This window comes from Primorskyibacter flagellatus, from assembly GCF_048268605.1.
GTDB lineage: Bacteria > Pseudomonadota > Alphaproteobacteria > Rhodobacterales > Rhodobacteraceae > Primorskyibacter > Primorskyibacter flagellatus.
On record NZ_JBLWVF010000006.1, the window covers coordinates 114,754 to 172,424 of the forward strand.

Sequence of the window (57,671 nt, forward strand, 5' to 3'; positions counted from 1 at the left end):
TATATCTGGCAGCATACGCCGGGACGGGCCGGGGGTCAGCCGCCTGCCGCATGATATTGATACCGAGGGGGGGTCATCCGGCGGACCCGGATTTGACCGCAATTTCAACTTTCTGGGCATTCATCAGGGGCGTTGGAAAAATGTCCGCCGTCTCGTGCCTTTTGAACGGTTCTGCCAAGAGCCGAGATTCCGGGAGTTGATCGCACAGAACAGCAAGCTGCGCACCCTGTGGTCGCTGGACCGCAATATCGAAGGGCCGCTTATCATCGGTCGGAGACAATTCATAACGGCACTGGCGGCGATGGTCGACAAGCCAGAGTCACGCCTGCGCGGTGTCTGGATCCGGCGCGAAGATACCAGTTCTATCAGCGGGCTTGGGTTCAGCTTTGACATGCTTCAGGCATATCTGATCCAACACGGCAGCCCCGACGCTCATCCACCACATCGCTGCATACGGATAAGCCCGACACTGCGGACCACTGATCTGCTGTCCGATCTCGCAGTGCTGGCGCTGGGTGCGGAGCACGCAAGCACGGCGTCCGGCGGCATGTCATCAGGCGAGGCGACCGGCGTGGCCGAGCAGGACAGCCGCGCCAGCACGTTGATCCGGGCTTTTCAGGAGCAGGCGATGAAGGACGGTCAAACCTGGTGGTTTTTCTTCGACAATCCGCCCAACGGGTTGTCGCCCGAGGCCCAGGTGCAATTCGAACATATCGCGCGCCACCTTCCGACCCAGACCAATCTGCGCCTGATCCTGGCCGGGTATGAAACTTACCGCCTTGCACCCTTGCGATTTGGCAATGTGATGGAGGCAGAAACAGCCCGCCGCGCGGGATTGCTGCTGGAAGAGCTTGGGCCATTCACGCGCAGCGATGTTGAGGCTACGATCAACGCGATGATAAGCTCGCTCTCGCCAGAATCCGACCTGCTTCCGCCGCGTCTGAACGAGATGACAGACAGATCTTTGCAAGGGCTCGTGGCGGATGCGACCGGGGAATTCAGCGGCAGCGATCTTGGGACGGTCACCACTCAGCTGCGCCAGCAGATCAAGGCCTTTCTGGGGATTGCGGCATGACCCAAGCACTTGACACATTGAAGGTTCAGGTCCTGCGCGCAGCCGCATTGCGCGGCCCGTTTGAACCACGCGCCTTGTTGAAAGACGTATTGAGCCCGGAAGACTACGGCGACAAGGTGCAGCGCGCCCGGCTGATCTCGTTGCTGCATGCGCATTGCACGGTAGAGACCACATCGCCGAGCAGCCCGGTGCAATGGTTGCTGCGCGCATCGACGCGGGAACGGGCGCTGGACGGCTATGAAAACACCGGCGCACAGCCCGAGACCGACATCGCCGCCGCTTTGAACGGCAGCGGACTCTATGATCCTGTCCTGTTGAAAGACATGATCACCACCTCACGCGATGAAAATGCCCTGTCCGAAATCGTCATCACGCTGGAACACGCTGGAAGCAAGGCTCCGGGCCACGAACATTTGGTCGGCCTGCGCAGTCGATTGAACGCCGTGCGCCGAAGTCGCCAGACAGACGCCGTTCTGGGCGATGAGTTCATCGGCCGCACGGAAGAACTGAACGCGATTGAAGCATGGATCGCCGCGCCGCAATCAAAGCCTCCTCTGCGCAGCCTGCATATCATGGGCATTCCCGGCATCGGCAAATCCTTCCTGCTGGAGCGCATCGTCCAGATCGCCGGGGCGCAGCCCGATCTGATCCTCGTGCGGCTGGATTTCGACCGGTCCTCGCTTCAGATCGGGGCGGGCGGAACCGTGTATGACGAAATTTCACGCCAGATCGGGGAGGCACTACCACAAAAGGCCGCCTATTTTCGTAGCCTTAGAATGGCGCATTCCGAACGGGTCACGCGCACGGGCCATGACACCGCAGACCTCATCCCGCGTGAACTGTTGCATGCGATGATCGACGTCGTGGAACAGGCCGGGCGGCGCCTGATTATCCTTTTGGACACGCTGGAGGTGTTACAGGCGCAAGGCGCGACATATGTAGAAACGCTGATGGAAGAGCTGGACCGCTTTGCCGATACGGGCCGCATCGATATTGCCGTGATCTCGGCCGGGCGCGCGCCGATCTTTACCGAAAGCGACCCCCGCAACGGCGGGCATCTGGCGCTGACAAAGGTCGAGACGGTTTTGATCCGCGAGGTGCTGCGCCAGCAAAGCATCCCCGAGGAGGTCTGGCCCGACATCATCAACGAAGCGAAAGGTAACCCTCTTCGCTTGCGGTTGTTGATCTCTGTCGTGAAATCGCAAAGTGCTGCCGATGCGGCGCAAGTGCTGGGGCAGGCGCATCTGAAGGGTCTGGATCGCGGATTTGTTCACAGGGTGATCCGCGCGCGCCTTCCCGAACACCTGCGCCGGATTGCCAATGAAGGGTTGGTGTTGCATGAACTCACGGTCGAGACGCTGGTCAATATTCTGGCCCCGGCACTGGGTCTGGGCGATCTTCGCAGCGCTGCGTCAGATCTGATTGCAGAGCTCGCCTTGCAGCCCTGGTTGGTGACGGACACCGGACGTCGTCGGTTGGTGCCAAAAGCAGATCTGCGACAGGAGGTTCTGGAACATATCTACCGCGACAACCCCGAAGACACCGCCGCCGTGAACCGCGCGGCACGGGATTATTTTGCCGGGCGCGACCCGGTTCAACATCTGTACCATGCGGCCCAGTTGATGCGTATCGGCGAGGCACCGCCAGAGATTGAGCCGGGGCTCGCGGATCGCTTTCCGGACCGGCTGCTGAACGAACTGCCCATTGAGGCACAGGACCACATCCGCCACGCCCGCGGGCAGCGGTCTGCCACACAGGTTCTCGTGGCTGATGATCTGGACACGCGCGGCTATGACGCCGCCGGTCTGGCTGCTCCTGATGCGGGATCCCAGCCCAAACTGGTGCGGATTGATCCGCGTTCAGCGACTGGCCGGGCGCGTGTCGTAAAGGGGCGCGGCTTTGCTGGACGCCCCGACCCGCGTGCTGTGATGGATCTGCGCGCCATCTTGGAACAGGGTGAACGGCGCGAGGCCACGCATATTCTGCGCGAAGGCCTGCCCGGCGAATATGCCCCGACCAGCGAAGTCGGCGTGTTGATTCTCTGCCATCAATGGCTGACCGGGCACTGGTCCAAGGCGCGCGAGCTGTTCGAGTTGCTGCCGGAAGCGGCCTTGCCAGACCTTGCCAAGGGCAACCCACAGCTTGAAGGGCGGATCGCGCTGGAGATCCTTGCCGAATTCAAGTTCGGCAAACTGGTGGAATGGCTGCACGACGAGACCTTTCGCGATTGCGCCGTGAACGTCATGCGCAGTTCTAACCGTATCGGCTTGCAGGGTGCGGCGCTGGACTTCGCATTGCTCGCCGCAGGTGTAACGGTAGAGGGGCAGCAAGAGGCGCTTGGAACACTCGCCCCCTATCTGCGTAACGGCAGGATTGAGCTGTCGCAGGAACGTCTGCGCCTCGCCGACAGCATCCGCGGCGACTGTGGTCTGAAAATGGCCCCGGTTGACCTATCGGACAGAAATGCCGCTGATGGTCGTTATGCCTTGGCGATTGCGCCGATCAACCCGTATTATGACCGGCTGTTCGCGCTTGCCTCCGAGATGCAGGGTGCAGGCAAGGGGCGCCTGCTGGATGATCTGCGGACGCTGGCCGGCGGGATCCGCGAAGCCGCTGATTTATTCGGGCCAGCGCTGGAAGGTCTGGACCATGCCATCTCGCAGGCAGGCGACCGTCCGCTGGATATTCTGGCCCTCATCCGCTCGCTTGGCATGACGGCCGATTGGGCTGAAGGGTACAGTTTCTTCCACCCGATTCCGGATCTGCCCACCCTCGCCCGCGCGCTCAGCCGCTGGCAACAGACCACGGCCGGCTATTGGGCGTATGACAGCGCACCGCCAAAAGACTGGGCACCCGGCCGAGACTGGGGCGCGGTGACGGAATTGCGCATCGCATCACTGACCGACAAACAAGGCACCTCACGCGCTGACAGAATGCTGTCCTTCTGGGCCGATCCGCTGGACGGTAACCCCGGCAAAGGCACAGACACGCTGACACGCCGCCTAAGCGCACCGTTTTCAAAGGTTTCCGCCCTGAAAGATATTTCCGGACGCATGCGCTATCTGATCGGCAGTCATGTTCCGGCCGTCTTCCGCCCCGCCATCGCAACCCTACCGGACAAAGACGCGCGCCTTGCGTATTTTCAATAAGGCCAGCGCCGCCCCGGTCGTATTTCAGCAGAAGGATTACCGCCATGACTGATAGTACTCGCCAGAGCCTGCACCGCCTTGAGTCGATGGGAAATGCCGGCATGATCGACGCATCGCGCGCGCTGATTGATGCCAATCCGGCGATCCTGCAAGAGCTGGGGCTGACCGCCGACCGCGCGTCGGAACTGATGAATACACAGATTGACAAGCTGGAAAGCGTCGGCGGCAAGCCACCGCTGCTGGAGGCGATAATCCGCGCTGTCGGCCGCCCCCCGCTGATCGTGCGTGGCGGCAAGGTCGAAGGGAAAACCTCGCTCAGCACCGATTTTGCGGCCGATATTGACCTAAAGATCAGCAAGGTCGAGGCTGCGGTCGCCTCTGTAGGGCGGATTGAGTTCATCAATCACGACTATAGCTGGGGCGGCACGGGTTGGGTGATCGACAAGACCGATACGCACCTGCTGATCGTGACCAACCGGCATGTCGCCAAGCTGGTCGCCCGCCGCAGCTTTCTGGGCGATGGCGTGTTCCTGTTCGCCCCCGGCGCTGCCAGATACGGCGCGCGGATTGATTTCCTTGAAGAGGTGGATGCCGACCCGGACCCCACGCGGCTGTTTGACATCGAAAAGTTCACCTATATCGCCGAGGATGCTGCCGCTGACGTAGCGATTGCCCAGATCGCCATTCCCGCCGATGGTGCCGCGTTCAGCCCTGCGCCCATCGACCGCGCGGATACAGACGCGCAACACGGCGAAACCGTGGCTGTCATCGGCTATCCGGCGAAGGATTCCCTGCGCAACGATCCCACGCAAATGGCGAATTATTTCCGCAATCTCTACGATGTGAAACGGTTCTCGCCGGGTTTTCTGATCGAGGATGGCGGCATGACGATCCTGCGCCATGACTGCACGACGCTGGGGGGCAATTCCGGCTCTCCGGTGATCTCTCTGGACAGCGGCAAGGCGGTTGGGCTGCATTATGCAGGCACATTCGGCGTTGGCAATTCGGCGGTGCGGATCAGTACGATCAATGCGTTGCTGGACGGCGCGACACCGAACTCGGTTCCCGGCTTTGACATTGCCCAGACAGAACGCCGCGACGGCAGCCATGATGCGGTGCATTTCGAAGGCCGCGAGGGCTATGACCCGGATTTTCTACAGGTCGCCGCAGTGCCGCTGCCCACAGTGCCGCAGGGCTTTGGCCTTGCAGCCCCTTCGGACGCCACGCCCTGCCGACCGCACGAGCTGCGCTATCAGAATTTCGGGGTGCTGTATTCCGGTACGTTCAAGACGCCGATCCTTGCGGCACTGAACATCGACGGCGAACAAACCCGCCCGCAAAAGCGCGGCCGCGACAAATGGTATGCCGACCTGCGCATCCCGGCCGGGGTTCAGCTTGGCAAGGACGATTACGATCATGTCGATATCGACCGGGGGCATCTGATCCGACGCGCCGCCACCAATTGGGGTGCGGATGACGCGCAGGCGAAACGTTCAAACGATGACAGTTTCCACTACCCCGTCGCCGCCCCACAACACCGGGCGTTCAATCGCAGCAATGCGCAGTGGTTGGGGCTGGAAAACTACATCATGTCCAGTGTCCGCACCCATGGTTTTCGGGCCTGCGTTTTTACCGGTCCGATCCTGTCCGGCGACGAACCCATGCTGAAAGACACCGGGGCGGTGGTGCCGTTGAAATTCTTCAAACTGGTGACGATGCTGGCCGAGGATGATGGCAGCGATGGAATCCTGCGACTTCACGCAACCGCCTATGTTCTCAGTCAGGTCGAAGTCATCCAGCAATTGCTTAGCGATCAGGGCCGGGTGGAGGCCGTCGGCGGTTTCGAATTCGGTGCCTACAAGACCTTTCAAGTGCGTATCAAGGATCTCGAATTCATGAGCCGTCTGGACTTTGGCCCGTTGCGGGACGCTGATCCTCTGGCGCGGCGTGTCAGCGAAAGCGAAGCTGTCGGAGCAAGCCCGCGTCCCGTCGTAGAAGTGGAGAGCTTTGCGAATATCGTGCTGTAGAGGCCGTTTGCGGGTCTTTGACAAGTCGGTGGCCAGCAGATGTCGGAACGCAAACAGTACGCACCCGATTACGGTGGTCGCTTCATCCCGGCGATCCGCTCCTTTGCGGATTTACGGCAGCTCCATGCGCCGCGACATTACACCGGAAGGTGGTTCTGCGGCCCAAGATAAGCCTGGACCGCAGTGCGGATAACTCAATCGTACAGGACGGCCTGGATCTCATCGTCGTCAATGTTCGACTGGTCGTAATAGTAAAAGCCTGTGTCGATGATCGCGGGAAGTTCCTCGCCATTTATGGCAGCAATCGCGGCTTTCACGGTTTCATATCCGATACCGACCGGGTTCTGCGTGATCGCGCCAGCCATCAGCCCGTCGCGGATCGCGTCGGTCTGGGCTTTGCCGGAATCGTAGCCGATGATCGTGATGCCTTCGCTGCCCATCTCGCGCACGGCGTTCACAACACCGATGGCAGAGCCTTCGTTGGTGCCGAACATGCCGTTCAGATCGGGGTTGGCCGTCAGGATCGCCTTGGCGACTTCTGTCGATTGAAGCTGATCGCCCGCGCCGTATTGCACGCTGACAACTTCGATATCCGGATAGGCCGCGGCAATCTGGTTCAGAAACCCGTCGCGACGATCAATGCCGGTGCGGCTGGTCTGGTCATGCGCAACCACGGCGACCTTGCCCGCCCCGCCAATCAGTTCCGCCATCTTGTCAGCGGCAAGCGATGCCGCCGCGACGTTGTCGGTGGTTGCTGTCGAGGCCGGGATGTCGCTGTCAACGCCACTGTCGAATGCGATGACCGGAATGCCTGCATCGGCGGCCTGTTTCAGCAGTGGAATGGCCGCCTGACTGTCAAGCGCGGCAAACCCGATGGCGGCGGGGTTGTTGGCCAGGGCGGCGGCCAGCATGTCGATCTGACGGTCCACCATCGTTTCGTTATCGGGGCCTTCGAATGTGATCCGGACGCCGAATTCCTCGGCGGCCTGATCGGCACCCTGTTTCACGGCCTGCCAGAACTGGTGCTGGAACCCTTTTGAGATCAGCGGAATGTAGGTTTCCCCGTCCTGCGCGAAGGCCGTTGGGGCGGCCCCCAGGGCGAGTGTGGCGCTTAGTGCGCCGACGAGTGTGCGACGTGACAACATGTGGTTTCCTCCTCGGTTGTCGGTTGTTCCGGCCTGTTTTTTGGGTTGGTGGCCGGCTTTCTTGGTGATGCTGATGTCAGTTGGACTTCTTGCGGCGCATCATATCGGCATAAACCGCCAGAATGATGATCGCTCCGGTAACGACGGTTTGCCATTCCTGCGCGACGGACAAAACCCGCAGGCCATTGGTCAACACCGCCATGATCAACGCGCCGATCAACGAACCAAGGATCGAGCCGCGCCCGCCGGACAGCGATGTGCCGCCGATCACGACCGCCGCAATCGCTTCCAGCTCGTATCCCAGACCCAGAGCAGGTTGTGCAGAGTTCAGACGCGACGCGATCAGCAAGCCCGCGATGCCGACAATGGCGCCCGCCAACGCGTAAATGGCGATCTTCCAGCGATCAGTATTCACGCCCGACAGGCGGACCGATTCCTCGTTGGACCCAAGCGCAAAGCAGTAGCGACCCAGAACGGTGCGATTCAGGATATAGGCGGTCAACGCAGCAACGATGAACAGGATCAGCACGCCATTCGGGATTGGTAGCGCAGGGATCAGGTTGCCAATCAGCGACCCGCGAGAGATCTCGCTGAACCCCGGCGTGTCGTTGAAATAGATCGGGCGGGTGCCTGAAATCACAAGGCTCAGCCCCTTGAGGATCAGCATCATGCCGAGCGTCGCAATAAACGGCGGAATTTTCATCTTCGCCACGAACGTCCCGGACAGTGAACCGGCAAGCGCACCCGTTGCGATGGCCGCAACGACACCCAGCAAGAGCGGCATTCCCGCATAGGTCAGAACCACGCCGGTTATGACGGCGCAGAACGTCATCATCGTGCCAACCGACAGGTCGATGCCGCCGGTGATGATGACCAAAGTGACTGCGACAGCCAGCACGCCATTGACGGAGGTTGCTTGCAGAATCGCGATCATGTTCGACGCCTGCATAAAGTTGGGCGACGCGATGGAGAACCCGATCAACAACACGATCAGACTGGCAAAGGCGAGCACACGTTGGTGGGTGCCTGCCGCGATGATGCGCGACAAGGTCGATCTGGGCGTGTTGACTGTGGTCGTGGTGCTGGTCATCGTGTCTCCTCCGCGCCGACCAACGCGCTCTCGCGCTGCGTGGCCAGTTCCATGATATCTTCCTGTGTGGTATTTGCGCCGCCCGGCAGAATGCCGGTCAACCGCCCTTCGCACATCACGGCAATGCGGTGAGAAAGGCGCATGACCTCGGGCAATTCCGACGAGATCACGATGATCGCGCGGCCCTGTGCCGCAAGATCCTCCAGCAACGCGTAGATTTCCGATTTTGCGCCCACATCAATGCCGCGCGTCGGTTCGTCAAAAATCAGAACGTCGCAGTCGCGCAGCAGCCATTTGGCGATCACGACTTTCTGCTGGTTGCCACCAGACAGAAGCCGCACGTCCTGCATGTCCGAGGGTGTGCGGATACCAAGGCGCTCGATATACTTCACCGCAATGCGTTTCATCGCAGCTTCATCCAAAACGCCTGCGCGGTTGGTGAATTGGTCCATATTGGCCATTGCGATATTGGCGCGGACGGTCATGTCGACGGCAAGACCGAAGTGTTTGCGATCCTCGGACAGATACCCGATGCCCGCCTCGACGGCCGCGTGAGGCGTGCGAATATTCACCGGTTGGCCGTCCACCAGGATCTCGCCCGCATCGCGCGGATCGGCCCCAAAGATGATCCGCGCCACTTCGGTGCGCCCCGCGCCCATCAGGCCTGCGAAGCCCAGAATTTCGCCTTTGCGGACATCAAAGCTGACATCGCGCACATCTTTGCCGCGCGACAGGTTGCGCACCTCAAGCGCGACAGGGCTTTGTGACGTGTCAGGAAAAACCGGCGCATTCTGCGTCACTTCCCGGCCAACCATAAGTTGAATGATTTTCGAAAGCGGTGTGTCGGCTGCATCCACCGTGTCGATATAGGCACCATCGCGCAGGATGGTCACGCGGTCGGCGATCCGTTTGATCTCGTCCATGCGGTGGCTGATATAAACGATGCCCACCCCATCGGCCTTGAGCCTTTCGATCACTTTGAACAATTCAGCGATTTCAGCGTCATTCAGCGCGGCTGTCGGTTCATCCATGATCAGCACGCGCGGATTATAGGACAGCGCCTTGGCAATCTCTATCAGTTGTTGACGCGCGATGGTCTGGGTGCTGACCTGCGTGCGCGGATCCATAGCCAGTTGAAGCGAGGCGAAGATTTCTGCCGTTTTTCGGTTCAGCGCCGCTTCGTCAAGCCTGCCGAAACTGCGGCGCGGCTCTCGCCCGATCAGGACGTTCTGTGCGGCAGTGAGGTCATTCATCAAGCTCAGCTCTTGATGAATGATGCCTATTCCAAGGTCCTGGGCCGCGCGCGGGCTGTCGGGGGTGACAGGGTTGCCATCGACGAACATCTCGCCGCCGTCGCGGGCGTAAATGCCCGACATGATTTTCATCAAGGTCGATTTGCCAGCCCCGTTCTCGCCCATCAGGGCGTGAACTTCTCCCGGCTTCAAAGAGAATTGCACGGACTTGAGCGCGTGAACGCCGGGAAAGCGCTTCTCGATGCCCTTCATTTCGACCAGATAACTCACGTCTTGCAGCCCTCCCAAGCCAGTCGTTCGCGCTAGATCGTTGCCTCGTCTTGGTCCGGAAACGGGTGCCGGGTGCCACAGCAATTTTTGCCGCGCGACGCATACATGCCGGTTGAGGTCCGAGAGTTGCCCGAAGCCAAACGCCCCTTCATCCGAGATGCAAAAAGGTCTGTTTTTGCGTGGCCCTGCATAAAACCAGCGTGCAGCGCAACATCCGTGCCCCGGTCCGTCTTGGCTGTCAGGAAAATGGCGTCGTTGAGCATCATTTCGATCTCATGGTCACATGACCGCCCCGATCTGCCAAGGGACAAACTCGACCCCGCCAAATCCCAGCTCTTCACTTTTTGTCTGCTCGCCCGAAGCGATGCGGATAAACATCTCAAAAATGTTGCGGCCCTTGTCCTTCAGGCTGACGCCTTCACTGATAATATCGCCGCAGTTTACGTCCATGTCATCTTTCATGCGGCGATACATTTCCGAATTCGTGGCGATCTTGATGCACGGCGTCGGCATATATCCTGAGACGGATCCCCGCCCGGTCGTAAAAACAATCAGGTTTGCACCAGAGGCAATCTGACCAGTGACGGAGCAGGGATCAAATCCGGGGCTATCCATGAAGACAAAGCCTTTTTTCTCGATCTTCTCGCCAAACAGATACACATCCGTCAGAGGCGCGCTGCCGCTTTTCGCCACGGCCCCAAGTGATTTTTCCAGGATCGTGGTCAGGCCGCCGCGCTTGTTACCGGGACTGGGGTTGTTGTCCATCTCGCCGAGATTTCGGGCGGTGTAATCTTCCCACCACCGCACGCGGTCGATCAGCTTTTCGCCCACTTCGACCGACACCGCGCGACGGGTCAGCAAGTGTTCGGCACCGTAGATTTCAGAGGTTTCCGACAGGATCGTTGTACCGCCATGGCGCACCAGCAAGTCCGAGGCAACGCCCAGCGCGGGATTTGCGGTGATGCCGGAATAACCATCTGAGCCGCCGCATTGCATCCCGACCATCAGTTCGGATACCGATGCCGGTTTCCGGGTGGCCGTGTTGGCCAGTTCTGCGATGCCGTGCAGCTCTGCAAGACCCTTTTCGATCGTCTTGCGGGTGCCGCCTTCGTGCTGAATGGTCATATAGCGCAGCGCGCCGTCCGCGCGGATCGGCCGTCCCCCCACAAGGGCCGAAACCTGCATCACCTCGCATCCAAGTCCGATCAGCAGAATGCCGCCGAAATTGGGATGCTGCGCATAGCCCGAAAGGGTACGGAACAGCGTGTCATAGCCTTCGTTTTCACCAGACATGCCGCAACCGGTGCCATGCGTTATGGGAACGATGCCGTCGATATTCGGATAGGCATCAAGCAGGCCGGATTTTTCGGCGGCTTCCGCGATGAATTTGGCGACGGAGCCGGAACAATTCACCGATGTCAGAATGCCAAGGTAGTTTCGCGTGCCCACGCGCCCGTCGGCGCGCTGATAACCCTCGAACGTTCTGGCGTCGGATGCTGTTTCAAGCGTTATAGCCTCGGTGCCATGTGCATAGTCGCGGGAATGTTCGCCCATCCCAAGGTTTTGCACATGAACATGCTCGCCGGGTGCAATATCGGCTGTCGCCTGACCAATGGTCTGACCGTAACGAAGGACGTTTTGGCCCGCCGCAATCGCCGCAACCGCAACCTTGTGCCCCTGCTTGACCGATTGCAAAAGCGCAGGCCCCGCGGTGCCGTCTGTCTGACCGGCGGACAGATCGTCCAATGCAATCGCCACATTGTCCTGCGGATGTAGGGTTAGCAAGCGTGACCGCTGGCTCATGTGATGCGTTCCTCTGGCTGATTGCTGGCCGCGTCGTTACCCTATGGCGTAGCTTGACTTGCACCATCTATCAACTAACATGTCAGTTCAGGAATATGGAAATACCCGCACCCATGGTCACGCTAGATATCACCGAATTGGAAGGTCCGCTGGGTCAGCGTGTCTATGTCGCGCTGCGCAACCGCATTCTGGACATGACGCTAAAGCCCGGCGCGGTCTTGCGCAAAGGTGCCCTGTGCGAACAGCTTGGCGTGTCCCGATCTCCGGTGTCAGAAGCGTTGGGGCGGCTGTCTTCGGACGGTCTGGTGGACATCATTCCACAATCGGCAACCCGCGTATCGCAATTTTCGATGGCCGGGTTGCGCGAGGACAGCTTTCTGCGGGAGGCCGTCGAAGTGGCCGCCGTTGCGCGGGTTGCCGAAATACGCACTGCTGAACAGCTCAAACAACTTTCAAGAAACCTGCGATTGCAAACCTTGCTGGTCGAAGATGAGGATTTTCAGGGCTTCTTCGAGGCGGATCTGACATTCCATGAACTGATCCTCGGCTTTACCGGATTTCCCAAGGTTGCCCTTGCCGCAGGGCAGATGTCGCTTCAACTGCAACGCGCCCGGATGTTGCTGTTGCCGGAAAAGGGCCGTCCCGCAGAGACCGTGGCCGAACATATGGCGATCCTCAAAGCGATCAAAGCGCAGGATGTGAACGCCGTACGATCCGCCATGACGGGTCATCTGAGACAACTGATAAGCCGGCTTGAACCGCTTGAGCGTCTGCACCCTGAATTTTTTCGCCCCAACTGAAAAGATCTCTGATGAAATTGTCCCGAACCAACGTCCTCAACCACCGCACGAAAACCCCGCTCAATCTGACACAGCTTGGGTTCGGGGGGGCCCCCTTGGGAAACCTCTATCGCAGGATCGCGGATGAGACGGCCCAAGCCACGCTTGATGCGGCCTGGGACGCAGGCATCCGATATTTTGACACGGCACCGCAATACGGGTTGGGCCGGTCGGAAATGCGGTTTGCAGAAGCCTTGTCCCGCTTCGATGTCAGCGCGCTGACGCTGTCGACCAAGGTCGGCCGGGTTCTGCATGATTGCGCACCCGAAGATGTCACCCCCGAGGCATTTGTCGATGTGCCGCAAAAGCGGATGGTCTTCGATTACACCTATGACGGCGTCATGCGCAGCTATGAAGACAGTGTCGCGCGGCTTGGCACCGACCGGATTGATATCCTGTTCCTGCACGACATAGACGCGGGCACGCATGGCGCTGAAGGCAGCGAGGACAAACTACGCGAACTTTTCAATCAAGGCGGTTACCGTGCCCTCGCCGAGTTGCGCGATGCGGACCAAATCGCGGCCATCGGGGCGGGTGTGAACACATGGCAGATTTGCGAACACCTGCTGGGCGAGGCGGATTTTGACGGCTTTCTGCTGGCCGGACGCTATACGCTGCTGGAGCAGGACCCGCTTGACAGTTTTCTGCCACTTTGCACCAAGCGGGATGTGGGGATCATTCTGGGCGGGCCCTACAATTCTGGGATCCTTGCGACCGGCGCGGTAGAAGGCGCACGGTATGACTACGCGCCCGCACCCGAGGACGTACTGCACCGAGTCCGCAGACTAAGCGAGGTCTGCACCGCCCATGAGACACCGCTGATTGCCGCCGCTCTTCAATTTCCGTTGGCCCATGAAGCCGTAAAGACCGTGATACCCGGTGCGTCTACGCCCGACGAGGTGCGCCAGAACATCGAGATATTCGAAACGCCCATACCCTCCGCCCTGTGGGCCGATCTGAAATCGCAGGGGCTGATCCACCCGGAAGCCCCTTTGCCGGAGGACGCATAGATGCTTCGCAACATTCCGCCCATCCTGTCGCCTGACCTTCTTCACAGCCTTCGCGCCATGGGCCACGGCGATGAGATCGTCATCGCGGATGCGAACTTTCCGGCGACGGCCTTGGGCACTCGCTGCCATCGCCTTGACGGGGTGACCGCCACCGACGTTCTAAAAGCGGTCCTGACCCTGTTGCCGCTGGACAGTTTCGTCCAAAACCCCGCGCATGTCATGCAAGTCGTCGATGATCCCGACGCCGTGCCACCTGTCGTCGCCGCGTTTCAGACGATCATCACCGAGACCGCCGATATTCCCGCGACTGTGCACAGGCTGGAACGCTTTCGGTTTTATGACCGCGCCAAATCCGCCTTTGCGATCGTGCAGACCGGTGAGACACGGCTATATGGCAACATCCTTCTGAAGAAGGGCGTGATCAGCAACTGAGTCACACCCGGCCAGAAAATGACCCGACCGAGGCGTTGGCCTGCAATTTGCGGAATTGCCGCATCATTGGACGGCTGGGGTTGAATCGTCGCGGGCATCGGCCTTCCGTTTGACATGCCGACGTCTACTGGCTTCACTGTATAGTCTGCTGCGAACCATGTCGATCAAAGCCGATAGTCAGGACATTGTCGGTGCGGGCGATCTTCCCTATAAGCGGGATGACGCCTTGTTTTGGCTCACTTGGCGCACGCCCTGAAAATGATTTTACCGGTATGCTGGCGCCAAAGCACCCGGAACTGGGGTTGGCACAATGAATGCACCGCGCCTGACTGACATCACCCTGCTCAATGGACCCGCCGAAGGCCCCGGCTACTCGCCAGGCGAGCATGGCGCGGGCATCGTGCATCTTGGGGTTGGCGCATTTCACCGCGCCCACCAAGCGGTGATGACCGATGACGCTTTGGCCCGGCAGGGCGGTGATTGGCGGATTATTGGCGTCAGTCTGCGATCGACGGCGATTGCGAAGGAACTGAACCCTCAAAATGGCCTGTATACCCTGATCGAACGGGACGAAAACGGAACCAAAGCCCGTATCGTGGGCGCGGTGCAGAAAGTCATCGCGGCCAATCCCGCCGCCACGCTGGATGCGCTTTGCGATCCGTCTATTCGTGTCGTGACACTTACCGTGACCGAGAAAGGCTATGGCATCGACCGTCAAGTGCGGGGACCAGACGCTGCCCACCCGGCGGTCAAGGCGGATCTGGCGCAACCGGATGCCCCCGCCGGTGTTCTGGGATTGTTGACCGCCGCTATCAAGCAGCGCCGACAGGCGGGGCATGTGCCATTCACAGTGCTGTCTTGTGATAACCTTCCTGAAAACGGCGCGTTGCTGCGCGATGGTGTGATCGGCTTTGCAAAGCTGTCCGGGGATGCGGAGCTGAGCGATTGGATCGCACAGAATATCGCGTTCCCGTCCTCGATGGTGGATCGGATCACCCCCGCCTCGACTGACGAAACCCGCGCCGAAGCCCAGCGCCAAACCGGCTGCGAGGATCAGGCGACGGTCGAAACCGAACCGTTTATCCAATGGGTGATCGAAGATCATTTCCCCACCGGCAGACCGCAATGGGAAGAGGGCGGCGCGCTTTTCGTATCGGACGTGGCACCTTATGAGAAAATGAAACTGACAATGCTGAACGGCAGCCACTCGATGCTTGCCTATACGGGTTTTCTGGCCGGGCGGCGCTATGTGCGGGACGTGATGGCGGACCCGGCGCTTGCCCAGCTTGTAAAAAGGCACCTGAAGGCCGCCGGTGATTTGTTGCAACCTTTGCCGGGCATTGATGTCGCGGACTATGCCGCAGCCTTGGCGCAGCGGTTTCGCAACCCGGCGATTGCGCATGAAACCTATCAGATCGCGATGGATGGCTCGCAGAAATTGCCACAGCGCATCTTTCAGCCCGCGCTTGTCGCTCTGGATACCGGAAGCGACCTGCGTCCTTTTGCATTTGCTACGGCGATGTGGATGCGGTTCTGTCTTGGGCGCCTGGACGATGGCACCGCGCATGATTTGCGCGATCCGCGCGAGGTTGAAATCACCGCTGCCCTTGGCGATGTGCCGCGCAGCGCAAGGGCCATATCCGATGCGGTGCATATCCTGCCAAACCTCATCCCTCAGCGTCTTGGCGCGGATCCGGATTGGCGGACGCATATCGAACAGGTCCTGTCAGCCGCATTGAACCAAGGATGCCTTTCCGCAATCCAGCAAGAGGCGCGCCGGACGTAACGTGCGCGACCCTGCCAATTACAGCGTTTCGCTGACGTCGAGTCGTTTCTTTGTCCATACAGTGCGATCAATATGGAGCAGGATGATAGCAGTCAGGGAATACTGCCTCCATTCCCCCAAAATGCGAGACAAGCGATTGCTGGCTCAGCTAGCCCGTCAAGAAATCCCATGCTCGGATCCCGAGTTATCCTGCCGCTCTGGCAAGGGTTCTCCTTTCTGGGTCCGTTCCCAGGGACCATGATTTTCTGAATGTGTCGGTGTTTGCCGTGCGCGGATTTCGCACTTGCCTTGCACCCCGCACCGTTCCGTCGCATCGTGCCTCAAACGCAATTGGAAGGCACTTCCCATGAGAGTCGTCATTTTGGGCGCGGGCGTCATCGGCGTCACCACCGCGTATTACCTTGCCAAACAGGGTGCGGAAGTGGTGGTCATCGACCGTCAGTCCGGACCGGGGCTGGAGACCAGCTATGCCAATGCGGGCCAGCTGAGCTATGGCATGACGTCGCCATGGGCCGCCCCCGGCATTCCGATGAAAGCCGTCAAATGGATGTTCATGAAACGCCGCCCGCTGTTCATCTGGCCGCTTATCAGCCCGACCATGTGGAAATGGTGCGTGCAGATGGTCCGGAACTGCAATGAGGAAAGCTATCGCATCAACAAGGGTCGCATGGTGCGCGTGTCCAGCTACTCGCGTGATGTCATGCCTGATCTGATCGCCGAGACCGGGATCGACTATGACGGTCGCGCGCAAGGCACCTTGCAGTTGTTTCGGACCGCCAAGCAGATGAAGGCGTCCAAGGCCGATCAGGACATTCTGGCCGAATACGATTCCCCCTACGAGGTGCTTGGCCGCGATGCCTGTATCGAAGTCGAACCGGCGCTCGCAGAGGTCCGCAACAAGTTCGTGGGGGGCCTGCGTCTGACCGCCGACCGTACCGGCGATTGCCGAATGTTCACCATCGCATTGACGGAAAAATGCGTCGAGATGGGGGTCGAGTTTCAATACGGTCAGTCGATCAAATCCATCGCGATCGAGGATGGCAAGGTCGCAGGCGTGGACACGGAAATCGCGGGGCGCATCACCGGGGATGCCTATGTCTGTGCCATGGGCAGCTATGCTGTGAACGTGCTGAACCCAATCGGCATCAAGCTGCCCGTCTATCCGGTCAAGGGCTACTCGGTCACGCTGCCCGTCACCGATGATGCGTTTGCGCCGCAATCCACGATCATGGACGAAACCCACAAGGTTGCGATCACCCGGCTGGGCGACCGCATCAGGGTGGCAGGTACGGCCGAGATCGCAGGTTACTCCGACCGTCTTGGCCCACACGCCACGGACACCGTGAAACATGTGATCGGCGATCTGTTCCCAAAGGGCGGCGACATTTCAAAGGCCGAAGGCTGGACCGGCCTGCGCCCGATGACGCCCGACGGCACGCCGGTTCTGGGTCCGACGCAATATGACAACCTTTTCCTGAACACGGGGCACGGCACCCTGGGCTGGACAATGGCTTGTGGCTCCAGCCGTGCCGTGGCCGATGTGGTGCTGGGCAAGACGCCCGAGATCTCCTTCGATGGGCTTACGATGGCACGGTATCAGAAATGATGCTGCGCTTTTCATCCGGACGGCGGAGGTGGTCGATTGAAGTTCCTGACACTGATGGGGTCGCAGCATGAAGCGTTCACGCATAAACGAAATCCTGATGGCGGCGGATGACATGATCCGGCAATACGGGTTTGTCCTTCCGCCCTTCGCCTATTGGACACCCAAAGAATTCAAGGCCCGCAAGGACGCGGCCCGCAATGTCATCGACGCCCGCTGCGGTTGGGATATTACGGATTATGGGGCCGGAGATTTCGACAGGATGGGCCTGTTCCTGTTCACGCTGCGCAATGGGCGGCTTGCCGACCTGCAACGCGGCGGCGGCATGTGCTATGCTGAAAAACTGCTGATTTCGCGACAGGATCAGCTTAGCCCGATGCACACGCATGTCATCAAGGCCGAGGATATCATCAACCGTGGCGGCGCGACGCTTGTCATCGAACTGTTCGGCTCTGACGATCGGGGCGGGTTCGCGCAGGACAAGGGTGGCGCTGTCTTCTGCGATGGTATCCGGCGCGATTACGCCCCCGGCGAAAAGCTGTCCCTTGCGCCGGGGGAAAGCGTCACGCTGATGCCCGGAGACTGGCATGCCTTCTGGGGGGAAGGCGGCGATGTGCTTGTCGGCGAGGTCTCGACCGTCAATGACGACGAGACGGACAATATTTTTCGCGAACCGATTGGCCGTTTCGCCAGGATCGACGAAGATGTGGACCCCAAGCACCTGCTGGTCAGCGACTATCGGACTTGGCTGGGCTGACGGAAATCTCTGGGAAAGAAGTTTCCGGTCGCGGCTCGGGCCGACGCTGAAAGGCGGCGGTCCTGTCTTCAGTTGCTGACCACCGGAGGTGTTTTCACAAGGTTACTGATCCGTCCCGACAACGGCCTTTGCTTGAGTTTCGGCGTGACCCATGCCTATTAGTTTCTTGCGGATAACTGAGGGTAGCTGCGTCAGAAAGACGGACGTGGCGTGCTCTACCTAACCAGCCGGCCGGGCAAGATTAAGAGGATCATCAAGTTGAAATCCAAAATACTTGTCTGCGGCGGCGCGGGGTACATCGGCTCTCACATGGTGCGGCAGCTGGTTGAGCGAAGCTATGATGTTGTCGTTTTCGATAACCTGTCGCAGGGCAATGCCGCGTCCGTACCTTCGACGGTGCCGCTGATCGAAGGGGATCTTCTGGACACGGACGCACTGGGCCGGCTGTTCGCTGAGCACCGGTTTGACGCGGTTTATCACTTTGCCGCGCTGATCGCCGTGGGCGAGTCGGTGGTGGCACCGGATATCTACTACCGCAATAACGTGGTCGGCACGCTGAACCTGCTGGACGCGATGCGCAACGCCGATGTGGACCGTATCGTATTCTCCTCCACCGCCGCGACCTTCGGAAACCCGCAAACCGCACTGATTTCCGAAAGCCATCCCCAGAACCCGCTAAACCCATACGGGCGCACCAAGCTGATGATGGAACAGGTGCTGGCGGATTACGGTCACGCCTTCGGTATCCGCTCTGTCTGCTTTCGGTATTTCAACGCCGCCGGTGCCGACCCATCCGGCGAGATCGGCGAAGCGCATGAACCCGAAACCCATCTGGTCCCCAATATCCTGCTGGCGGCCCTTGGTGAGCGGGACATGCTGGATATTTACGGCGACGATTACGACACGCGCGATGGCACCTGCACACGCGACTATATCCACGTCAACGATATTGCGTCGGCTCATCTGGCAGCTCTGGATTACATGGATGCAAATCCGGGTGCGCATGACTTCAATCTCGGCAATGGCAATGGTTTCACCATCATGGAAGTGCTGGAGGCGGCCGAAAAAGTCACGGGCCGGAAAATTCCCTATCGTATCAAGCCAAGACGTGAAGGAGACGCCGCGACGCTGGTGGCCGACAGCAGTCGTGCGAAAACCCTGTTGGGCTGGACGCCCGAGATGCCGGATATCGAAACGATCATCAAAACCGCGTGGGAGTGGCACCAGGCACCAAAATACGGGCCCTACGCTGGGTAACGTCCCGCAATGGCTGGTCGATGGCCCTGCGATAGTTGTGTCATATGACGTAACCTTCTGTTTTTTCGCTGGTATTCTTTCTGTCGCATGATTAGCAGCCAGCCCAGATGGTTGCTTTGCATCGTGAAGTTACTGGACGGCATTATCGCGCCTTTTTACACTGGGAAGATGCAAAGACGGAAAACTGTGCCATGGATCAACAGGCGACTACCGAACTTCAAAACCACCGCGCGTTTTTGGAGGGACAGCACGACTTTCAGGCTGAAATAGAAACAATTCTCAGCAGTGAAACGATTGGTGTCATCCTGGAAACCGTCATGCTGGCGACCGGCACTCGGTTTGCTGCGGTTGCACGCGTGACTCAGGACCGCTGGGTTGCGTGTCGTACCGTGGACGAAATCAACTTCGGCCTGCAAGCTGGAGACGAGATCAACATACGCTCTACCTTTTGCAGAATGGTCCGCGACACATCGGAAAGGATCGTATTTGAGGATGTGAGCACTGACGAGGTCTATGCGGGACATCCCATTGCGCAAGAGTTCGGAATTGTAAGCTACGCCTCGATTCCGATCTTTCGCAGCGATGACTCGTTCTTTGGGACGCTTTGCGCGATTGATACCGAACCGCGAAAGCTTCGGCACCCCAGGGTTTTGGCCATGTTGAAGATGTTTGCCGACGTCATCGGCCGCAGTCTGGAAACCGAAGAGCGCCTGGAAGCGCAAGAGCAGTTGGTCGATCACGAAAAGGAAATGGGCAAGCTACAGGAAGAATTCCTTGCCGTTCTGGGCCACGACTTGCGCAATCCGATCGCCGCCCTCAGAGCAGGTCTGCGACAACTCGTTCGGCACCCGGAACCCGAAAAAGTTGCGGTTTTGTTGCCGTTGATGACTCAATCCGTCCACCGGATGCAGGAATTGACAGAGAACATGATGCTGCATGCCAAGGCCCGGCTGGGCGGTGGCATTCGTGCAGAGATCATTCCGAACGCACCGCTTGCGGAAGCGATCCGCCACGTCGTCGACGAGGTGCGGGCGGCGTCCCCGAACCACCGGGTCGAATTGACCATGAACTTCGACGAGACCATCAGCTCGGATGCGCAGCGCATCGGTCAGGCCGTGTCGAATATGCTGGCGAACGCGGTACAGCACGGCACGGAAGAGCATCCGATCCATGTTGTCGCCAAGGACGTGGAGTCGGGCGTTCAGATATCGGTGGCCAACAGGGGAGAACCGATCCCCGACGGTCTTCGGAGCGCGCTGTTCAAGCCGTTCAACCGCGGTATCCACGCCAAGGGCGAGGGCCTTGGGTTGGGCCTGCATATCGCCGCATCCATTGCCAAGGCGCATAATGGCCAGCTGGATGTCAGTTGCGTGGACGGGGTCACGACGTTTTCAATGGTTATTCCAAAACTGACCTAGAAACGGCGACAAAGGACATGTCCTCGCGTGGCGTCATTTGTCGTTGCCCGTAATTGCATCAAGCGTCGTTCGTGCGAAATCCAGAAATTTCTGTGGTGCCACAAAAAACTGCTGCACGACAACATTGCCGCCACGCGTGCCGACAGCCAGCTTGATCCCGTCATCCGTGCCGCGCACGTCGAGTGCGTTCAAGGTTTCGGTAAAGCTCTGATAGTCAGCCTGTGGCGCGCCGGTTGCAGTATCCCAGATGATCAGGTGTTCATCATTGGATATCGTGGCTACGAATTCGCCCGTCGGCAAGGCGCGGGCACCGGTCAGCTTGGAACGGTGCTCTTGCAGCAAACGTATCGTATCCGTTTCGGGCCACCAGACGCTGCCTTGCCAATCAGCGGATCCGGCCACGACAAAACTGCCGTCGGATGAAAAATCCAGCGCCGTGATGTTTCCGACATGGTACTGGGCGAGCTTTGCCAGCGTGCCCGCGCCGGTTTCCACGTCCAGATCGTATAGACGGATATTGCAATCACTCCCTCCGACGGCCAACCGCGCGCCATCGGGCGACAGTGCGAGCGATGTCGGAAAGGCCGGTCTTCGGCACGCGTGCCCCTCGGACCGGCTGGTTTCCACCTCGGCCTGAAAGCGCACGAGAGCAATATGATCGGATTTGGCGCTTCCGCAAGCATCGGACCCCGTTTCGCAAACCAGAATCCACTCACCATCAGATCCGCCCACATCCACCGCAAACCGTTGACCGTCGTCGGACATTGCCAGTTTTCTGCCCCGTTTACGAAAATTCAGAGCATCACCTGTCAATGGGGTTTCGAGATCCGTCCATTCGCCAGTGGCGGTTCGCCGGAACGTCCTGACGGCAGGCGCGTACATGCTGGCCATCATCACGTCGCTTGCCTGAGAGCTGGCCAGCATTTGCGGACTCGCATCGGCATCCGAAGCAACGTAGATCGGTGTCGCCTTGTCGTTTTTTGCCTTGGACCAGATCGTCGTCCGGTCGGTATACCCCACCCATTTGCCTTCCGGCCCCATGGCAAGTGACTGCACTTGCGCGGAATTGCCCGATACCCGCCCGCTAAGCGAATAATCAGTCAGGCGTGACGCAAAAGGCGTCCAGATGCGGGCCGTGTTGTCCAGCGCAGCGGTCAGAACCTCGCTGTTTTTCGGCGCGAATTCCACCGTCCGGGGGGCCCTTTGGTGGCTGCGCAAAATCGTCAACGGACGCCATTCATCAGTGCGGTACAGAAAAGTCGTGCCGTCCCAGGATGTCGCCGCAAGCAGGCTGCCTTGGTTGTTGAAACTGAGGTCCCAAATGTCCGAATCCTGCCAGAGCCTGCCATCAGACAGAGAAACCGCGGGCAAACCGCTTGTGTCGCCGCCTGGCCGCGACAATCTCCAAAGACGCACGGCGTCATCATTGCCCCCCGACGCGAGAATATTTCCGTCGGGTGCAAAGCTCAGGCCTTTGACCGCCTGCGAATGGCCTTCATTGGAACAGGTCGTCGCCAGCCCATCAGGTGTCATCAGGCAGACGATCCCGTCCTGACGGCCAAATGCAGCAACCACCCCGTCAGGTGAAAAAGCAACCGACCAAATTCTGGCCGACGGGGGGGCATATTCCGACCCATCGGCCAGGTCGAGTGTTTCGCCGTCTCCTCTCGCGACCAGATTGCGCGATGTGAATATCCTGTGGCGCCCCCAGCGCCCCGTCGCCAATCGTTGCCAGACGTGAATATGGCCGGTCAGGGATCCGCCAATCAGGAACCTTCCATCCGCCGAGAAATCCAGTTTCGAGATCGTGGCATAGCCCCATTCTGCGGGTCCGGCGTAAAGCTCTGTCACGGTGGGCGGCGCGCCCCCATTTGTCAGGCTTTCGACCAGAAGAACCGCGCCGCGCTGCGTACCGACAGCGATAGCGCCATCTGCCGCGACCGCCATTGACCTGCCCTGTAGCCCATCGCCACGGCTGAGCGATTGCGCAAGTGGAACGACACGAATGGGCTTGGAATTATCGTAGCGATCCCAGACGAACAATTCCAACCCTTCGGTCAGCGTGACGATCTGCGTACCACCGTCAAGGAATGACGCGGCATAAACCGCATTGACCGCACCAGGCCCGTGACCGAAGCGCCGAAGTTCGTGAATATAGGTCAGCGACTGGCGAAGCTGTCTTTGTCCAAAATCCAGTGATGCGGGGTCCAGATTGACTTCTATGGCATAATCCAGCGCCGATGCCGCACGAAATGCAACGTCAAACGGGTCTTGCGCATAAGACGTGGGTTGGACCGCCGACAAAGTTTGCCGTGCGGCTTCCTGTTTTGTGGCCCAGGCATCCGCTTCTTCCTGCTGCGCCTTTTGTTCAGCAAGTAACAGCTTTGCCTGCGCCAGTTCTTCGGATTTTTGCAGGCTTTCCAGTTCGGCCTGCGCCAGTGCCCGTCGGTCGCCTGCCCGTTCAACGACGATCACCGCCCCGACAAGCAACGCGAGCGCGGTCACGCCGAACAACGTGGCCTTTTCATAGACGGCATAGCGTTCAGATTTCCGGACGAACCCGCGAACACGTTCAAACACATCCCTGGGGCTGAGCGTTCCGCTGTCATCCACCCAGTTCAGATGCGCCAGATGCCGCTCTGCCCAAGCCGCGTTCGGCCGTCTCGTCGCCCACCATTCCGAATGGCGTTTACGCGCATTCTTCCGCAGCAAACCGCTGCCGATCAGCCGGTCCCACAGGCCGCCACGCGCAGTCGTTTCCCTGTCATAGGCAAGCCGCGCGAGGAAGCGTATATTCGACGCAGAGGCGCTTTCCTCGGGCAACCATGTGTCGCGTAGCGGCTGCCAGAGGCGCAGCACGCATTCATGGGTCACGTCCACGGTGTCGTCGGGGTCTATGCCGTCAAATTCTCCGGCAACGCGCAAATAGCTTTCGGTGCCGTCCTTGAAGGCCGAAATCACCGCGACCAATTCGTCAAAACTGCAATCGAGCGTCGCGGCCGCCTCTCCCAGTTTGATCGGACGACGAATATCCCGGCCCCGGCTGTTCAGTGTCGTCAACGCACAAAACAGCCCGCGCGTGATCTTCTGATCGTGGCTGGACAGTCTGTTGTAGATCTTGTCCAGCCGGTGCGACAGCGACATGCGCAACGCGTCATGCCCGCCGCTGCGCGACTGACCGGGGGTCTCGGCAATATCGAAGGCGCGGAAGAAGTCCGACAGGCCGATGGTGACATGGCCCTCGGGCTGCTTGCGTCGCGCATCAATATACAGCAACCGAAGCGCGTGCTGCATAAGCGGCAGCTTGTCCAACTGCTCTTCCAGCCCGTTCAGCAACCAGACGGCCAGTTCTGGCTCTATCGTGCCGCCAAACAGCGAGATCGGGCCTTCGATCGCCTCTTGCATCTGGAACCTGTCCAGCGTTGGCGTCAGAAACTGGCTGTGGTTGATCGCGCTTGTCAGGCCGGAATAGCGCGAGCATTTCTCCAACTCGTCAGTGCGGATGGTGATGACGACATAGACGTCCCGAAGCGCCGCCGTCGTCTTGAGCAACACATCGACAAAGCGCGATGCCTCGTGCGGGTCGTCCTGCGCATAGCGAAAGATCTCTTCGAACTGATCGACGAGGATGACAATGGGCCGACCTTCCAGCAAGGTGATCCCGTCCAGCGCCTCATTGAGATTGCTGGACCGCCTTTCGATGTGGTTCAGGAACAGGTTGCGCAACTCTTCGACAACCGGCACCTGTTCGTCGTTCGGATCAGGGGTGCCGCGACCGCTTTCCCCGGTGACGATCGCCTTTGCCAGTGCCGACGCGAGCCGGTCCAGCGGATCGGTTTCCGGATACAGATCGCAATAGATCCAGTCAGACCCACGATCCCCAAGAAATCCGGCCTCCAGCGCGTTGAACAGGCCTGTCCGCGCCAGCGACGATTTCCCGCATCCGGACGGGCCGGTAACACAAAGGAATTGGTTCTTGGCCAGTTTGTCGAGCATGTCGGACACATGGTCGTCGCGTCCGTAGAAAATATCGAACTCTGATCGCAGAAACGACCGCAATCCCGGATAGGGCGTCAAGCTTTCTGCGGGTTGATCCATCGCGTCACTCATTGTGCGGGTTGCACGCCAAGCGAGGACAGGAACGCGCCCATCGACACCTCGTCAATATCTGACGAAATCCGGATGACATGGATGCCCGGCCCGCTGGGGCACGGCGTGGCATCTTCCGGTGCGGCATTGCCAAAGGCAATTTCGAACCTTTGTTGTTCCTCGTTCCACACGGCCTTTCGCCAACGTCGGAAAAACCGAAAATGTGCGCGTGCGCGTTTTTGACCCTCGATCTGGTCGCCATAGACAAGCACGATAGCATCGTTGTCGCGCACGGATTCTGACAGCGCTTCCATACTTGCGTTGTAATCGACGTAATCGACCAGAACGTGCTTGTCCAAGGCCGCGCCGATCTTGTCGCGCAGAACGGCATCGGATCGGGCCGCGTCAATCGACACAAGCGGAGGGAATTCCCCCGGAACAGACTGAAAGATTTCTTCGCGGCGAAGGTCGGATTGAATCACTTCTTCTTTTTTGCGGGCCAGCTTCACACTATAGGCCTCGAAATCTTCGAAACTGGATCTGTGACTTACCACGGTACGCAGAAACTCGGCATAATCCTCGCCGCATTCGGCCAGATCAAAGCCTCGGGGCATCCAGACGGCGGCTTCTATCCCGACTTCTTTTGCGATGCCATGCTGTGCCACACTGCTGGGCAGGCCCTTGTAATCCGCAACGCGGCGGCCGGGGATCGCGCCAATCACCTGAACAAAGATATGCGCGGCGTTCAGATGGTCGCGGATGGCTGCGGCATTCAGACCCTCGGAAACACGGTCCAGACGGGTGACACCAAAACCAGCATCCAGATAGACCCGTTCCAGCCGGTCGGTTTCAGTCTTGGTATCGCTGGTGGACGCGGCCAGAACGATTTTCACCAAGCTGTCGTCACTTGGCGCAATCTGGTTCGGCGCTGCGGTAACCTGCCTGTCGGTAACGCTGTTTGACATGGTCTTGATGTCATCGACCAAGCGTTGCAACTGTTGTCGATACCCTTCTTGCGCCAGCCCGGTCGCCGTCTGCGGCAAGGGATGACCAAAGCGCACGGATTTGCCCGCTTTTTCCGCCCAGAACCGAATCGAAAGCAAGCCGCGCAACTCATCCCGAAGTGCGACCATCGGATGGTCGTCAGAGGTGGTCCAATGATCGTCCAGTTCCACGAGGATCAGGCTTTTGCCAAGCTTGATGAAGGTGCGCAGTTCCTTTTCGCAACTGCTGGAGCGGCAATAATTCTCAGACAGGAACACCAGCCCGATATCGGATTTGGCGATTCCTTCGGCAATCTTGTCGTCGATCCAGTCACCGGTTCGAAGCGCACCTTCGGTGTCCTTGACCAGTTGGTAACGGCTGTCGGATCCGTCGGCACCAAGCTCATATCTTACATCGGCAAGCAACTCTCCCATGCGACTGGAATTGAAGCGCGGCCGATGTCTGGCATCACGATGACAGTAGCTGACAAAGAGCGAGGTTGAGGAAATAGTATTTTCCACCATAACGGTATCCGATTTTCTTTTAAGTCAATGTACAGAAATCACTAAATAATATCTAGCTTACGCGAGAATCCTCAAAAAAACAACGTAGGCTTGTGTGGTATGCCCATTGTTTGATTTGAGGCTTTTGAACTCGGGTGGTTCGTCCCCACGCTGACATCAGTGATGAGGAGCAATCTTTCCTGTTCCACATAAGCGCAGGTGGAGCGGACACGCCCCATTTTCCAAAAAAGCCACGACGCGCCGTGGGTCGATGAAAGGCACATTCTGGGTGGCATATCTTCCTCAACCGCAATGGCTTGCGGCGGAGCGATGCGCCCAAGGCATTGGGACCAGCAAAGCCCCTCTAAAATCGACGAAAGCACCGAAAGTGAGGGGCGTGCCGCCGGGCCGAGGGCGTATGCAAGCGGGTACTGCCCACAAACTGGGGTTGTTTTACGGTGAGCAAGATCCTTGACCGCATGAATTTGAAACTTGGTATAGTTGTGGGTCCAGACGTGCAAACGGGGCCACGAAGGCCCCGTTTGCGGTTCTTTTGATCTGTTGGTAGCGCTTAGTGGCCGCCGTCCGACTGCATCGCTGTTTGACGCAATTCATCTTCGGTGATCGCTTTTGCACCGTTGAAGACGATGTTCAAAAACACCGCGGAAATTGCTGCCAGCAGGATGCCAGAGTCGATCAACGGTTCGATCTCATGTGGCAGATGCATGGAGAATTCAGGCGCGATCAGTGGAATCATTCCCAGACCCAGCGAGATTGCCACGATCAGACCGTTATAGCGGTTCGTCTTGAAATCGACCGCACCAAGGATACGCACGCCAGTTGCGGCAACCATGCCGAACATCACCAGACCAGCACCGCCAAGAACGGAAACCGGAAGCGCCTCAACCAGGGCACCCATCTTGGGCACAAGGCCCAACACGATCATGATCGCGCCACCCATGACACAGACATAGCGAGAGCGGATGCCGGTGACACCGACAAGGCCCACGTTCTGGCTGAACGAGGTGTACGGGAAAGTGTTGAACAGTCCGCCAATGACCGTGCCCAGACCGTCGGTACGCAGGCCAGCCGAAAGCGACGGGCGTTCGATCTTCTTGTTGCACATTTCACCGAGCGCAAGGAACATGCCGGTGGATTCGATCATCACGACGATCATCACCAGCGTCATGGTCAGGATCATGATCGGATCAAAGATCGGGACGCCCCAACGCAACGGTGTGATCAGAGCGAACCAATGAGCTTCACCGACACTGGAGAAATGCATGTAGCCCATCGACGCGGCCAGAATAGCCCCAACGACAATCCCGCACAGGACCGAGATATTGGCCAGAAAACCGGTGAAAAACTTCATGATCAGAATGATCGTCAACAGAACGATGCCCGAAATTGCCATGTTCGGCAGCGTCGCATAGTTGTCGTTTTCTTGGGTCGCGCCTAGCGTCAGCCCGTCCGGAATTTCGGTGACGCCAGCGGCGCGAAGCCCTTCAAGCCATGCAGTGTGCTCTGGCGCAACCAGTTGCGGTGCGGTCGGACCAACTGGCAGACCGAAGATCCAGTTGATGCCGACACGCATCAGGGTGACGCCGATCACAAGAATGATTGTTCCTGTCACGACCGGCGGAAAGAACCTTAACATGCGGCTGACCGTCGGGGCCAGCAGCATCGCGACTATGCCCGCCCCGATGATCGAACCAAAGATCATACGCGCGCCGTCAACGCCCGGATTGGCGATGCCGATGGACACCATCGGACCAACGCTGGCAAATGTAACGCCCATCATGACCGGCAGCTTGATACCGAACCATTTCGACGCCCCAAGCGATTGAATGATGGTCACGACGCCACAGACGAAGAGGTCGGCAGAGATCAGGAAAGCCACCTGTTCGGGGTTCAGTTTCAACACGCGACCCACGATCAGCGGAACGGCAATTGCGCCCGCATACATGACAAGCACATGCTGTAACCCCAAGGTGAATAGCTTCGCCGGTGGGATCTTCTCGTTTACGGCATCAACCGACGACGGATTGATGGTTGCATCAGTCATTTGTTCGTTCCTCCTCCTTAATTCCAGACCTGCACTCTGGCGTGATTTTCAGTTTGACCCGACAGCTTGCCATCGACCCTGTTTTTTCAGCCTCAGCTGAGAAACTCGTTTCGAGCGATTTCGAATGGCTCGGCAGCCTGCGGATGCGCCGACAAATTCCCCACGACCAATCCTTGGGATTGATCTCAATTTCTGTACGCGCGACGGCCTCGCACCGCTGTATCGGACGCATCTTTCGCGCGGCATCCGGACTTCGGTGCATGCAAGCGCCGCCTGTCTTTCGTCCCTCTGTCTATCTTGGGCTTCGCCGCCGTCAGCCCGGCCTATTCGACCGAGACGCGAGCCTGCGTGCCATATCGATCATCCGCGCGGAAAAGCCCCATTCATTGTCGTACCAACCAAAGAGCCGCAGTTGACGTTCGCCCGTGGCCATCGTTTCAGGAAGGGCCAGTATCAGCGATTCCGGACGCGCGCGAAGGTCACGGGACACGCACGCATCGTCCGTCGCTCCGATCACGCGGCTTTCATTGGCGATCTTCTTCAGGGTCTCGGTTGCCGACGCGGCTGCCGGGGATGAAAGCTGAATGGTCGCGTCTATCGCCGATACGCTCAGACACGGAACCCGCACGGCCGCAATACTGGTGCGGGCACCGATACCGGGCAGGATCTGCGTCAGCTCCTTCGCGGCACTTGTGGTTGTGGGCACCATGGATTCAGCCCCTGCCCGGCTGCGCGCCAGACCGGCGCGGGGCGTATCGACCATCGGCTGGCTGGCGGTGTAGCAATGGATCGTCGTGACATGCGCCTGTTCGATCCCCAGCTTCGCATCAATCGCGCGCAGCAACGGCGCAATGGCATTTGTCGTGCACGAAGAGTTCGAGATGATCTTCGAACGTCCCAGCGTCTCGTCATTGGCGCCCAGGACAATCGTCGTATCCGAATGATCGGATGGGCCGGAAATCAGCACCGCTTTGGCACCTGCCCGCAGGCCACGTTCGGCCATGTCCCGTGATGTGATGCGGCCGGTGCATTCCAGAACCACGTCGACATCCGTCAAGTCGCACGCCCCAATATCGGCCGAGGTCGAAAACACGATGCGGGTCTGCCCGATCGTCAATGCACCCTCTTCCTCCTCGACGGTGTAGGGAAGCGGCCCGAACGTGCTGTCGTATTTCAACAGGTATGCACAGGTCTCAAGCGGCGCTATGTCGTTGATCAGCGCAACCTCGATATCTGCATGGCCGGGGTCGGTCATAATCTGGCGCAGAATCGTGCGCCCTATTCGTCCAAAGCCATTAATGACGATCCGCATGTTCTACTCCGCTGGTTTCACACGATTGGCGTGCTGATTGTCCACGACATGATTGAAAACCTGCGCCTTGGTCACTGCAAGGGCGTCACCCTTGCCGAACGGGTTTTCTTTTGCACCTGAGAAGATCATTGAAAGGCGCTTCGGCCAGATCTCACCCTCCTTTTCCGATGTCATGCAGCGTGGCGGCAACTGCACATTCCTGAATTGCGCGGCGTTTTTTCATCGGCGTTTGGTATTGTCACCCGGTTGCCGACCGCTGCATTTTCAAACTGGCGAAAGCTATCACCTCCTGTATTCGCAACTTCAGTTGGTCGCCGTCAGAACATCCGGACCGAAGGCGACCGACCTGCATCAAAAATCAACATCTATCGCGACGCCGTTCTTCACGGCCAGTTCCACGACGCTGGCCGCGACGGCCAGATCCTGCAAACCGACGCCTGTGCCGTCGAACAGCGTGATCTCGTCATCCGATGTCCGGCCCTTATGCGTGCCGTTGATGACTTCGCCGATCTGAACGATGTTCTCCGGACGGATCATGTGGTTATAGATCGCGTGCTGCGCTTCGCCGATGGTGATGGATTGCGCGACCTCATCGGTAAAGACGGTGGCCTTGCCCAGCAGCGCGGCCTCGACTTCCTGCTTACCCTTGGTGTCGGTTCCCATGCAGGCGATGTGTGTACCCGGCGAAATGTGCTTGGCCATGACGGTCGGCTCAAATGTCGAGGTGATCGAAATCACCACGTCGGCCTCGACCATGCCGTCAAGCTCGACCGCCTCGAAGGGGACGCCCGCTTCGTTCGCGACCTTTTCGATGTTGGGCAGCATTTCGGGATGGTAGTTCCACCCGATGACCTTCTCGAAGGAGCGCTGCTCAAGGGCCGCGCGCAATTGGAATGTCGCCTGGTGACCGGCGCCGACCATACCCATGACCTTGGCATCCTTGCGGGCCAGATGCTTGATGGATACCGATGACGCCGCCGCCGTGCGCAGGGCTGTCAACAGGTTGCCACCCACCATCGCCTTGACCATACCGGTGTCCGGATCGAACAGGAAAATCGTGGACTGGTGGTTGATCACCCCGTGCTTTTCAAGGTTGTTGGGCCAATACCCCCCGGCCTTCAGCCCAAGCGTCATCCCCTGCTTGTCGAACCCACCTTTGAAGCCATAAAGCGCGTCTTCGTGGCCAATCGCTTCGCGAATGACTGGGAAGTTATAGGCGTTTTTTGACGCCATGGCAGCAAAGACACTTTCTACAGCATCAAATGCGGCAGAGCGTGTCATCAGGTTGGCAATTTCGCGTTCGGGAACGATCAGCATCGTGTCACATCCTTTTGAGTTCATGCGTCCACGCGCACCGACAGGTGCCGCGCGCGCAGACGTTTTTTGTGGCATACGGCCGCAAGATGCGCGGCCGAGATGGTGCGATCAGTAGGCTTTGCCGCGTGCAGAGACGGGCCAGACGGTCTCGACCTTGCCGTTGCGAACGCCGACATACCAGTCGTGCACGTTGGCGGTCGGGTCGCAGTGGCCGGGAACAAGCTTCAGCTTGTCATTGACCTTCAGCACGCCCTTGGGATCGGCAACAACACCGTGTTCGTCGGAACATTTGACGTATTCCACATCGTCACGGCCGTAGATGAACGGCAGGCCGCTATCCATCGACTGTGCCTTGAGACCGGCATCCACGATCGCCTTGTCTTCCTTGGCGTGGCTCATCACGCTTGTCAGGATGAAGAACGCATTTTTCCATTCGCCGTCATCAATGCGCTTGCCGTCCTTGTCCAGGATACGGCCGTAATCCGCATCCATGAACGCGTAAGAGCCACACTGAAGCTCATTGTAGACGCCCGAATTGCTCTCGAAGTAGTAAGAGCCTGTGCCGCCGCCGGAAATGAGGTCACACTCGATACCCTCGGCCCTGAGGCCTTCGACGGCGTCCTTGACCTGAGCAATAGCTGTGTCGAGCTTTTGCTGACGATCCTCGAAGCTGTCCATGTGCTGCATCGCGCCCTGATAGGCCTGAATGCCGCGGAATGTCAGGTTCTTGGCATCGCGCACCGCCTTGCCGATTTCGACGACGGCTTCGGTTGTGGTTACGCCGCAGCGGCCCGCGCCGCAGTCGATTTCGATGAAAACACCAAGATCGGTGCCGTGCTTTTGCGCGGCTTCGGACAGATCCGAGATGTTGGCAACATCATCGACGCATACGATGATTTCGCCGCCGCTGATCTTGGGCAATTGGGCCAGGCGGTCGATCTTGGCCGGGTCGCGAACTTGGTTGGAAACAAGGATTTCCTTGATGCCGGCGCGGGCGAACACTTCAGCTTCAGAGACTTTCTGGCAGCAGACACCAACGGCGCCGCCCAGTTCCATCTGCAACATCAGCACATCGACGGATTTGTGCATCTTGCCATGCGCGCGGTGGCGCATGCCGTGTGCCTTGGCATAATCGCCCATCTTCTTGATGTTGTATTCCAGCGCGTCCAGATCGAGGATCAGACAGGGCGTCTGGATATCTTTTTCATCCATGCCGGGGACGGCGGGGATGTCGAAACCGACTTCGTAATCGTCGAATTTGGCAGGTGCGTTCATTTTATGTGCTCCCTTAGCGTGTTCATTTAAGCCACGGCAGCTTGTCGAGATCGACATTGCCGCCTGTGATGATGATGCCGACGCGCTTTCCAGCGAACCGGTCCTTGTTCTTGAGGATCGTGGCCAACGGCACGGAAGAACTGGCCTCCATGACGATGCGCAGATGCTTCCATGTCAGCTTCATCGCGTCGATGATTTCCTCTTCCGACGCCGTCAGGATGTCCGTGACGTGATTTGACACAAAGTGCCAGGTCAGGTCTTTCAGCGGAACCAGCAATCCATCCGCGATGGTCTTTGGCGCATCATCAGCGATGATGTGCCCGGCCTTGAAGCTGCGATAGGCATCGTCTGCCTGCTCTGGCTCTGCGGCGATGATCTGCGTTTCGGGTACCTGATGTGACAAGGTCAGACAGGTGCCCGAAATCATGCCGCCACCACCAATCGGCGCCACAACCATATCGAGGCCGCCGGTCTGTTCCATGAACTCACGCGCACAGGTGCCCTGACCCGCGATCACCCGTGGGTCATTGTAGGGATGCACGAAATCACCGCCGGTTTCCGCCTGCACCTTGGCAAACGACTCTTCACGCGAAGAGGTCGAGGGATCGCATTCCGTGATGTTTCCGCCATAGCGTTTGACGGTGTCCTTCTTGGCCTGCGGCGCGGTGCGCGGCATGACGACATTGCAGGGAATGCCCCGCTTCATCGCGGCGTAGCTGAGGCACGAGGCATGGTTGCCAGACGAATGGGTGGCGACACCCTTCTTCGCCTGCTCCTCGTCCAGTCCGAACACCGCATTGCTGGCACCGCGCACTTTGAAAGCGCCCGGTTCCTGAAAGTTTTCGCACTTGAAGAACAGCTCTGCCCCGGTCAGCTCGTTCAGATAGGCCGAGGTCCGCACTGGTGTCTCGCGGATATAGGGCTTGATGCGCTCATGCGCATCAAGCATGTCCTGATAGGTGGGGATATACATCTCACCAGACATTATGCGGCCGCCTTGCTGCCGTTTTTCAGGTCGCGGCGGTAGTATTCCTGCGCTGCCGCAACACCCGAGCCAAGCTTCACATCCAGACCCAAATCAACCATCACCATTTCCGCGACGCCAAGGCCCGACAGCATCATCGCATCGGTCAGGCTGCCCAGATGGCCGATACGGAAAACCTTGCCGGCAACTTCGCCCAGACCAACGCCAAACGCCATCCCGTAGTCGTTTGCGGCGACGGTCACGATGTCCGTGGCGTTGAACCCTTCCGGCGTGCGGATGGCCGATACAGTGTCGGAATACACGTCGGGCGTGGCCGCGCACAGTTCCAGACCCCATGCGCCGATGGCTTTGCGAACGCCTTCGGCAATACGGTGATGGCGCGCGAACACATTGTCGATGCCCTCATCCAGCAGCATGTCGAGCGACAGTTTCAGACCGTTCATCAGGCCGACAGGCGGGGTGTAGGGGTACGCGTTGTTGTCGTACCCTTTTTGCATGTCGTTGATGTCAAAGAACGTGCGCGGCAGCGAAGCAGACTTTGATGCCTGCACGGCCTTGTCCGAGAAACCGACAATCGCCAAGCCAGCGGGCAGCATGAAGCCTTTTTGGCTGCCGGTCACGGCAACATCGACGCCCCATTCGTCAAACCGAAAATCCATGGACGCGATGGAACTGACCCCATCGACAAACAGCATTGCAGGGTGGCCCGCAGCGTCCAGCGCCTTGCGCACGGCGGCAATATCGGACTTCACGCCTGTGGCGGTTTCGTTATGCGTGGCCAGAACCACTTTGATCTCATGAGACTTGTCAGCCTTCAAGATCTCTTCGTACTTGTCGGCGGGCAGACCTTCGCCCCATGGTGTCTCGACCACATGCGCGTCCAGTCCGTGGCGCTGGCACATGTCGATCCAACGGTGGCTGAACATGCCGTTCCGCGCGGCCAGCACCTTGTCGCCCTTGTTAAGCGTATTGCTGAGCGCCGTTTCCCAGCCGCCGGTTCCGGTCGACGGGAAAATGTAGATCTTGGCGCTGTCGGATTTCAGGACCTTCCGGACACCATCCAGACACGGATGCAGGATCTTGCCAAACGTTGGCGACCGGTGGTCAATCGTCGGCATATAGCACGCCTGGCGAACCGCTTCGGGCATGTTTGTAGGACCGGGAATGAATACTGGGTTCTGGAAGCTCATGATCGTCTCCTTCTGAGGCTGAGCTCAACATATCGTGCCCCCATGCAGGACGAAACTTTTTTGAAAAGTCATTTCATTTCTACAATAGTTAAAATAATTCTTCCTTGTCAGATGGTTGCTTTTTTCATATCGTAAAATTATCTTTCATATTAAAAAGAACTCATCTTATGGAATTACAGAAGAATGACGCGCATCCATCCAGAAAGACCCGTGGACGCCCGCGTGATTGGAATGACAAGACGGCGCAAAACACCATCAAGTCGCTGGACAGGGCCATGGAAGTCTTCGAGTTTCTGAGCGAAGCACAAGGCAAGACCTTGTCAGCACTGGCAGGCGATCTCGAGCAATCTCCGGCGACGGTCTATCGCATTCTGGTAACGCTGGAAGTCAGGGGGCTGGTGGAGTTTGATCAGGCCGATCAGGTTTGGCACATCGGACCGCGCGCCTTTTTGATCGGTGCGCGCTTTTTGAAGCGGACCAGCCTTGTTGATCGGGCCAGACCCCTTCTGCGCCAGTTAATGGAGGCGACCGGAGAAACGGCCAATCTGGGTATCGAGCAAAGCGGCAATGTGCTTTTTGTCAGTCAAGTAGAGACCAACGCAAGCATTCGCGCGTTTTTTCCGCCCGGCACGCTGTCGCGACTGCACGCATCCGGCATCGGCAAAGCCCTGTTGTCGCAGATGGACGAAAGCCGGATCACCAAGTTTCTGGACCGCGGCCCGCTTGAGAAATTTACCGAATATACACTGACAGAGCGCGCCGCCTTGATTGCGGATCTCGCAACCACGCGAGCGCGCGGCTACGCCATTGACGGCGAGGAACGCAATCTTGGTATGCGCTGCATCGCCGCCCCGGTGTTCGACATCCATGACGAAGCAATCGCCGGCATTTCGGTCTCTGGCCCCACGACACGGGTCACGCCGGAAGAGATTGAACGGTTAAGTATCGCAGTGCTGACTGCATCGCACAAACTGACGGCCGCCATTGGCGGTGCCACGCCAGACCGCTGAAATCGCAAAGCATTGTTCGGCTTTGTAAAGTTTGTGTAAGCTCGCAGAAGAATCGTGCAACTTCTGTCCTGCCGAAAGATCTACATGTCCCGCGAACCCCAGATCCCGCTTTCCGAACCTGTGGGTGACCGTATTGAACAGACGACCTGTTACATGTGCGCGTGTCGTTGCGGGATCAATGTGCATCTCAAGGACGGGCCGGACGGCAAACCGCAGGTGCGCTATATCGACGGCAACCGAGATCATCCCGTCAACAAGGGCGTGCTGTGTGGCAAGGGCAGCGCGGGCATCATGCAGCACTACTCGCCCGCGCGGTTGCGCGCGCCGATGAAGCGGGTCGGACCGCGCGGGTCCGGCCAGTTCGAAGAAATCAGTTGGGACGAAGCACTGGAGATCGCGACCGACTGGCTGGGCGCGGTGCGCAAGAGCGATCCCAAGCGGCTGGCCTTCTTCACCGGGCGCGATCAAAGCCAATCGCTGACCGGGTTCTGGGCGATGCAATACGGCACCCCCAACTTCGCGGCCCATGGCGGGTTCTGCTCGGTCAACATGGCGGCTGGTGGGCTGTATACCTTTGGCGGCGCGTTTTGGGAGTTTGGCGATCCCGACTGGGACCTGACCAAGTATTTCATGCTCTTCGGTGTGGCCGAGGATCATGCCAGCAACCCGATCAAGATCGGCATCGGCAAGCTGAAAGCGCGCGGTGCCAAGGTCGTGTCGGTGAACCCGGTACGCACCGGTTATAACGCCGTGGCTGATGAGTGGATCGGGCTGCGTCCCGGCACGGACGGGCTGTTCGTGGGCGCGCTGATACACGAGTTGTTCCGCACCCAGCAGATCGACCCCGACTATCTCGTGCGCTACACCAACGCGCCCTGGCTGGTGATCGACGCGCCCGGCACCGATCAGGACGGGCTGTTTGCGCGTGACGTCGATGGCAACCCTTTGGTCTGGGACAAGGCGACGGAGGCCTATCGCAACGGCAAGGCCGCCGACATCCAGCCCGCGCTGACCGGCACCCGCACCCTGCCCGATGGCCGCATCGCCCGCCCGGTGTTCGAACTGATGGCGGAACGCTACCTGTCGGATGACTACACACCCGAAGCGGTGGCCGCGCCGACCGGGCTGGACGCTGACCAAATCCGCCGGATCGCCGCCGAACTGGCGCATGTGGCTTTCAAGGAAGAAATCGTGCTGGACCAACCGTGGACGGATTGGGCCGGGCGCAAACATGAGACGATGATCGGGCGGCCAATCTCGATGCACGCGATGCGGGGGATTTCGGCCCATTCGAACGGGTTTCAGACCTGCCGGATGATCCATATCCTGCAAATCCTGCTGGGCAGCATAGATTGCCCCGGTGGGTTCCGCTATAAGCCGCCCTACCCCAAACAGACCCCGCCCAACCTGCTGCCGCATGGCGCGGCGGGCGATATCAAGCCCGAAATGCCTCTGGGCGGGCCGCATCTGGGTTTTCCGCACGGCCCGGAACATCTGCTGCTGGACGGCGAAGGCAACCCGTCACGGCTGGACAAGGGGTTTAGCTGGGACGCTCCGATGTCGGCGCATGGGTTGATGCATATGGTCATCAACAACGCGGCAAAGAAAGACCCCTACGGCATCGACGTGCTGTTCATGTATATGGCGAATATGGCGTGGAATTCGTCCATGAACGTACCCGGCACGCTGGACGCGCTGACCGCCAAGGACGAAAACGGCGACTATGTGATCCCCAGGATCATCTATTCAGACGCCTATTACTCCGAAACCGTGCCATACGCCGATCTGATCCTGCCTGACACCACCTATCTGGAACGCTGGGATTGCATCAGCCTGCTGGACCGGCCCATTTCGGTACCGGATATGGTGGCCGATGCGATCCGTCATCCCGTGGTGCCGCCAGATCGTGACGTGCGCGGGTTCCAAGAGGTGCTGATCGACCTTGCCCGCCGGCTGAAGTTTCCCGCTTTTACAAACGAGGACGGCAGCGCGAAGTTTCCCGGCGGCTATGCCGACTATATCGTCAACCACCAGCGCAAACCCGGTGTCGGGCCGCTGGCGGGCTGGCGCGGCAAGGATGGGACAAGCTTCGGGACCGGCGCGCCCAACCCCGATCAGCTGAAAGAATACGTCAGGAATGGCGCATTCCACGCCCATCACCTTGCGCCCGAACATGCCTATTTCAAACATGCCAATCGCGGCTATCTGGATTGGGGGATCACCAAGGGCATCCGCATGTCCGCCGAGCCGACGATCTTTCAACTTTATTCCGAACCGTTGCAAAAGTTCCGCCTTGCCGCGCTGGGTCATGGCGACCGCCAACCGCCAGAGCGGGCGCGCGACCGCATAACCCGCTACTTTGATCCGCTGCCGTTCTGGTACGAACCGCTTGAAGGCACGATGATCGACACGGGTGCCTATCCGCTGAACGCGATCACGCAACGTCCGATGCATATGTACCATTCTTGGGGGTCGCAGAATGCGTGGCTGCGCCAGATCACGGCCGCGAACCGGCTGTATATCCACACCAGCGTCGGCACATCCATCGGCGCGACAGACGATGATTGGGTCTGGCTGTCTTCGCATCTGGGCCGTGTGAAATGCCAGATCCGTCTGATGGAGGGCGTCAACCCGCACACCGTCTGGACCTGGAACGCCATCGGCAAGCGCAAGGGCGCTTGGGGGCTGGATGAGGACGCGCCTGAGAATACCGAAGGCTTCCTGCTCAACCACCTGATTTCGGAACTGCTTCCCAAGGGTGGCGGAGGCTACCGCTACTCCAACTCCGACCCGATCACAGGGCAGGCCGCATGGTTTGACCTGCGTGTGGCAATAGCAAAGGCAGAGAGTACCGGCGCGACGGAACCAATGTTTGAGCCTTTGGGCCATGACAGCCAACCGCCCTCGCCCGAAAAGCTTGCCTTCGGGGTACAATTTCGGAAGGAGACGACATGACCTGCCTTCCGGAGAAAACGGGTAAAAAACTCGGCCTCGTCATTGATCTGGATATCTGCGTGGGCTGTCACGCTTGCGTGACGTCCTGCAAGGAATGGAACACCAGCGGCTATTCCGCGCCTTTGTCGGATTTCGATCCTTACGGAGCCGACCCGGACGGTGCTTGGCTGAACCGGGTGCACAGCTACGAGATCGACAACGATCACTGGAAAGGCACGGTGCATTTCCCGCGCTCCTGCCTGCATTGCGAAGATGCTGCCTGTGTGACCGTCTGCCCGACCGGGGCCAGTTTCAAACGCGCTGAAGACGGGATCGTTCTGGTCAATCCGGACACCTGCATCGGCTGCAAGCTATGTAGCTGGGCCTGCCCTTACGGCGCGCGGGAATACGATCAGGATGACGGCGTGATGAAGAAATGCACGCTGTGTGTTGACCGGATCTATAACGAAACCCTGCCCGAAGAGGACCGTCAGCCCGCCTGTGTCCGCGCTTGCCCGACCGGCGCGCGCGCCTTCGGCGACCTGGGTGATCCGGCGAGCGCCGTGTCGCAAACGGTTGAGGATCGCGGCGGCTTTAACCTGCTGGAAGAGTTCGGCTACAAGCCGGTCAACAAATACCTGCCGCCGCGCAAGGGGTCCGATCACGCGCCCGCGGTGCCAACGACGCCCACCAAGACCACCGGTGCGCCCATCGAAAAACTCTTTGCCTGGGCCGACCGGGCGCTCAGCCGCTGAGGGGCGCGCCACATGCATCCTGCCTATTCCGTCATCCTTTTCACCACTTCCTCGGGCGCGGGCTACGGCCTGCTGTTCTGGGTCTCGATTGCTTTGATGGCCGGAGATATGTCGCATACGCACTGGTCATTCTTCTTCACCTTCGCGCTGGCGGTTGCACTGATCACCGTTGGGCTACTGGCTTCGACCTTTCACCTTGGCCACCCGGAACGGGCATGGCGCGCGCTGTCCCAATGGCGGTCCTCGTGGCTGTCGCGCGAAGGCGTGGCAGCGCTGGCCACCTATCTGCCCGTCGGACTACTGGGTTTTCTGTCTCTGCTGAAAATCACCACCGGGGCAGAGCCGTTTCTGGCCTTGCTTTGCGCATTGGGCGCGGTCGCGACGGTTTGGTGTACCGGCATGATTTACGCATCCTTGCGCACCATCAAGGAGTGGAACCTGACGCTGGTCCCGGTCATCTATCTGGCTCTTGGTGCCGCTTCGGGCGGGTTGCTGATGGGGCTTATGACATCAATACTCGGCGGCCAAAACCACTGGCAGGGCGCGGCAACCCTGTTGGCGCTAGGCGTCGCGTTGGTGCTGAAACTCGTCTATTATCGGCATATCGACTCTGATGACGGGACGTACACCGCCGCGCAAGCGCTGGGGATGGGTACAAAGGGCATTCGCCAAATCGATCCGCCGCACACGCGGCCGAATTACGTCATGCGCGAGATGGGCTATGACGTCGCCCGACGTCATGCGCTGCGGTTGCGATGGCTTGGTTTACTCTGCCTGATTGCAGTACCGCTGACGTTGATTTCGCTAGGGATTTTGGCCGATCTGCCAATGTTATTGCCGTATCTATTCGCGGTCATGGCCGCCGGAATCGGTTTGATGCTGGAGCGCTGGCTGTTCTTCGCGGAGGCCACGCATGTCGCAATACTTTACTACGGCGCGCCCCGAGCCTGACGTGGAGACTTGTAGGGTTTCGCGAATGGCAAGGTCGGAATACGCTGATCCGGTCAGCGCACCGGACTACGCCGCACAGTAAATGCGCCTATTACTCAATCGCGAAAAGTGAAACCCTTACAGCCGATTTTAGCCGCGCACCGGTGCCCACAAAAAGCGTACGGTTCACCCAGGCATAGTCCGGATGGCCAGTTTCCAGCCGTGCATGGGTGCGCATGTAATAGCTGTCCTGTGGCACCGGATCACCAGCCGCAAGTTTGCGGATCACATCCTCTGGCCCGTGGCGGAAACCGAAATTGACAATCTCAATCAATGCACCGTCATCCGTTTCGAGCGCATATCTGGTATCAAGCTCTGCCAGCCCATCGCCAAAGATCGTCTGCCAATCGGCCCCCAGGTTCAGAATCCGGCCACAAAGTTCCGGCCCGGTGACACGTCCTCCCACGATCGGAATGATCCGACGCCGGCCGGCTCGGCCTGCGCCCATCTCCTTGATCGGGTCCAACCGCACCTCAAGATCGCAGACATGGCGCAGGTTCGGGGCTGGCAGCATCGCAATCTCTTGCCCTGTCGTTTCAAAATTCGTCGATGTGTCCGTCGCTACGTTTAAAAAAAGCCTGCGTTACCGCCGACCTTCTTCAAGCACTTCGGACGGCGGTGCCCCGGTTTCCGGGCCCGGCTGGACCCCGACGCTTTCCGGCTCAACGATCTCTGCCTCTTCTGGTTCCGCTGGGGTTTCAATCACGTCTGCCTCCGGCGGCTCCTCGGTTTTGTCGTCCAAGGCACCGACGATCAACGGCAGCATACCAACGCCCGTTGGTGCAGCCATCTGCGACTCATGCGGTACGGTCCAGGACAGCGTGTCAAAGCTTTGGCAATTCGCACAGACCGGTGCCCAATTGGTGTGAATGGAATGACAATTGTCACAAACCCATTGCGGCCCACGAGGTGCCGTCACGGCCTTGGCCAACCAGCCCTTGACTACGGTATCGCTGGCGCCTTCGCCGCGCTCGATCGCGGCCATGATCGTCAGCACCCGCGCATCCGCGTCGATTTCGTGCAGATTGCCCAAGGCTCGACGCGCAGCGGGGAAATCCTCGGCGGCGATGTTCAACTCGGCCATCAACAGCTTGGTTTCGCGGTGGTCCGGTTGCAGCTTAACCAGTTGTTGAAACCGCTTCAGACGCTCCTGGGGTGTTTCGTCCGGCACGATGGCCGCGAACGCTCCGGCGACTTCGGGATGCGGGCGCACTTCCCAGACTTTCTTGAGCACACGCACCGCATAACGCGGCTTGCCTTGTTCTATATAGCCCTGTGCCGCCAGAACTGCCGCAGGGATAAGGTCCGGCGACAGGCGGTTGGCCTCGATGGCGGCCACGCGTGCATCAATTGTCTTGCCTTCTTCCAATACGTCCCTGGCCTCGGACAGCGCCAGAACCGCATCACGTCGTTTGTGGACATCGCGCGGCATCGTGCCAGATTTCAGCTTTGCATTCAGTGTTTTGCGCGCGCCTGACCAGTCTTCTTTCTGCGCCTGAAGCTGCAACAGAACGTCTTGCGTCTCTTCGTGCTGCGGCTTGATGGCGAAGGCGCGTTCCGCCAGCTTCAACGCAACATCAGTTTCGCCCGCCGCCAGTTTCTGCTTCATAATTCCGCGCACGCCAACAAAGCGCGTGGCATCGTTCTGTATCAGCTTCTTGTAGACCTGCTCGGCCTTCGCACGATCCCCGCTCATTTCGGCGGCCTGCGCCGTGATTAGATCGGTCAGTTCGGGTTTTTGCAAATAGCGCTCCGCCTTGGAGGCCTTGGCCATTGCCAGCCGCCCCTCGCCCGAGGCCAGCGCCATCATGCCTTCGCTGAGCGCCTGAAACCCTTTACGTTCCCGGTTACGGTCAAAATAGCGCGAAATCGCGGTTTCATCGCCGTTGAGAAAGCGCAGCGTGGCGATCAGTAGCGAGAAAAGCTTTAGAAGCACCCAAACGGCAAGGATCACCAGCAGCGCGCCAATCACCGATTGCAGCGGTCCAAGTGTATATTCTTCACCCCCGGCGGTGATCTGAATACCCCCGTCGGTTTCCAGAAGATAACCCGCCCCGAGGGTCAGTGCCGCCACAATGGCGACGAAGATCAGTATCTTGATGAGCGACCAAAGCATTCCGGGTTCCTTACTGGGTGTTCAGTTGCTGCGAAGCCGCCGCAAGGGCGGCCACCGCATCACGGCGCGCCTGCGCCCGCGCTGTCCATACCGACAACGCCTCACGCGCGGGGTCTGGCAAAGACTCTATTTCAGTCAGCGCTGCGTCAAGGTCGCCGTCACGCTGCGCGGCCTCCGCGCGTGACAGGATCGCGTCAGCATCGTTGCCTTCCTTCGGCACGACCGACCGCGCGCCCAATTGTTCGCGCAAGAAGGCGCTGAATCGACCCCCCCCCTCATCAGCGGCGCCTGCGTCCCGCGCGGCTGAAAGCGCGGCGCGCGACGCACCGGGGAACTGGTCTGATAGTTCGGTTTGGGTCGCGACACCTTCATCCGCCACCGAAGAAAGTGCATCGGGAATGCTGCCCGTTGCCTGTTGCAACTGCGCGGCGGCATCGGCAAAGGGTGTTCCCTCTGTCAACGCGCTGGAGATTTGCGCCAAGGCAGCGCGCGCCTGAGTCAACTGCGCGGTTTCATTGGCGGCCGCTTCCATTTCAGTGGCCTCCGCCAACATCGCTTCGACCTCTTCGCGCTGCGTCTGAATGGTGGCGCGCATTGCATCAAGCTCGCGCTCATAGGCCTGGATGGCTTCGGGTGAAACGCTTTCTTCGACCGGGCGTTTTTCCAATGCCGTCAGGCGCCCTTCCAAAGCCTCGACATTGCCGGCCAGTCCTTCAAGACGCTGACTGGCCTCATTGGCCGTCGCAGCAGCATCGCTGGCTTGTGTTGACAGGGCATCGGCGTCTATCCCGCTTACGCTTTCCTCGACCGCGGTCGTTCTGGCATCCAAATCTGCTATGGCCGCGCCATGGGTCTCCAGCGTCGCAAGCGTATCAACCACAAACGGATCTTCTCCCGTCTGCACGCCCGGAAACGGCCAGCCTTCCGGAACGACATACCGCGCGGCGACGAAACCGATGATTGCGGCGGCAACACCGCCCAAAAGCAGCGGCAGAAAGCCCGCCTTCTTCACAACGGTCTGCGTGACCTGCGGCGCAGTGGTCGACGTTTCCGCGTATGGTCTGTCGGTCGAAGGGCCAGGCTCGTTCGATGCGGCGGCAAAGCCTTCGGCTTCCGGCGGCTCCGGGTCTTCAAACGGTGTGGGATCGTAGGTATCATCCGGCTCTTCCAAAGGGTCTTCGTCGAACGCGCCTTCGGACCGGTCAAAGTCATTATCGGTCAGTTCGACCTCGTCGAGGTCTTCATCCGCGTCGGGCACGGCTTCCACGGCAGCAACGCCATCGTCGCCCTCGACCACCTCGGCATCCGTCAGTTCGGCGGCGTCTGCGGCTTCGTCTCCGGGAACGGCTTCTACCGCCGACGCCCCTTCAGCCAAATCCTCATCAACTGGTGGCTCTGACCCGGTGGAGGCGTCCTCCACCACGGCGGCATCCTTTATTTCGTCGACGTCCGAAGATTTCTTGATCTTGTCCGACCCGCCCGATTTTTCATCGTCTGCCACGTGTTGCCACCTTTTCGATTCACGTTTCCCAAAAGGGATTTGCACAGTTTAGCTTACTGTGCGTCTTCCCTCCCCTCAACCCACCTGTCTGCGTCCAACAGTCTCTGCACCGTGCGGCGCATGGAATCCGCGCTTGGATGCGCCGCAATATCAACCCTTTGGACTGCGATCTGTTCCAAGGATTCCGCGACTGCATCGCTCATTGCGACGACGGCCACGGGTGCCGCAATTACGGCCTGCGCTTGAAACAGCGTCGCGGATCGTGGCGAAAACAAAGGCGCAATCACCGGTTGGTTGCCACACAACACTGAGATCGCATCCTTGTTCAGAGACATCGCTTTCTGATCGTAAAGAACCACCGCTTGCGTGTCTATCCCGGCGGCAACAAGCGCGTCTGCGACACCCCCCCGTGCATGTCTGCCCCGCGCATGAACCAGCGGCACAGTCGGGGCCGCCCGTATTATCATGGGAATCATGTCTGCCGCCGTTCCCTGCGCGCAGATGGGATCAAAGCCGAGGGCCCGCGCCGCACGGCCGGTCGCCTCGCCGACCGCAAAACAAGGCTGATGAACCTGGCCGCCAAGCGCCTGCCATGCTCTCACACCGTTGATTGAGGTGAAGATCACCCCGCAATCCGAGGCAATGTGCGGCAGGTTTTCAGCGACCTGCACGTCGAATAGCGGCGAAATGACCAGATCGAAACAACCCCGAAGAGTGTCGGCGAAAGCGCGCGAATCCGGCTCGGGTCGTGTCATCAAAAGAACAGGCTGGTGCCGGGACATGCAAACACCGGGATTGTGAGAAACAGACCAGAGTGTTACCTGCCATTTGGCGTGCAAGCAACGGCTAGGCATATGACAGACCGTCTGACCATCCTTGGAATTGAAAGCAGCTGCGATGATACGGCGGCCGCTGTTCTGCGGCATGAGCCGGGCAAGCGCGCACAAATCCTGTCGTCTGTGGTCATGGGACAAGACGCGCTGCATCGTGATTTCGGCGGCGTTGTGCCGGAAATCGCCGCGCGCGCCCATGCGGTCAAGCTGGATGGCTGCGTGACCGACGCGCTGAGCGAAGCGGACGTGTCCCTGACCGAGATTGACGTCATCGCCGTGACCGCCGGGCCGGGGCTGATTGGTGGCGTCTTGTCGGGCGTGATGCTGGCCAAGGGGCTGTCGGCGGGCTTGGGCAGGCCGCTTGTGGGCGTGAACCATCTGGCAGGCCACGCGCTGACGCCCCGGCTGACGGACGGGTTGCCCTATCCCTATCTGATGCTCCTGGTTTCCGGCGGGCATTGCCAGTTTCTGATCGTGCGCGGGCCAGATAGCTTCTCCCGTTTGGGCGGTACGATTGACGACGCGCCGGGCGAGGCGTTCGACAAAACCGCCCGCTTGCTGGCGTTGCCGCAACCCGGTGGACCCTCGGTTGAGAAATCAGCGCGCGACGGCGACCCAAAGCGATTTGCCTTTCCCCGGCCCTTGCTGGACCGACCGGGCTGCGACATGTCTTTCTCGGGCATGAAAACCGCATTGCTGCGCCAAAGGGATCAGCTTGTTGCTGCCGAAGGTGGGCTGAGGCAGGCAGATCGTGCCGACATTTGTGCCGGGTTTCAGGCCGCGATCTGTGATGTGATGACCGAAAAGGCGCGCCGCGCATTGGATCTGTATCTGGCCGAAGCACCAGAAGCTCCGGCCTTCGCCATTGCGGGCGGCGTCGCGGCAAATCAGGCGATCCGAGGCGGGTTAGAGGCGCTTTGTGCCCAGCGCGACGTGCAGTTTGTCGCCCCGCCGCTACGCCTGTGCACCGACAATGCCGCCATGATTGCCTATGCCGGGCTGGAACTGTTTCTTGCCGGCCATGAGGATGACATGACGCTGGCCGCCCGTCCGCGTTGGCCGCTGGACAAGCTTGCCGCGCCGCTTGTGGGCAGCGGACGCAAAGGGGCCAAGGCATGAGCGTCGGTATCCTTGGCGCGGGCGCCTTCGGAACCGCGCTTGCAATCTCTATCGCGTCGGGGCGTACGACCGTTCGGCTTTGGGGTCGGTCTGCCGATGACATGGCCGAGCAGGCAAACCAGCGACGAAACCCGCGTTATCTGCCCGATGCCGCCTATCCCGACACATTGCACCCGACCGCCGATCTGGCAGACGCGCTGGAGTGCGAGGTTCTGCTGCTGGCCGTCCCCATGCAGAGATTGCGCGACGTGCTGCGCGGGCTGGACCTGCCGCCCCACCTGCCGCTTGTCGCCTGTTGCAAGGGCATCGAACTTGCGACCGGGCTTGGCCCTGTGCGGCTGATCTCATCGCTGAAACCCAACCCGGCGGCAATTCTGACCGGCCCGAGTTTCGCGCAGGACATTGCGAAAGGGCTGCCCACAGCCCTGACCCTGGCCTGCGCCGACCCGTTGGTGGGAACGGCGCTGCAACACAAGCTATCGACCGCCAATATCAGAGTGTACTACACCTCGGATACGCTAGGGGCAGAGCTGGGCGGCGCATTGAAGAACGTCATGGCGATCGCATGTGGCGCCGCAATCGGAGCCGGGCTGGGCGACAGTGCCCGCGCCGCCTTGCTGACACGCGGTTTTGCCGAAATGCAGCGAATGGCGCATCACATGGGCGCGCGCCCGGAAACGCTTGCAGGCCTGTCCGGACTCGGCGATCTTGCACTGACCTGCACGTCAGAGCTTTCGCGGAACTTCAGGCTGGGCCTGACTCTGGGACGCAGCGAAAGCTTTGACAAGGGCGTCACTGTGGAAGGGGCCGCGACGGCGCGTGCAACGCTGGAACAGGCAAAGACCCACGGCATCGACATGCCGATCACGCAAACCGTTGTTCGACTGCTGGACGGCACGGATTTACACAAGGCCATGGACGACCTGCTGTCCCGGCCGCTTAAAGAGGAATAGGACATGCTCGTTGCCCTGATCGCCCGCGACAAACCCGGCGCCCTGCAAACCCGCAAGGACAACCGCCAAAAGCATCTCGACTACATCGACGCGACGGGTGTCGTGACGCAGGCGGGCCCGCTGCTTGACGATGCGGGAGAGATGACCGGCTCGCTTGTCATTCTGGACGTGCCTGACATGGACGCGGCAAAATCCTGGGCCGCAGGCGATCCCTATGCCGCCGCAGGACTGTTTGAGTCCGTCGATCTGATCCAATGGAACCGGGTGATCGCATGAGATACTGGCTGTTCAAATCAGAGCCATCGACCTGGGGCTGGGATGACCAACTGGCCAAGGGCGATACGGGCGAGGAATGGGACGGCGTGCGGAACTATCAGGCGCGCAACTTCATGCGCGAGATGGCGGTGGGGGATCGCGGGTTTTTCTACCACAGCCAGAAAGAGCGGGCGCTGGTCGGCATTGTCGAGGTGATCGCCGAAGCCCACCCTGACAGCACCACGGACGATGACCGTTGGGAATGTGTGGACATCAAGGCGGTGAAATCACTGCCGCGCGCCGTAACCCTGGACGAGATCAAGCAAGATCCGCGTCTGGCCGATATGGTGCTGGTCAAGAATTCGCGCCTGTCCGTGCAGCCCGTTACGCCAATGGAATGGCAGATCCTCTGCGAGCTTGCAGGAACCGAGTCGTGAACCGCCAGAACAGCCAGACCGGACGCATACGAAGATCAAACCCGTTTTACAGTTTGTGCCGAGCCGACCGCACCTGACGCTGGTAGCTCGGCGGGCCGTCATCCTTCAGATACTTCCTGATCGTGTTCCGCGAAAATCCCGTCGCCCGCGCAACGGACCGGATGCTGCGCCCCTCAACCAATAGCCACCGCCGGATCTTCGACACGCTTTTCATAAATAGCAGGTGGGTCAATTTTACGCGCTCATAACTCACCCAACTGGGTCAATCTTGCATGCCGATTCACACATGTCAGACACTTTGCGCAGGTGTCTTGCTTCTGGTTTCAAGTTGCGGGCATGTAAACGAAGCATGCAATCAACACGGGCGCATTTATGACTTTCCTTAACGATCTTACTTTACAGCAAATCGTGACAAGAGGTCTGGCTTATATGCTGTTTTCCAGCGTCTATCTTTTTGTCCTCCGGGTCGTTAACCATATTGGTGGCAATAGATCGTATAATGGCGGCTCTTTGGCGGCTTGGGGCCTGCTAATGGCTATTTTGTTTCGCGCTGGTTGGGTTGTGGTGCCGTCACATGGCGCGGCAAACATATGGGCGCGTGTACGGCAGGCGTTGGCACCGCTGATCGCCAGCGCATGCCTTTTAGCCATCATCCCATTGATCGATCTGTTGCGCCCCCTAGCCTATAGAGAATTAAACCCAAGCTTGGGCCCGTTTTTGAATATTCTGTTCAATCAAATACAGGATATTTCTGTTGGTTCAGCAATCCTGTGCTTGCTTCCCTGGCCAGGCTTGCCCGGAGCGCAGATCGTACTGGCAATGAAGCAAGCCTGGGTGCCCCGGTTCCGAACCCTGGAATGGCCTGCAGCCCTCGTGTTGATCGCCATCATGTTAAGCGTGTTTGACCCCGCCTGGCTGCAAGGCCTTCTTTCGGGACTATCATTAACCCGATGACGGTTTTTCACCCTCCTGGCATGCCTGCAAAGCCGAATTCATCCATAAGTGCCGCTATGGTTTCGTCCTGAATCAAGGCATCAATCGCTGAATCGATCTGATTGCGCAGGAAGCTGTCGCGCGATGAAACCAACCCGCCGACACGCACTGTCGCCACCTGTATTGGATCAGGCGCGATAATTTTGACATCCCCCCCGCCGGGTTCCTCTGCCAACAGCTGCTGCAACATTGGCTGCCACAACAACATTCCTGAAAGTTGCCCGTCGCGCAGGCGCCTGAGCATCAACGATTTGTCGGCATAAGGAAGTCGCTTCCACCGCTGCCCCTCTGGGCGTTGACCCATCGCGGTGATAAACGCCCATTCGCCGGACGATCCCAATGCAGTTCCGATAAAGTGCTCTTTTGGAATATCCGCAAGGGTTTCATATCTGGGGTCCAACACCGCCAAGACATAGGGCACCGTGGCATAAACACGGGTCGGGCTGACCCAATCGGGATAGAGGTTTCCAGTCTGCAGAGACATCCCCATAACGAGGTCGCAGTTCTTGTTCATCCGGATTTGGAGCTCTTCAAGAAACCCGCCACCACTGATTGGAAATCCACCCGGAGATTGATAGAACACCACATCAAGAAACAGTGCCTTGCCGATTTCCTCGGCCACCGCCCGATCAAATGGTGCCCCAACGGCGGCATCATCCACACAAACCCGGATTTTGTCACCTTGGATCTTGCGCGTGTTATCAAGATACATCTGCGGCGCATCTTGTCCCCGCGCTGGCACGCAATTCAACGCAAATACCAAAGCCAAGAGAGAACGAAAAATCATCTCAATTTCTCCGGTTCAAACGTGAGAAAGGAGCCAGAACGGCACCTTTCTCTCTCGTAGGTCGTGTCGAGGTGATACCTTAGCCGTCCGACTTTGGCAGTTTGAACACGAAAATCGAGTTGCCTGCACCACTTGGTAGCGGCACTTCTGGAAACATCGACGCTGCGCTTGATGCAGCTGCGCTATATCCTGTTGGAACAACGAGATACTGTTCTCCGTCCACTTCGAATGTGGAAGGCGAACCGCCGATAGGCGCGTTCAGGCGCTGGCTCCAAAGAACCTCACCTGTGGTATCATCCCACGCTTTGATATAGCGCCCAGCGTCGCCACCGAACACTAGACCGCCCGCCGTCGCAATCACTGAGGACGTTGGGATTGTCCGCTGACGGTGCTGCCAGGCATGGGTGCCTTGCTCTGGGTTAACCGAAATGGCATCCACAAGACCGGCCTGATCGATACCTTCGGGCAGAACCCGCGGACCGAACTTCAATGAACCAGTGGAGTTACCAGCGGTAAATTCGGTCTGAATGGGTGTCGTGGTGTTACATGCTTCGGTCAAAGGCACATAAAAGCTGCCAGTACGCGGCGAGTAAGCACCTGCCTGCCACAGCTTGCCACCGGAAACCGATACGCAGGCCAAGTGGGACTCACCGACCGCTGAGGACACGAGATCTTCGTTGATGTGAACTTTGCCGTCGTCGTCAATTTTGGTCACAACATTCTGGTAAACGGTTTCAAGCGACCACAGGTATTTTCCTGTGTCCCGATCCAATGCAAAAGCGATACCGTTTTTACCCGGAACGGACACAACCATCTTGTGCTTTTTGCCGTCGACTTCCTGATCAACCAGTACACGCTCAAACGGGCTGTCGAGATCCCAGTTGTCGCGTGGCAAGTGTTGGAAGTACCACTTCAACTCGCCGGTATCCGCATCCAGCGCCAAGGTCGAGTTGGTATAAAGCACGTCACCGTCGCCCGAACCACGAACCAGTTCGGCATATGGTGCCGGCATCCCCACGCCCCAGAAGGTCATATTCGTTTCAGGATCATAGGACCCAACAGCCCAAGGCGTGCCACCCCAGCGGTTTTCTGGCGGCACATCCCCCCAGCTTTCGCCCTGGGCGGGATTGTTCGGATCATCCAGCGTGTTGAAGCGCCACAGTTCTTCACCGGTTTCCGCGTCATGCGCAGCGATGAAACAACCACCCGCCGTACCCGCAATGGAGCAACCCGAAATCGCCGAGATTACTTTGCCGTTCACAACCAGCGGGCCAACAGTGTAGCTGTAACCTTTGGAGTTATCGAACGCTTGGGTTTCCCAAACAGTTTTGCCAGTGGTCGCCTCCAGCGCAACAATCTTGGCGTCTACAGTGGTCAGATAAACCTTGTCTTCATACAGCGCGATAGAGTTTTTCTGTCGACGTGACTGATAATTCAGGTAGCCCCAGCTTTTGGGAACTTCGGCCAGCGCGTGGCGGTATTCCCACAACAAATCGCCGCTTTTGGCATCTAGCGCCTGAACGATCGAATTGTTGGTGTTGATGAACATGATGCCATCGTGTTCCAGCGCGGTGGTCTGTTGCAAACCAACGTCGGCCATCGGCCAAGCCCAGGCAAGCTCGAGATCGGCAACAGTATCTTTGTTGATCGTGTCCAGATTGCTGTAACCGTGGTTATCAATCGTGCCGCGCCACATCAGCCAATCGCCGGCTGGCGGGTTCATAATCATTTCGTCGGTGACGGGCGAGTAAGCGCGCTCATCGTCTTGCGCGAAAACGGGGCTGGCAAACGCCAGTCCGGCGCTCAGCGTAAGGATCGACGGCTTCAGATAGAATTGCATGGAATACCTTCCCAGAGTCGTTTGTTTTGTTTCACATCACGTCAGGCAATGTCGGAAATTCTTACTGCTCAACGCTTGGCAGTTCTTTGCCCCAGGTATACGCCTGCGGCACTCCATTCCCCGTCGCCTCCCCGTCCGAAGAACCTGCGAACATATCGCTGCCCGGCAGTGGCTTTCCCCAAGTGTACGCTTGCGGCACTGAAGCGGCTGAATCCGCATTGGTGGCTTCAGAAACGTTGGTGGTTGCCGCAACAGATGTCACTGCGACAAGGTCGATGGAGTCCAATACGTCATAGTCCACAACCAACGCATCTTCGCCCGGCTGCGCGCCGTTATGGGCAAGAATGTAGGCCATAATTGCGAGGTATTGATCCTCGGGCAGTTCTCCGGGGGCTTGGGGCGGCATTGACACCGAGATCATATCATACAGCCCTCCTGCCGTGCTGAAGTTCTGCATGGTTTCCGCGCTCAGCGCTGGGGCTTCTTTGCCCTCTAGGTCAGTGCCATGGCATTGAGAGCATTGTGCCCCATAGAGCGCTTTGCCCGTGTCCGCCTGTTCCTGGGTGAAACCTGCTGCATTGGCCACTATGGGGACGATTGCTGCAATCAAAGCGCAGACTGCCAGCTTACAAGATCGTGTTGTATTCAATTGGTCCTCCGTATCATCAACCAATGTCCTCGACAGAAGAACGCCAGAACGAGAGCGCTCTGGAAATGCCGGCTTACCGTCGCCGGAAGGTCGTGAGTCTATCATGAAACACACCCCGCATCGGGACAATGCCGTGATGTGAATATGATACATTGGTTTTTCGGATAGTCGGCACTCAGTCAGCGACGGGCAAACCATATTGCGATCTAAGGTCGTCCAGTCGTCCGTCCTCGTCCATAGCGGAAAGGGCGCGTGCGAAGGCGCGACGCAACTCAACATCGCCCTTCCAGAACCCAATTGCAAAGGATTGCCGCGCGACGCCTTCAGCCTTGAACCAGGCGGAGGTCAGGTCGGTTCGACCTTGGGCCAACCGGTCTGCGATCCCCTTATCGGCCAATCCGACCTGCGCGCGCCCCCCTGTAAGTGCTGCTATTAAAGCTGCCTCGTCGCGGACCAGCACAACATCAGCCTTTTCGGCTCGCAACACCTGGCTTAGTGCCAAACGATCCAACCCTGGGGCAGGCAGAACAGCAATGCTCTCTCTCGACTCTGGCACAAGCGTATATGGCCGGATAACGCCCCAGCCCATTTGCACATCTGTGGGAAGCGTCTGCAAAAACCCACGGGTTTCCTCTGAATCGACGATACCGCCCGCGATCACATCGCACTGGCTTCGGCTCAGCCGCCAGTTGCGAGGATTGAAATCAGCCCCCATCGCCGAAACGACCCGCGTTTTCAACGTGATCCCTATGCTTTCGCTTAACTCCAGCATGAGCCCGACATCAAATCCGGGATATGTGGGATCGCCGGTGACCAAGGGGGGACGGCTTGGCGGGATACACACGCGCAACGTGCCGCGCCTTTGTATCTCTGACAAAGATGTATCCGCAGGAACGTAGGATAGCCCGAACATCAATAGCGACACCACCGCAACGTTTATCACCACAGGACGCCACCGGAACGGGCTGTGAAAACGCGGTGCCATCAGGTGCGGCGAAATTCGAATAATGCCACCTGAAAAAAGACCACTCCAAGCAATAGGATAAGTGTTGGTCCGATGTGAGCAGGAAACTGATTGAATCCGATCAATATGCCACGCAGGAAATCGACCGCATAAGTAATCGGATTAATGCGCATCGCCGCAACCAGCCATTCAGGATAAACTATGATTGATTGTGTTCGACTAAGGCTTGGATCAAGCGGAAAAACAGAGCTTGAGGTGAAATACAACGGCAGGATTAGAGTGTTGGAGAACACACCGAACCCCTCGAAATTACGGACCCGATTGGCAAGGATCACGCCAAATGCGGTCAAAGTGAAACTAAGGCAGAACATTGCCAGCAGAGCCAAAGCAATCTGTCCCGGCATCAGCGAAATATCCGCAAATCGCGCAAGGATCAAAACGATCGACCCATGCACGGTGGCAATTGTGCTGCCACCCAGAATCTTGGCCAACAGGATCAAAGGGGTCGGCAGGGGCGACACTAGAATTTCCCGCAAAAACCCAAATTGCCGGTCCCATATGACAGACACCGCGAACAGGATCGATGTGTACATAATGTTAAGGACAATCACCGCAGGAAACAGAAACTGCACATAGGTATACGGCAGAACGACCCGAACTTCACCATAGACTTCGCCGCGAAAATACGGGTTCAACCCGATCCCCAGCACCAACAACCAAATCAAGGGGCGCGACACCCCCCCGATGATCTGACCGCGGTCACGCAGCGCGCGCACAACTTCGCGCAACCAAATTCCATACATTCCGCGTAGCCAAATCAATGTTGTAACACCCCATTCTCACTGCGTCCGAAGAAGTCGGAACTGGAATCGTTCAGAACAATCTCACGCAGCTGGCCGCATATTTGATTGCGCAATGTGTGAAATTCTGAGTGCGCCTGAAGCTGTGTGATGGATTGATCAGCCGCAAAAGGCAACAAAGCATCTTCGTAAAACCGACCGTGGCGCGGTGACATCAGAACCAAACGATCCCCAAGGATCAGCCCCTCATCAACACTGTGTTTGCCACACAGGACAGTTGGGCAGAGCGCTGTGGTGAGCGTGTTATTTCTTCCTGCATCAATTCGCACGATTGTACATCCAGGCTAATGAGAGGCTCATCCCTCAGGGCGATCGGCACCTCGACAGTCAAGGCCAACCGCTGCTTCATACCACCTGACAATTTACCGGGATACATGGCTTCAACCGTAGACAGCCCGACCAAGCCCGACTAGCGGCGCGCTCGATTTGAAGCAAGGCAGTCACGAGGCGCGCCCTTTCTCGTTTGCCCGCTCAACACGATCCCGCAGCTCGCGACCCGTCAAAGACAAGAAAACACTGGCCAATGTTGCACTTTCGACTTCCAAGCTGCTGACATCGCGGCCAAAGGCTGCCAGAAACTGATCAATTTCGCTGTTCTTTGAAATGGGAATAGACAGGGTGTTATCGGCGGTTTGTGCCTTTGGCCAGACGCCCGTGATCCTGCCCATTGCTTCTTTGTTGCGCGGTTTCACCAAAAGACGGGTGGTGCCGTGCTTTGCCTTGAGATCAAAAGGGGCACCGTTCGCGATGATTTGACCGTGATCGATGATGGACACCTGATCGAAATGTTCGACCTCTTCGGTGTAATGGGTCGTGACCAGTACCGTAAGGCCTGTGTCGCGGCTTAGTCGATCCAAATAAAGCCAAATCCGATCCCGTGTTTGAGTGTCCAGCCCGGTGGTCGGTTCATCCAAGAAAAGGATGCGCGGCCTATGCAGTAGGGCGCGGGCAATCTCAAGTCGCCGCTTCATTCCGCCTGACAAACTGCGCACGACCGTGTTGCGCCAATCTGACAGCTCGACAAGGTTAAGCATCACTTCGATCTGCGCCCTGCGCGCCTTGCGCGACATACCATAGACAAGCCCATGAAATTCCAGATTTTCTGCCACACTCAGCCGAGTATCCAGACTGCTATCCTGAAAAACTACGCCGATTTGCGCGCGAGCCACCATAGTCTGGCGCACAACATCATGCCCCGCCACAGTGGCTTTGCCGGAAGCGGGCGATGTCAGCCCGCACAAGATATTGACAAGAGTAGTCTTGCCGGCGCCGTTCGGCCCCAGCAGTGCGGCGCGCTGCCCCTGCCCAATGGTAAGGTTGATCCCTTTGAGAACATTTCGGGAGCCAAGTTGTTTCGTGAGGTTCTCAACCGAAATCGCCGCTATCGGCATAGTATCGCCACGATATTCCCTCCACTGAGAAAATCTCTCACAATCAACAATCACATCTCAGAGACCTTCGAAACCTAAACTTACATAAGAAAACACAATAGCAGGAATTGCATCTGCTTACTCAGCAGCGGGCACGATGGCTGGCCCAACAGCCGCTGCACAAGGACCAGTCATCGATACACGCTTAAGGTCGGCCAGCTGCCTTTCGCCTTCAAACTCGCTTCTTACGTCTTCGCACAGCCGTTTTTGAAACGCGACAAATGCCGGGATGGATTGATAATGTTTGGGGGCAACAAAGCTAACGTTGAACCGGGCACCGTCAATTTCATACATGCGAACACGGCTGCGCAACTCTTGGGGAAGACGTATAGTCAACGACAAAGGCACATGGGCCGTGGCCAAACCCTCCGCAACAAGCCGCGCGGCACCCACATTTTCGGGGCAACGAAAAAACGGCATCGCAAGCGGCAGATGGCTGCGAAACCAACCCTGAGTGTGATCTCTCCACGGTGCCAATGTGCCCAAGTCCACGTAACGTTTCAAGGCGACATAGTTCGGCTCTTCCGGGGCTTTACAGGTACTCATAACGGATTGAATCACCTCGTGCGGGATTGCCTCGGGCACCAACCAGACGGTGCGATCGCTGAAAACCCTCGTGACGTGAAGATTGGAATTCCTACTTTTCAAGAAGGCGTCGTTCACAATACCGCAGTTGATCTGATGCATGGACAACATGTCCAAGACATCGGAAGAGTTTCGGCTTCCGACAAATTCCAAGCCGCCTATTTTTGGGTCCGAAACCGCCAATTCTGCCACTTTGTTAAAGAACCAAAGACGAAGCGCGTAGGGCGAACTGAAACGCAGTTGAATGCGGTCTTGTTTAAAATGGGTTTCATGAAAAATCTCGGCAGAGGCATGTCGATCGAGAATATCGACAGCAAACTGATACCAGTACTCCCCCGGCGCCGTCAGATGAAACACCGAGCTTCGCCCGCGCACGAACAATTGAGTGTCCAGAGATTTTTCCATCTTGGCAATCTGCTGTGACAGCGTCGGTTGAGAAAGCCCCACCAAGCGTGCAGCCTGGCTGATCGAACCTGTGGTTACGACCGCCTTTAGAATTTCAAGCTGCTTTAATGTTGGAGACATTTTGATCCACATTCTGGAACTAAGATACGGTCTATAAACAGAACTCCATCGTTGCATGGCCTGGACGTGGTTTGATAGTGATGCGGCCCGATCACCGTAAGATGTTGTAAATGCCACACAAGCTCAATGTGAATTGTCATGACATCGTCCCGAAGGAAAATTGGTCTTGATGATGTGACGGCCTCAAGCTGGCAAGGTGGGTCCGCAAGAATGCACAAAGAAGGACGGTCATGCCGGAGAATGTCACCGTTGGGCGCGGTCTGACGAAGAATGTGTTCCATGTGCAAGGGTCCGGCGCCTCAGGTCAGGCAATACTGCGCAAGTAGATGGGACTGGATGAGGCCCTAAGAGGCAAATCGTTAACAAATCCAGGGGCACTTCAGACCTTAAAAAGGGGAAGGTCAGTCGGTCTCAGACTGCGTTGCACGGACACCGCCCTTCTGCGAAATCTTGAAAGATTCCGATTGACGGACCGTTGTGCCCGAAGGGCGTCAGCTGCGCGCGTTTCCACTAATCAGAACGCCTGCATGTTTGCCTAGCGGGTGACGTGAAGCGCGCCTTCGAAGAAATTCGCCACGGTAGCCCGCACGGTCGCCTCCACGTTGATCTCGAGTGGAATGTTGTAGACGTATTTCCGGATGGCGATGTAAAACACCGCCCCGTGCAAGCCCCAGAAGAGCTCGATCTCATCCGCAGGGGGGATATCGGATGGGGGCAAGGCTTCAGGCCCGCCACGAGATTCGCGTAGCTCCAGTGCTGCGGGCTCGATGATCTTTGTCCGGATGATGTCGAGATAGCGTTCGGTTAACCCATAGGATTTCAGTCCCGAAGACACGAATATCCGGACCCAGTCATAATCGAAGACCCGGTCGGCATAGGCGACGTAGAACTGTGTCAACCGCTCCTGCAGCGGACGGTCGCGGTCGAGAATCAGTTGCTCCCATTCCGGATTCCAGCGCTTCAGATAGACGTGATCGTAGACCCGCTCGATCAGCGCATCCTTGCTGTCGAAGTGGCGATAGATCACCGCGTGCGAGATCCCCATCCGCTTGGCAAGCTCGCGCGTCTGGCCCTCGAAGCCCGATTCCGCGAAAAACCGGACAGCCTCCTCAACGATCAGTTTTTCGCGCTCTGCGGCGCGCATGTTTTTGCGGCGCGGACGCCCGGTATTGGTCTTTGAGTCTGACATCTTACGGCCCCCTTTTTGATGGAATGATAGCGGAATTCAAAAAAGTAACCAAGTGGTCATTTTCTCTTGACCTGCGTTCAGCGCGGTGCTTTAGATAAGTGACCAATCGGTCATTTATGTTCAGGGAGCTTTCGACCGGAGAGGGGGGGGAAGTGAAACTACCAGCGTTCGAATACCTGCGTGCGCGCAGCCCGGAAGAGGCTTGGCAACTCCATTCAGAAGTCGAGGGCGATGCGGTCTACCTGTCGGGAGGGCACAGTGTGGTGCCGTCCATGGCGCTGCGCCTTCAGGCACCTTCCCGGCTAATCGACA

Annotated in this window: 48 protein-coding genes and 1 pseudogene (2 of these 49 only partly in view); 22 read left to right on the top strand and 27 right to left on the bottom strand. The window is 58.6% G+C overall.

Going from position 1 to position 57,671, the window contains the following annotated elements:
* The 3 genes in view from ACN0WV_RS09280 to ACN0WV_RS09290 are tightly spaced (at most 44 nt apart) and all read left to right on the top strand, a layout consistent with a single transcriptional unit that may run on beyond the window.
* On the top strand, positions 1 to 1,075 hold the 3' portion of the coding sequence (locus ACN0WV_RS09280) for a S1 family peptidase (protein ID WP_417605246.1). The gene continues 737 nt to the left of window position 1, outside the view; the window shows 1,075 of its 1,812 coding nt (coding positions 738-1,812); its start codon lies beyond the left edge, outside the window; the stop codon is at positions 1,073 to 1,075.
* Positions 1,072 to 4,224 (top strand): ATP-binding protein, encoded by a 3,153-nt coding sequence (locus ACN0WV_RS09285; protein ID WP_417605247.1) that lies wholly within the window; start codon positions 1,072 to 1,074, stop codon positions 4,222 to 4,224. The genes ACN0WV_RS09280 and ACN0WV_RS09285 overlap by 4 nt, the downstream gene beginning before the upstream one ends.
* Positions 4,225 to 4,268: 44 nt before the next feature.
* Positions 4,269 to 6,251, top strand: a complete 1,983-nt coding sequence (locus ACN0WV_RS09290) for a DNA/RNA non-specific endonuclease (protein WP_417605249.1) — start codon at positions 4,269 to 4,271, stop codon at positions 6,249 to 6,251.
* Between the two features lie 194 nt (positions 6,252 to 6,445).
* Here ACN0WV_RS09290 and ACN0WV_RS09295 read toward each other — a convergent pair whose 3' ends face one another.
* The 5 genes from ACN0WV_RS09295 to ACN0WV_RS09315 form a co-directional block, all read right to left on the bottom strand.
* Entirely contained in the window at positions 6,446 to 7,396 is a 951-nt protein-coding gene (locus ACN0WV_RS09295) for an ABC transporter substrate-binding protein (protein ID WP_417605251.1), read from the bottom strand.
* A gap of 76 nt (positions 7,397 to 7,472) precedes the next feature.
* Positions 7,473 to 8,486, bottom strand: coding sequence for an ABC transporter permease (locus ACN0WV_RS09300; RefSeq protein WP_417605253.1), 1,014 nt, complete (start codon positions 8,484 to 8,486; stop codon positions 7,473 to 7,475).
* Entirely contained in the window at positions 8,483 to 10,009 is a 1,527-nt protein-coding gene (locus ACN0WV_RS09305; RefSeq protein ID WP_417605254.1) for a sugar ABC transporter ATP-binding protein, read from the bottom strand. The genes ACN0WV_RS09300 and ACN0WV_RS09305 overlap by 4 nt, the downstream gene beginning before the upstream one ends.
* Before the next feature lie 32 nt (positions 10,010 to 10,041).
* On the bottom strand, positions 10,042 to 10,275 hold the full coding sequence (locus ACN0WV_RS09310; protein ID WP_417605255.1) for a hypothetical protein: 234 nt from the start codon (positions 10,273 to 10,275) through the stop codon (positions 10,042 to 10,044).
* A 13-nt stretch (positions 10,276 to 10,288) separates the two neighbouring features.
* On the bottom strand, positions 10,289 to 11,812 hold the full coding sequence (locus ACN0WV_RS09315; protein WP_417605257.1) for a UxaA family hydrolase: 1,524 nt from the start codon (positions 11,810 to 11,812) through the stop codon (positions 10,289 to 10,291).
* A gap of 113 nt (positions 11,813 to 11,925) precedes the next feature.
* Between ACN0WV_RS09315 and ACN0WV_RS09320 the strand changes: the two genes are divergently transcribed.
* From ACN0WV_RS09320 to ACN0WV_RS09355, 8 genes are all read left to right on the top strand, one after another.
* A complete protein-coding gene (locus ACN0WV_RS09320; protein WP_417605258.1) occupies positions 11,926 to 12,612 on the top strand; it encodes a GntR family transcriptional regulator in 687 nt (228 codons plus the stop codon).
* A gap of 11 nt (positions 12,613 to 12,623) precedes the next feature.
* Positions 12,624 to 13,661: an aldo/keto reductase gene (locus ACN0WV_RS09325; protein ID WP_417605260.1), complete on the top strand. Its 1,038-nt coding sequence runs from the start codon at positions 12,624 to 12,626 to the stop codon at positions 13,659 to 13,661.
* On the top strand, positions 13,662 to 14,093 hold the full coding sequence (locus tag ACN0WV_RS09330; RefSeq protein WP_417605261.1) for an RbsD/FucU family protein: 432 nt from the start codon (positions 13,662 to 13,664) through the stop codon (positions 14,091 to 14,093).
* 310 nt (positions 14,094 to 14,403) lie between these two features.
* Positions 14,404 to 15,879: a mannitol dehydrogenase family protein gene (locus ACN0WV_RS09335; RefSeq protein ID WP_417605262.1), complete on the top strand. Its 1,476-nt coding sequence runs from the start codon at positions 14,404 to 14,406 to the stop codon at positions 15,877 to 15,879.
* A gap of 283 nt (positions 15,880 to 16,162) precedes the next feature.
* Positions 16,163 to 17,485 carry a D-amino acid dehydrogenase gene (locus tag ACN0WV_RS09340; protein ID WP_417605264.1) on the top strand — a complete coding sequence of 441 codons (1,323 nt, stop codon included), beginning with the start codon at positions 16,163 to 16,165 and terminating at the stop codon, positions 17,483 to 17,485.
* 67 nt (positions 17,486 to 17,552) lie between these two features.
* Positions 17,553 to 18,239, top strand: a complete 687-nt coding sequence (locus ACN0WV_RS09345) for a D-lyxose/D-mannose family sugar isomerase (protein ID WP_417605266.1) — start codon at positions 17,553 to 17,555, stop codon at positions 18,237 to 18,239.
* Between the two features lie 210 nt (positions 18,240 to 18,449).
* Complete coding sequence (gene galE, locus ACN0WV_RS09350; RefSeq protein WP_417605268.1) at positions 18,450 to 19,496, top strand: UDP-glucose 4-epimerase GalE; 1,047 nt, start codon at positions 18,450 to 18,452, stop codon at positions 19,494 to 19,496.
* A gap of 191 nt (positions 19,497 to 19,687) precedes the next feature.
* The gene (locus tag ACN0WV_RS09355; RefSeq protein ID WP_084352797.1) at positions 19,688 to 20,914 is read left to right on the top strand and encodes a GAF domain-containing sensor histidine kinase; all 1,227 of its coding nucleotides are present in this window, start codon (positions 19,688 to 19,690) and stop codon (positions 20,912 to 20,914) included.
* Between the two features lie 33 nt (positions 20,915 to 20,947).
* Here the strand turns inward: ACN0WV_RS09355 and ACN0WV_RS09360 are convergent, their stop codons facing one another.
* Both ACN0WV_RS09360 and ACN0WV_RS09365 read right to left on the bottom strand, forming a co-directional pair.
* Positions 20,948 to 25,012, bottom strand: coding sequence for an nSTAND1 domain-containing NTPase (locus ACN0WV_RS09360; RefSeq protein ID WP_417605270.1), 4,065 nt, complete (start codon positions 25,010 to 25,012; stop codon positions 20,948 to 20,950).
* A gap of 8 nt (positions 25,013 to 25,020) precedes the next feature.
* Positions 25,021 to 26,421: a toll/interleukin-1 receptor domain-containing protein gene (locus ACN0WV_RS09365; protein ID WP_417605272.1), complete on the bottom strand. Its 1,401-nt coding sequence runs from the start codon at positions 26,419 to 26,421 to the stop codon at positions 25,021 to 25,023.
* A 288-nt stretch (positions 26,422 to 26,709) separates the two neighbouring features.
* Here ACN0WV_RS09365 and ACN0WV_RS09370 point away from each other — a divergent pair.
* Positions 26,710 to 26,855: pseudogene (locus tag ACN0WV_RS09370) on the top strand (IS5/IS1182 family transposase); the annotation flags it as partial.
* 206 nt (positions 26,856 to 27,061) lie between these two features.
* On the opposite strand, the gene ACN0WV_RS09375 reads toward ACN0WV_RS09370, so the two are convergent.
* The 7 genes from ACN0WV_RS09375 to bhcA all read right to left on the bottom strand — a co-directional run bounded on the left by ACN0WV_RS09375 (position 27,062) and on the right by bhcA (position 34,634).
* Complete coding sequence (locus ACN0WV_RS09375; protein WP_084352794.1) at positions 27,062 to 28,555, bottom strand: nucleobase:cation symporter-2 family protein; 1,494 nt, start codon at positions 28,553 to 28,555, stop codon at positions 27,062 to 27,064.
* Between the two features lie 313 nt (positions 28,556 to 28,868).
* A complete protein-coding gene (locus ACN0WV_RS09380) occupies positions 28,869 to 29,867 on the bottom strand; it encodes a type I glyceraldehyde-3-phosphate dehydrogenase (protein WP_417605273.1) in 999 nt (332 codons plus the stop codon).
* Positions 29,868 to 29,870: 3 nt separating this feature from the next.
* Positions 29,871 to 30,041, bottom strand: a complete 171-nt coding sequence (locus tag ACN0WV_RS09385; protein ID WP_417605275.1) for a hypothetical protein — start codon at positions 30,039 to 30,041, stop codon at positions 29,871 to 29,873.
* A gap of 177 nt (positions 30,042 to 30,218) precedes the next feature.
* Positions 30,219 to 31,184 (bottom strand): iminosuccinate reductase BhcD, encoded by a 966-nt coding sequence (gene bhcD / locus ACN0WV_RS09390; protein ID WP_417605370.1) that lies wholly within the window; start codon positions 31,182 to 31,184, stop codon positions 30,219 to 30,221.
* A gap of 108 nt (positions 31,185 to 31,292) precedes the next feature.
* The gene (bhcC, locus tag ACN0WV_RS09395) at positions 31,293 to 32,459 is read right to left on the bottom strand and encodes a 3-hydroxy-D-aspartate aldolase BhcC (protein WP_417605277.1); all 1,167 of its coding nucleotides are present in this window, start codon (positions 32,457 to 32,459) and stop codon (positions 31,293 to 31,295) included.
* Between the two features lie 22 nt (positions 32,460 to 32,481).
* Positions 32,482 to 33,432: a beta-hydroxyaspartate dehydratase BhcB gene (gene bhcB / locus ACN0WV_RS09400; RefSeq protein ID WP_417605372.1), complete on the bottom strand. Its 951-nt coding sequence runs from the start codon at positions 33,430 to 33,432 to the stop codon at positions 32,482 to 32,484.
* 11 nt (positions 33,433 to 33,443) lie between these two features.
* The gene (gene bhcA, locus ACN0WV_RS09405; RefSeq protein ID WP_417605279.1) at positions 33,444 to 34,634 is read right to left on the bottom strand and encodes an L-aspartate--glyoxylate aminotransferase BhcA; all 1,191 of its coding nucleotides are present in this window, start codon (positions 34,632 to 34,634) and stop codon (positions 33,444 to 33,446) included.
* A 167-nt stretch (positions 34,635 to 34,801) separates the two neighbouring features.
* Here bhcA and bhcR point away from each other — a divergent pair, with 167 nt between their 5' ends.
* The 4 genes from bhcR (at position 34,802) to ACN0WV_RS09425 (ending at position 40,284) form a co-directional block, all read left to right on the top strand.
* Positions 34,802 to 35,644 carry an HTH-type transcriptional regulator BhcR gene (gene bhcR, locus ACN0WV_RS09410; RefSeq protein ID WP_417605281.1) on the top strand — a complete coding sequence of 281 codons (843 nt, stop codon included), beginning with the start codon at positions 34,802 to 34,804 and terminating at the stop codon, positions 35,642 to 35,644.
* An 84-nt stretch (positions 35,645 to 35,728) separates the two neighbouring features.
* Positions 35,729 to 38,599, top strand: a complete 2,871-nt coding sequence (locus ACN0WV_RS09415) for a molybdopterin oxidoreductase family protein (RefSeq protein ID WP_417605283.1) — start codon at positions 35,729 to 35,731, stop codon at positions 38,597 to 38,599.
* Entirely contained in the window at positions 38,596 to 39,333 is a 738-nt protein-coding gene (locus ACN0WV_RS09420) for a 4Fe-4S dicluster domain-containing protein (protein ID WP_417605284.1), read from the top strand. The genes ACN0WV_RS09415 and ACN0WV_RS09420 overlap by 4 nt, the downstream gene beginning before the upstream one ends.
* 12 nt (positions 39,334 to 39,345) lie before the next feature.
* A complete protein-coding gene (locus tag ACN0WV_RS09425) occupies positions 39,346 to 40,284 on the top strand; it encodes a dimethyl sulfoxide reductase anchor subunit family protein (RefSeq protein WP_417605285.1) in 939 nt (312 codons plus the stop codon).
* Between the two features lie 91 nt (positions 40,285 to 40,375).
* Here the strand turns inward: ACN0WV_RS09425 and ACN0WV_RS09430 are convergent, their stop codons facing one another.
* From ACN0WV_RS09430 to ACN0WV_RS09445, 4 genes are all read right to left on the bottom strand, one after another.
* Positions 40,376 to 40,837: a DUF3237 domain-containing protein gene (locus ACN0WV_RS09430; RefSeq protein ID WP_417605287.1), complete on the bottom strand. Its 462-nt coding sequence runs from the start codon at positions 40,835 to 40,837 to the stop codon at positions 40,376 to 40,378.
* A gap of 69 nt (positions 40,838 to 40,906) precedes the next feature.
* Positions 40,907 to 42,439, bottom strand: coding sequence for a heme biosynthesis protein HemY (locus tag ACN0WV_RS09435; protein WP_417605289.1), 1,533 nt, complete (start codon positions 42,437 to 42,439; stop codon positions 40,907 to 40,909).
* Between the two features lie 10 nt (positions 42,440 to 42,449).
* Positions 42,450 to 43,940, bottom strand: a complete 1,491-nt coding sequence (locus tag ACN0WV_RS09440; RefSeq protein WP_417605291.1) for a hypothetical protein — start codon at positions 43,938 to 43,940, stop codon at positions 42,450 to 42,452.
* Positions 43,941 to 43,993: 53 nt separating this feature from the next.
* Positions 43,994 to 44,695: a uroporphyrinogen-III synthase gene (locus ACN0WV_RS09445; protein ID WP_417605293.1), complete on the bottom strand. Its 702-nt coding sequence runs from the start codon at positions 44,693 to 44,695 to the stop codon at positions 43,994 to 43,996.
* Between the two features lie 99 nt (positions 44,696 to 44,794).
* Here ACN0WV_RS09445 and tsaD point away from each other — a divergent pair, with 99 nt between their 5' ends.
* The 5 genes from tsaD to ACN0WV_RS09470 all read left to right on the top strand — a co-directional run bounded on the left by tsaD (position 44,795) and on the right by ACN0WV_RS09470 (position 48,491).
* Positions 44,795 to 45,892 (top strand): tRNA (adenosine(37)-N6)-threonylcarbamoyltransferase complex transferase subunit TsaD, encoded by a 1,098-nt coding sequence (gene tsaD / locus ACN0WV_RS09450; RefSeq protein WP_417605295.1) that lies wholly within the window; start codon positions 44,795 to 44,797, stop codon positions 45,890 to 45,892.
* Entirely contained in the window at positions 45,889 to 46,845 is a 957-nt protein-coding gene (locus ACN0WV_RS09455; protein ID WP_417605297.1) for an NAD(P)H-dependent glycerol-3-phosphate dehydrogenase, read from the top strand. Before tsaD ends, ACN0WV_RS09455 begins: the two co-directional genes overlap by 4 nt.
* 3 nt (positions 46,846 to 46,848) lie before the next feature.
* A complete protein-coding gene (locus ACN0WV_RS09460) occupies positions 46,849 to 47,121 on the top strand; it encodes a YciI family protein (RefSeq protein WP_417605299.1) in 273 nt (90 codons plus the stop codon).
* Positions 47,118 to 47,537 (top strand): EVE domain-containing protein, encoded by a 420-nt coding sequence (locus ACN0WV_RS09465; RefSeq protein ID WP_417605301.1) that lies wholly within the window; start codon positions 47,118 to 47,120, stop codon positions 47,535 to 47,537. The genes ACN0WV_RS09460 and ACN0WV_RS09465 overlap by 4 nt, the downstream gene beginning before the upstream one ends.
* A gap of 372 nt (positions 47,538 to 47,909) precedes the next feature.
* Positions 47,910 to 48,491, top strand: a complete 582-nt coding sequence (locus ACN0WV_RS09470) for a hypothetical protein (RefSeq protein ID WP_417605303.1) — start codon at positions 47,910 to 47,912, stop codon at positions 48,489 to 48,491.
* A 7-nt stretch (positions 48,492 to 48,498) separates the two neighbouring features.
* On the opposite strand, the gene ACN0WV_RS09475 is transcribed toward ACN0WV_RS09470, so the two are convergent.
* From ACN0WV_RS09475 to ACN0WV_RS09515, 9 genes are all read right to left on the bottom strand, one after another.
* Complete coding sequence (locus ACN0WV_RS09475; RefSeq protein WP_417605304.1) at positions 48,499 to 49,317, bottom strand: substrate-binding periplasmic protein; 819 nt, start codon at positions 49,315 to 49,317, stop codon at positions 48,499 to 48,501.
* A gap of 79 nt (positions 49,318 to 49,396) precedes the next feature.
* A complete protein-coding gene (locus tag ACN0WV_RS09480; RefSeq protein WP_417605306.1) occupies positions 49,397 to 51,157 on the bottom strand; it encodes a pyrroloquinoline quinone-dependent dehydrogenase in 1,761 nt (586 codons plus the stop codon).
* Positions 51,158 to 51,218: 61 nt separating this feature from the next.
* The gene (locus ACN0WV_RS09485; protein WP_417605308.1) at positions 51,219 to 51,911 is read right to left on the bottom strand and encodes a c-type cytochrome; all 693 of its coding nucleotides are present in this window, start codon (positions 51,909 to 51,911) and stop codon (positions 51,219 to 51,221) included.
* A 70-nt stretch (positions 51,912 to 51,981) separates the two neighbouring features.
* The gene (locus tag ACN0WV_RS09490; RefSeq protein ID WP_417605309.1) at positions 51,982 to 52,791 is read right to left on the bottom strand and encodes a substrate-binding periplasmic protein; all 810 of its coding nucleotides are present in this window, start codon (positions 52,789 to 52,791) and stop codon (positions 51,982 to 51,984) included.
* Complete coding sequence (locus ACN0WV_RS09495) at positions 52,791 to 53,558, bottom strand: ABC transporter permease (RefSeq protein ID WP_417605311.1); 768 nt, start codon at positions 53,556 to 53,558, stop codon at positions 52,791 to 52,793. The genes ACN0WV_RS09490 and ACN0WV_RS09495 overlap by 1 nt, the downstream gene beginning before the upstream one ends.
* Before the next feature lie 29 nt (positions 53,559 to 53,587).
* A complete protein-coding gene (locus ACN0WV_RS09500; protein WP_417605312.1) occupies positions 53,588 to 53,899 on the bottom strand; it encodes a hypothetical protein in 312 nt (103 codons plus the stop codon).
* Positions 53,900 to 54,070: 171 nt separating this feature from the next.
* Positions 54,071 to 55,021 (bottom strand): ABC transporter ATP-binding protein, encoded by a 951-nt coding sequence (locus ACN0WV_RS09505; RefSeq protein WP_417605314.1) that lies wholly within the window; start codon positions 55,019 to 55,021, stop codon positions 54,071 to 54,073.
* A 117-nt stretch (positions 55,022 to 55,138) separates the two neighbouring features.
* The gene (locus tag ACN0WV_RS09510; protein WP_417605316.1) at positions 55,139 to 56,182 is read right to left on the bottom strand and encodes a LysR family transcriptional regulator; all 1,044 of its coding nucleotides are present in this window, start codon (positions 56,180 to 56,182) and stop codon (positions 55,139 to 55,141) included.
* Positions 56,183 to 56,705: 523 nt separating this feature from the next.
* Entirely contained in the window at positions 56,706 to 57,359 is a 654-nt protein-coding gene (locus ACN0WV_RS09515; RefSeq protein WP_417605317.1) for a TetR/AcrR family transcriptional regulator, read from the bottom strand.
* A 152-nt stretch (positions 57,360 to 57,511) separates the two neighbouring features.
* On the opposite strand from ACN0WV_RS09515, the gene ACN0WV_RS09520 reads away from it, so the two are divergent.
* On the top strand, positions 57,512 to 57,671 hold the 5' end (the start) of the coding sequence (locus ACN0WV_RS09520; protein WP_417605319.1) for an FAD binding domain-containing protein. The gene runs 701 nt beyond the window's last position; only the first 160 of its 861 coding nucleotides appear in the window; its start codon is at positions 57,512 to 57,514; its stop codon lies beyond the right edge, outside the window.

Bases quoted from the DNA above. Each gene is read 5' to 3' on its own strand.
- ACN0WV_RS09320 (WP_417605258.1), top strand. From the start codon at position 11,926: ATGGTCACGCTAGATATCACCGAATTGGAAGGTCCGCTGGGTCAGCGT.
- ACN0WV_RS09360 (WP_417605270.1), bottom strand. From the start codon at position 25,012: ATGGATCAACCCGCAGAAAGCTTGACGCCCTATCCGGGATTGCGGTCG.
- ACN0WV_RS09355 (WP_084352797.1), top strand. From the start codon at position 19,688: ATGGATCAACAGGCGACTACCGAACTTCAAAACCACCGCGCGTTTTTG.
- ACN0WV_RS09315 (WP_417605257.1), bottom strand. From the start codon at position 11,812: ATGAGCCAGCGGTCACGCTTGCTAACCCTACATCCGCAGGACAATGTG.
- ACN0WV_RS09465 (WP_417605301.1), top strand. From the start codon at position 47,118: ATGAGATACTGGCTGTTCAAATCAGAGCCATCGACCTGGGGCTGGGAT.
- ACN0WV_RS09345 (WP_417605266.1), top strand. From the start codon at position 17,553: ATGAAGCGTTCACGCATAAACGAAATCCTGATGGCGGCGGATGACATG.
- ACN0WV_RS09515 (WP_417605317.1), bottom strand. From the start codon at position 57,359: ATGTCAGACTCAAAGACCAATACCGGGCGTCCGCGCCGCAAAAACATG.
- ACN0WV_RS09285 (WP_417605247.1), top strand. From the start codon at position 1,072: ATGACCCAAGCACTTGACACATTGAAGGTTCAGGTCCTGCGCGCAGCC.
- bhcR (WP_417605281.1), top strand. From the start codon at position 34,802: ATGGAATTACAGAAGAATGACGCGCATCCATCCAGAAAGACCCGTGGA.
- ACN0WV_RS09295 (WP_417605251.1), bottom strand. From the start codon at position 7,396: ATGTTGTCACGTCGCACACTCGTCGGCGCACTAAGCGCCACACTCGCC.
- ACN0WV_RS09365 (WP_417605272.1), bottom strand. From the start codon at position 26,421: ATGGGAGAGTTGCTTGCCGATGTAAGATATGAGCTTGGTGCCGACGGA.
- tsaD (WP_417605295.1), top strand. From the start codon at position 44,795: ATGACAGACCGTCTGACCATCCTTGGAATTGAAAGCAGCTGCGATGAT.
- ACN0WV_RS09475 (WP_417605304.1), bottom strand. From the start codon at position 49,317: ATGATTTTTCGTTCTCTCTTGGCTTTGGTATTTGCGTTGAATTGCGTG.
- ACN0WV_RS09510 (WP_417605316.1), bottom strand. From the start codon at position 56,182: ATGTGGATCAAAATGTCTCCAACATTAAAGCAGCTTGAAATTCTAAAG.
- ACN0WV_RS09330 (WP_417605261.1), top strand. From the start codon at position 13,662: ATGCTTCGCAACATTCCGCCCATCCTGTCGCCTGACCTTCTTCACAGC.
- ACN0WV_RS09290 (WP_417605249.1), top strand. From the start codon at position 4,269: ATGACTGATAGTACTCGCCAGAGCCTGCACCGCCTTGAGTCGATGGGA.
- ACN0WV_RS09335 (WP_417605262.1), top strand. From the start codon at position 14,404: ATGAATGCACCGCGCCTGACTGACATCACCCTGCTCAATGGACCCGCC.
- ACN0WV_RS09415 (WP_417605283.1), top strand. From the start codon at position 35,729: ATGTCCCGCGAACCCCAGATCCCGCTTTCCGAACCTGTGGGTGACCGT.
- bhcD (WP_417605370.1), bottom strand. From the start codon at position 31,184: ATGCTGATCGTTCCCGAACGCGAAATTGCCAACCTGATGACACGCTCT.
- ACN0WV_RS09430 (WP_417605287.1), bottom strand. From the start codon at position 40,837: ATGCTGCCAGCCCCGAACCTGCGCCATGTCTGCGATCTTGAGGTGCGG.
- ACN0WV_RS09480 (WP_417605306.1), bottom strand. From the start codon at position 51,157: ATGCAATTCTATCTGAAGCCGTCGATCCTTACGCTGAGCGCCGGACTG.
- ACN0WV_RS09375 (WP_084352794.1), bottom strand. From the start codon at position 28,555: ATGACTGATGCAACCATCAATCCGTCGTCGGTTGATGCCGTAAACGAG.
- bhcB (WP_417605372.1), bottom strand. From the start codon at position 33,432: ATGTATATCCCCACCTATCAGGACATGCTTGATGCGCATGAGCGCATC.
- ACN0WV_RS09460 (WP_417605299.1), top strand. From the start codon at position 46,849: ATGCTCGTTGCCCTGATCGCCCGCGACAAACCCGGCGCCCTGCAAACC.
- bhcC (WP_417605277.1), bottom strand. From the start codon at position 32,459: ATGAACGCACCTGCCAAATTCGACGATTACGAAGTCGGTTTCGACATC.
- ACN0WV_RS09325 (WP_417605260.1), top strand. From the start codon at position 12,624: ATGAAATTGTCCCGAACCAACGTCCTCAACCACCGCACGAAAACCCCG.
- ACN0WV_RS09420 (WP_417605284.1), top strand. From the start codon at position 38,596: ATGACCTGCCTTCCGGAGAAAACGGGTAAAAAACTCGGCCTCGTCATT.
- ACN0WV_RS09505 (WP_417605314.1), bottom strand. From the start codon at position 55,021: ATGCCGATAGCGGCGATTTCGGTTGAGAACCTCACGAAACAACTTGGC.
- ACN0WV_RS09310 (WP_417605255.1), bottom strand. From the start codon at position 10,275: ATGATGCTCAACGACGCCATTTTCCTGACAGCCAAGACGGACCGGGGC.
- ACN0WV_RS09470 (WP_417605303.1), top strand. From the start codon at position 47,910: ATGACTTTCCTTAACGATCTTACTTTACAGCAAATCGTGACAAGAGGT.
- ACN0WV_RS09490 (WP_417605309.1), bottom strand. From the start codon at position 52,791: ATGGCACCGCGTTTTCACAGCCCGTTCCGGTGGCGTCCTGTGGTGATA.
- ACN0WV_RS09435 (WP_417605289.1), bottom strand. From the start codon at position 42,439: ATGCTTTGGTCGCTCATCAAGATACTGATCTTCGTCGCCATTGTGGCG.
- ACN0WV_RS09425 (WP_417605285.1), top strand. From the start codon at position 39,346: ATGCATCCTGCCTATTCCGTCATCCTTTTCACCACTTCCTCGGGCGCG.
- bhcA (WP_417605279.1), bottom strand. From the start codon at position 34,634: ATGAGCTTCCAGAACCCAGTATTCATTCCCGGTCCTACAAACATGCCC.
- ACN0WV_RS09455 (WP_417605297.1), top strand. From the start codon at position 45,889: ATGAGCGTCGGTATCCTTGGCGCGGGCGCCTTCGGAACCGCGCTTGCA.
- ACN0WV_RS09445 (WP_417605293.1), bottom strand. From the start codon at position 44,695: ATGACACGACCCGAGCCGGATTCGCGCGCTTTCGCCGACACTCTTCGG.
- ACN0WV_RS09485 (WP_417605308.1), bottom strand. From the start codon at position 51,911: ATGATAGACTCACGACCTTCCGGCGACGGTAAGCCGGCATTTCCAGAG.
- ACN0WV_RS09300 (WP_417605253.1), bottom strand. From the start codon at position 8,486: ATGACCAGCACCACGACCACAGTCAACACGCCCAGATCGACCTTGTCG.
- ACN0WV_RS09380 (WP_417605273.1), bottom strand. From the start codon at position 29,867: ATGCGGATCGTCATTAATGGCTTTGGACGAATAGGGCGCACGATTCTG.
- ACN0WV_RS09385 (WP_417605275.1), bottom strand. From the start codon at position 30,041: ATGACATCGGAAAAGGAGGGTGAGATCTGGCCGAAGCGCCTTTCAATG.